The organism is Sphingopyxis sp. J-6, assembly GCF_046603995.1.
Classification (GTDB): domain Bacteria; phylum Pseudomonadota; class Alphaproteobacteria; order Sphingomonadales; family Sphingomonadaceae; genus Sphingopyxis.
In genome coordinates, this window is the sequence record NZ_CP145810.1 from 4,126,365 (window position 1) to 4,184,035 (window position 57,671).

41 protein-coding genes and 1 tRNA gene (1 of these 42 only partly in view) are annotated in these 57,671 nt (G+C 65.5%); 21 read left to right on the forward strand and 21 right to left on the reverse strand.

Going from position 1 to position 57,671, the window contains the following annotated elements:
- Positions 1-159 precede the first annotated feature (159 nt).
- Positions 160-5,817 (reverse strand): autotransporter domain-containing protein, encoded by a 5,658-nt coding sequence (locus V6U71_RS19605; protein WP_411340002.1) that lies wholly within the window; start codon positions 5,815-5,817, stop codon positions 160-162.
- Positions 5,818-6,160: 343 nt separating this feature from the next.
- Between V6U71_RS19605 and V6U71_RS19610 the strand changes: the two genes are divergently transcribed.
- Positions 6,161-8,368, forward strand: coding sequence for a sensor histidine kinase (locus tag V6U71_RS19610; protein WP_411340003.1), 2,208 nt, complete (start codon positions 6,161-6,163; stop codon positions 8,366-8,368).
- Here V6U71_RS19610 and V6U71_RS19615 read toward each other — a convergent pair.
- Complete coding sequence (locus V6U71_RS19615; protein ID WP_411340004.1) at positions 8,354-8,971, reverse strand: response regulator; 618 nt, start codon at positions 8,969-8,971, stop codon at positions 8,354-8,356. The two genes, V6U71_RS19610 and V6U71_RS19615, sit on opposite strands and share 15 nt — an antisense overlap.
- A gap of 129 nt (positions 8,972-9,100) precedes the next feature.
- Positions 9,101-9,742, reverse strand: a complete 642-nt coding sequence (locus tag V6U71_RS19620) for an FABP family protein (RefSeq protein ID WP_411340005.1) — start codon at positions 9,740-9,742, stop codon at positions 9,101-9,103.
- A gap of 118 nt (positions 9,743-9,860) precedes the next feature.
- Here V6U71_RS19620 and V6U71_RS19625 point away from each other — a divergent pair, with 118 nt between their 5' ends.
- The 7 genes from V6U71_RS19625 (at position 9,861) to V6U71_RS19655 (ending at position 20,414) form a co-directional block, all read left to right on the forward strand.
- A complete protein-coding gene (locus tag V6U71_RS19625; protein WP_411340006.1) occupies positions 9,861-11,549 on the forward strand; it encodes an N-acyl-D-amino-acid deacylase family protein in 1,689 nt (562 codons plus the stop codon).
- Positions 11,550-11,653: 104 nt separating this feature from the next.
- Positions 11,654-13,615, forward strand: coding sequence for a CocE/NonD family hydrolase (locus tag V6U71_RS19630; RefSeq protein WP_411340007.1), 1,962 nt, complete (start codon positions 11,654-11,656; stop codon positions 13,613-13,615).
- Positions 13,616-13,629: 14 nt separating this feature from the next.
- The gene (locus V6U71_RS19635) at positions 13,630-16,092 is read left to right on the forward strand and encodes a CehA/McbA family metallohydrolase (RefSeq protein WP_411340008.1); all 2,463 of its coding nucleotides are present in this window, start codon (positions 13,630-13,632) and stop codon (positions 16,090-16,092) included.
- A 340-nt stretch (positions 16,093-16,432) separates the two neighbouring features.
- Positions 16,433-16,759 carry a hypothetical protein gene (locus V6U71_RS19640; protein WP_411340009.1) on the forward strand — a complete coding sequence of 109 codons (327 nt, stop codon included), beginning with the start codon at positions 16,433-16,435 and terminating at the stop codon, positions 16,757-16,759.
- A 42-nt stretch (positions 16,760-16,801) separates the two neighbouring features.
- Complete coding sequence (locus tag V6U71_RS19645) at positions 16,802-18,046, forward strand: radical SAM protein (RefSeq protein ID WP_411340010.1); 1,245 nt, start codon at positions 16,802-16,804, stop codon at positions 18,044-18,046.
- The gene (locus V6U71_RS19650) at positions 18,043-19,233 is read left to right on the forward strand and encodes a cupin domain-containing protein (protein ID WP_411340011.1); all 1,191 of its coding nucleotides are present in this window, start codon (positions 18,043-18,045) and stop codon (positions 19,231-19,233) included. Before V6U71_RS19645 ends, V6U71_RS19650 begins: the two co-directional genes overlap by 4 nt.
- A 2-nt stretch (positions 19,234-19,235) precedes the next feature.
- Complete coding sequence (locus V6U71_RS19655; RefSeq protein ID WP_411340012.1) at positions 19,236-20,414, forward strand: sulfotransferase family protein; 1,179 nt, start codon at positions 19,236-19,238, stop codon at positions 20,412-20,414.
- A 42-nt stretch (positions 20,415-20,456) separates the two neighbouring features.
- Here V6U71_RS19655 and V6U71_RS19660 read toward each other — a convergent pair whose 3' ends face one another.
- Complete coding sequence (locus V6U71_RS19660) at positions 20,457-21,818, reverse strand: oxygenase MpaB family protein (protein ID WP_411340013.1); 1,362 nt, start codon at positions 21,816-21,818, stop codon at positions 20,457-20,459.
- Between the two features lie 157 nt (positions 21,819-21,975).
- Between V6U71_RS19660 and V6U71_RS19665 the strand changes: the two genes are divergently transcribed.
- A complete protein-coding gene (locus tag V6U71_RS19665) occupies positions 21,976-22,575 on the forward strand; it encodes a CerR family C-terminal domain-containing protein (protein WP_411340014.1) in 600 nt (199 codons plus the stop codon).
- A gap of 100 nt (positions 22,576-22,675) precedes the next feature.
- Here V6U71_RS19665 and V6U71_RS19670 read toward each other — a convergent pair whose 3' ends face one another.
- The 8 genes from V6U71_RS19670 to V6U71_RS19705 form a co-directional block, all read right to left on the reverse strand.
- The gene (locus tag V6U71_RS19670) at positions 22,676-24,031 is read right to left on the reverse strand and encodes an HlyD family type I secretion periplasmic adaptor subunit (protein WP_411339073.1); all 1,356 of its coding nucleotides are present in this window, start codon (positions 24,029-24,031) and stop codon (positions 22,676-22,678) included.
- Positions 24,028-25,785, reverse strand: a complete 1,758-nt coding sequence (locus tag V6U71_RS19675; protein WP_411339074.1) for a type I secretion system permease/ATPase — start codon at positions 25,783-25,785, stop codon at positions 24,028-24,030. The genes V6U71_RS19670 and V6U71_RS19675 overlap by 4 nt, the downstream gene beginning before the upstream one ends.
- A gap of 74 nt (positions 25,786-25,859) precedes the next feature.
- Positions 25,860-32,120, reverse strand: a complete 6,261-nt coding sequence (locus V6U71_RS19680) for a peroxidase family protein (protein ID WP_411340015.1) — start codon at positions 32,118-32,120, stop codon at positions 25,860-25,862.
- Between the two features lie 396 nt (positions 32,121-32,516).
- Complete coding sequence (locus tag V6U71_RS19685; protein ID WP_411340016.1) at positions 32,517-33,158, reverse strand: LuxR C-terminal-related transcriptional regulator; 642 nt, start codon at positions 33,156-33,158, stop codon at positions 32,517-32,519.
- 175 nt (positions 33,159-33,333) lie between these two features.
- Positions 33,334-34,353 (reverse strand): sensor histidine kinase, encoded by a 1,020-nt coding sequence (locus V6U71_RS19690; protein ID WP_411340017.1) that lies wholly within the window; start codon positions 34,351-34,353, stop codon positions 33,334-33,336.
- On the reverse strand, positions 34,350-35,030 hold the full coding sequence (locus tag V6U71_RS19695) for a response regulator (protein WP_411342379.1): 681 nt from the start codon (positions 35,028-35,030) through the stop codon (positions 34,350-34,352). The genes V6U71_RS19690 and V6U71_RS19695 overlap by 4 nt, the downstream gene beginning before the upstream one ends.
- A 499-nt stretch (positions 35,031-35,529) precedes the next feature.
- Positions 35,530-35,606: transfer RNA gene (locus V6U71_RS19700), tRNA-Arg, on the reverse strand.
- Positions 35,607-35,717: 111 nt separating this feature from the next.
- Complete coding sequence (locus V6U71_RS19705; RefSeq protein WP_411340018.1) at positions 35,718-36,398, reverse strand: NUDIX hydrolase; 681 nt, start codon at positions 36,396-36,398, stop codon at positions 35,718-35,720.
- A gap of 124 nt (positions 36,399-36,522) precedes the next feature.
- Between V6U71_RS19705 and V6U71_RS19710 the strand changes: the two genes are divergently transcribed.
- Positions 36,523-37,587 carry a bifunctional nicotinamide-nucleotide adenylyltransferase/Nudix hydroxylase gene (locus tag V6U71_RS19710; RefSeq protein WP_411340019.1) on the forward strand — a complete coding sequence of 355 codons (1,065 nt, stop codon included), beginning with the start codon at positions 36,523-36,525 and terminating at the stop codon, positions 37,585-37,587.
- Between the two features lie 52 nt (positions 37,588-37,639).
- Entirely contained in the window at positions 37,640-39,031 is a 1,392-nt protein-coding gene (locus tag V6U71_RS19715; RefSeq protein WP_411340020.1) for a nicotinate phosphoribosyltransferase, read from the forward strand.
- A gap of 68 nt (positions 39,032-39,099) precedes the next feature.
- Here V6U71_RS19715 and rtcA read toward each other — a convergent pair whose 3' ends face one another.
- Genes rtcA through V6U71_RS19730 form a run of 3 tightly spaced genes read right to left on the reverse strand, consistent with a single transcriptional unit; the run spans position 39,100 to position 42,173 of the window.
- Positions 39,100-40,116 carry an RNA 3'-terminal phosphate cyclase gene (gene rtcA, locus V6U71_RS19720; protein WP_411340021.1) on the reverse strand — a complete coding sequence of 339 codons (1,017 nt, stop codon included), beginning with the start codon at positions 40,114-40,116 and terminating at the stop codon, positions 39,100-39,102.
- Positions 40,113-40,913 carry a DNA polymerase beta superfamily protein gene (locus V6U71_RS19725; protein ID WP_411340022.1) on the reverse strand — a complete coding sequence of 267 codons (801 nt, stop codon included), beginning with the start codon at positions 40,911-40,913 and terminating at the stop codon, positions 40,113-40,115. The genes rtcA and V6U71_RS19725 overlap by 4 nt, the downstream gene beginning before the upstream one ends.
- Positions 40,914-40,946: 33 nt before the next feature.
- The gene (locus tag V6U71_RS19730; protein ID WP_411340023.1) at positions 40,947-42,173 is read right to left on the reverse strand and encodes an RtcB family protein; all 1,227 of its coding nucleotides are present in this window, start codon (positions 42,171-42,173) and stop codon (positions 40,947-40,949) included.
- A gap of 137 nt (positions 42,174-42,310) precedes the next feature.
- Between V6U71_RS19730 and V6U71_RS19735 the strand changes: the two genes are divergently transcribed.
- The 3 genes from V6U71_RS19735 (at position 42,311) to V6U71_RS19745 (ending at position 45,267) form a co-directional block, all read left to right on the forward strand.
- A complete protein-coding gene (locus V6U71_RS19735) occupies positions 42,311-42,457 on the forward strand; it encodes a hypothetical protein (RefSeq protein WP_411340024.1) in 147 nt (48 codons plus the stop codon).
- Positions 42,458-42,490: 33 nt separating this feature from the next.
- On the forward strand, positions 42,491-44,089 hold the full coding sequence (gene rtcR / locus V6U71_RS19740; protein WP_411340025.1) for an RNA repair transcriptional activator RtcR: 1,599 nt from the start codon (positions 42,491-42,493) through the stop codon (positions 44,087-44,089).
- A 143-nt stretch (positions 44,090-44,232) separates the two neighbouring features.
- Entirely contained in the window at positions 44,233-45,267 is a 1,035-nt protein-coding gene (locus V6U71_RS19745; protein ID WP_411340026.1) for a YeiH family protein, read from the forward strand.
- Positions 45,268-45,296: 29 nt separating this feature from the next.
- Here the strand turns inward: V6U71_RS19745 and V6U71_RS19750 are convergent, their stop codons facing one another.
- The gene (locus V6U71_RS19750) at positions 45,297-46,037 is read right to left on the reverse strand and encodes an MJ0042-type zinc finger domain-containing protein (RefSeq protein ID WP_411340027.1); all 741 of its coding nucleotides are present in this window, start codon (positions 46,035-46,037) and stop codon (positions 45,297-45,299) included.
- A gap of 208 nt (positions 46,038-46,245) precedes the next feature.
- Between V6U71_RS19750 and ftsE the strand changes: the two genes are divergently transcribed.
- The 4 genes from ftsE to V6U71_RS19770 are packed head-to-tail and all read left to right on the forward strand — an operon-like array spanning position 46,246 to position 49,157.
- Positions 46,246-46,974, forward strand: coding sequence for a cell division ATP-binding protein FtsE (gene ftsE / locus V6U71_RS19755; RefSeq protein WP_054732044.1), 729 nt, complete (start codon positions 46,246-46,248; stop codon positions 46,972-46,974).
- The gene (locus tag V6U71_RS19760; protein ID WP_411340028.1) at positions 46,971-47,888 is read left to right on the forward strand and encodes a cell division protein FtsX; all 918 of its coding nucleotides are present in this window, start codon (positions 46,971-46,973) and stop codon (positions 47,886-47,888) included. Before ftsE ends, V6U71_RS19760 begins: the two co-directional genes overlap by 4 nt.
- The gene (locus V6U71_RS19765; protein ID WP_411340029.1) at positions 47,885-48,415 is read left to right on the forward strand and encodes a YdcF family protein; all 531 of its coding nucleotides are present in this window, start codon (positions 47,885-47,887) and stop codon (positions 48,413-48,415) included. The genes V6U71_RS19760 and V6U71_RS19765 overlap by 4 nt, the downstream gene beginning before the upstream one ends.
- A gap of 10 nt (positions 48,416-48,425) precedes the next feature.
- Complete coding sequence (locus tag V6U71_RS19770) at positions 48,426-49,157, forward strand: lysophospholipid acyltransferase family protein (RefSeq protein ID WP_411340030.1); 732 nt, start codon at positions 48,426-48,428, stop codon at positions 49,155-49,157.
- A 7-nt stretch (positions 49,158-49,164) separates the two neighbouring features.
- On the opposite strand, the gene V6U71_RS19775 is transcribed toward V6U71_RS19770, so the two are convergent.
- Positions 49,165-50,070, reverse strand: coding sequence for a prephenate/arogenate dehydrogenase family protein (locus V6U71_RS19775; RefSeq protein ID WP_411342380.1), 906 nt, complete (start codon positions 50,068-50,070; stop codon positions 49,165-49,167).
- Complete coding sequence (gene hisC / locus V6U71_RS19780) at positions 50,067-51,182, reverse strand: histidinol-phosphate transaminase (RefSeq protein WP_411340031.1); 1,116 nt, start codon at positions 51,180-51,182, stop codon at positions 50,067-50,069. The genes V6U71_RS19775 and hisC overlap by 4 nt, the downstream gene beginning before the upstream one ends.
- A 79-nt stretch (positions 51,183-51,261) precedes the next feature.
- On the opposite strand from hisC, the gene metX reads away from it, so the two are divergent.
- Together metX and metW are read left to right on the forward strand one after the other, a co-directional pair.
- Positions 51,262-52,383 carry a homoserine O-acetyltransferase MetX gene (gene metX / locus V6U71_RS19785; RefSeq protein WP_411340032.1) on the forward strand — a complete coding sequence of 374 codons (1,122 nt, stop codon included), beginning with the start codon at positions 51,262-51,264 and terminating at the stop codon, positions 52,381-52,383.
- A gap of 2 nt (positions 52,384-52,385) precedes the next feature.
- Positions 52,386-52,973 carry a methionine biosynthesis protein MetW gene (metW, locus tag V6U71_RS19790; RefSeq protein ID WP_411340033.1) on the forward strand — a complete coding sequence of 196 codons (588 nt, stop codon included), beginning with the start codon at positions 52,386-52,388 and terminating at the stop codon, positions 52,971-52,973.
- A 64-nt stretch (positions 52,974-53,037) separates the two neighbouring features.
- Here the strand turns inward: metW and V6U71_RS19795 are convergent, their stop codons facing one another.
- Together V6U71_RS19795 and gyrB are read right to left on the reverse strand one after the other, a co-directional pair.
- Positions 53,038-53,442 carry a septal ring lytic transglycosylase RlpA family protein gene (locus tag V6U71_RS19795; protein ID WP_411340034.1) on the reverse strand — a complete coding sequence of 135 codons (405 nt, stop codon included), beginning with the start codon at positions 53,440-53,442 and terminating at the stop codon, positions 53,038-53,040.
- Between the two features lie 211 nt (positions 53,443-53,653).
- Positions 53,654-56,230: a DNA topoisomerase (ATP-hydrolyzing) subunit B gene (gene gyrB, locus V6U71_RS19800; RefSeq protein WP_411340035.1), complete on the reverse strand. Its 2,577-nt coding sequence runs from the start codon at positions 56,228-56,230 to the stop codon at positions 53,654-53,656.
- 106 nt (positions 56,231-56,336) lie between these two features.
- Here gyrB and V6U71_RS19805 point away from each other — a divergent pair, with 106 nt between their 5' ends.
- Positions 56,337-56,762, forward strand: a complete 426-nt coding sequence (locus tag V6U71_RS19805; protein ID WP_411340036.1) for a hypothetical protein — start codon at positions 56,337-56,339, stop codon at positions 56,760-56,762.
- 294 nt (positions 56,763-57,056) lie between these two features.
- Here V6U71_RS19805 and V6U71_RS19810 read toward each other — a convergent pair whose 3' ends face one another.
- Positions 57,057-57,671 carry the 3' portion of a TetR/AcrR family transcriptional regulator gene (locus tag V6U71_RS19810; RefSeq protein ID WP_411340037.1) on the reverse strand. Its footprint extends 27 nt past the window's final position, so only the last 615 of its 642 coding nucleotides appear in the window; its start codon lies off the right edge, out of view — the gene reads right to left on this strand; it ends in the stop codon at positions 57,057-57,059.

Here is a 57,671-nt window from a genome sequence, read left to right on the forward strand (position 1 = left end):
CCCGTCTCCCTCTCTCCTACGTCTCATCGAGGAGGCGGGGCATCCCCTTCATCATGATCCCAGCTTTTCCGGCAGCGCGCGACCAATGCGAAGGGGCCGGAACGAGGGTTGTCGTTCCGGCCCCACTGCAGGACTCGCCCCTGATAGGGTCGCTTCTGGTCAGAAAGCGATTCGAGCAGTAACGCGTACCCCGTGGCTGTTGCGGTCCGACGCCAGCGTGCCGGTGTAGGCAGCGCCGATGTTGAACGCCCCGGCGCTGTAGTCGAAGCCCGCCTCGACCTCGGCCGAGTTCTTCGGGATCGGCGTACCGATGATCCCGAACGGCGTGCCGCCGGCGGCGAAGCGCGAGATCATGATCGCGCCGCGGTCGTCGAACGCCCGGTTCCATGCCGCCGAAACATAGGGCTGGAAGCCCGCTTCGCCGGCATTGAAGCGCGCCCGCGCGCCGAGGCTGAGGAAGGTCGTTTTCTGGTCGACATCGGCGACCACCAGCGCCGCGTTGCCGCCCGCTTCGGTGAAGCCTTCGCTGTCGGTCTTGACGTGCGCGAGGCGGGCGAAGGGCGTGATCGCCGCCTTGCCCATCGTCACGTCGTAACCGACCTCGCCGAAGATCTGCAGCGTGCTGGCATCATATTTCGACGTCAGCGTCTGGGCGAGCGGGGCGACGGTCACCGCCCGGCTGGTGTCCATATCGTGCCAGGCGTAAGCGATACCGATGGTGCCGCGGAAGCCCCCCTCGGGCGCGCCATAGGTGGCGTGCGCCGCCAGATATTTGCTTTCGACGTCGGCGCTGTCGCCCCGGCCCTTCGCCTTGAAGTCCGAGCCGCCGATCCCGGCCGAGAGCGCCGCCGCAAAGCCGTTGCCGCCATAGCCGATGCCGGCCACCAGCCCCTTGTGGTCGGTGTCCATGCCGAGCCCGCCGGGCCGGGCATCGAACTTGCCCCAGCCGCCAAAGGCCGAGCCCCAGACGAACGCCCCGCTTTCCACCGGCGCGCGCATGCCGAAGAGCGCGTTGCGGAGGTGGCGGCTGTCGTCGGTGAGGCCGCTCACCGCATTGGCGTGGATCTCGCCCGACAGGTCGCCGAAACTTGCCTGCGCGGTCGCCGCATTCTGGACGAGCACCGCCTCGAACAGCGGATTGTCGATGCCGAGCGACTGGATCGCCGTCGCGACGCTCGCCTGGTTGAAGCCGATCGCGACATCGGCAAAGTCGATGTCGTTGCGATAGAGCGACAGGATGACGCTGTTCGCGCCGTAACGGAGCAGCGGATCGAGGAAGGCGAGATCGGTGGTCACCGATCCGAAGGTGCCGGTGACGCCGCCCGCGCCGGTCAGGATCACATAGTCGGTGCGCGGGTTGTAATCGCCCTCTTCGGCGAGCACCGCGACGCTCGCGGTGCTCGCGATCGTCACCGCACCCGTCGCGTCGAGCCGGTCGCCCTGGCCCGCGGCGTTGACCTCGACCTCATAGACCGAGCCCGCCGCGAAGGCGAGGTCGCCATTCACCGTGAGCTGGCCGATCGAGTTGCCCGGCGCGATCGTACCGCCCGCCGCAACCGTCGTCGAACCGACGGTACCGTTACCGCCCAGCGTGCCGCCGTTGTTGACGGTGACGTCGGAAACGATCGAGCCGTTGACCGCCAGCTTGCCGCCATTGACCGCGGTCGGACCGGTATAGTCGCTGTCGCCGGTCAGGTTGAGCGTGCCGTCGCCTTCCTTGGTGAACGACCCGCTGCCCGAGATGGTGCCGCCGAACTGGCTGTTGGCGTCCTGCGCGACGGTCAGGTTGTTTTCGCCCATCTGGACGTTCGAGCCTTGCTCGCCTGCAAGCCCGCCGATCGTCTGGTCCTTGCCGCTGATGTCGAGGCTGCCGCCCTCGCCGAGGTTGAAGTCGGTCGTCGGGTCGATCGTGCCGCCGATGCGGACCGAGCCGCCGAGGATGTTGGTAACGCCCTCGAAGCTGTAATCGCCCATGAAGGTCAGGATGCTGTCGCCCATCTTGTCGAGCGTCCCGTTGCCCGAGAAGGCGCCAAGGAAGTCATAATCGTCCGAGCGGTTGAAGACGAAGCGGCCGTTGTTGACGATATCGCCCGCGAAATCGCCCTCGGTGCCGCCGGTGCCGAGCTGGAAGAAACCGTCGCCTTCGGTCGTCACGTCGCCGAGCAGCGTGCCGGTCAGGATCAGCCCGCCGTTCGCGACGGTGGTGCCGCCGGTGTGCGCAAAGGACGCCGTATCGAGCGTAAAGACCCCCTCGCCGATCAGCTTGACGGCGCCGGTGCCGCTGACCGAGAGCTGGCCGAGCCCCGACACGACGTCGTCATGGTCGAAATTCGCGACGAGCAGGCCGTTGTTGGCGATCGCCGGGGTGAAGATCGGGGTCGAGAACAGCCCCTCGTCATATTCGATTTCGTTGACCTGCAGCGCGCCGCCCTCGGCAATCGTCACCGCATTGAACTCGCCGACATAGCCCGTGGTCGACCAGTAACCCGCGGCAACGGTCAGCTCCTCGAAGTCGAGCGCAGTGCCAACCTGCTGCGCCTCGGTCAGTTCGAGCACATCGCCGTCGAGGATCAGGCTGTCATGGCCTTCGCCCGCCAGCATCGCGCCGGTGACGACGCTGCCGGTGTGGAGGGTCACCGTGTCGTCATAGCTGTCGAGCACGATCGCGGCGCCGCTGCCGCCGGCGAGCGTCCCCGCATTGACGACATTCGCCTGGACATGCGCGATGATCGCGGCGCCGTCCGCGCTGGCAATCGTGCCGCTGTTGGTGAAATTGCCGAGCAGGCCGGGCGTGTCGGCAAGGTCGCTCTGGATGAGCACGCCGCCGGCATTGCCGCTGATCGACCCCGCGTTGATGACTTCGCCGCCGCCCGACAGGATGATACCGAACCGGTCGCCGGCGATCGTGCCGCCTTCGGCGTTCGCAACGCTCGCAGTATAACCGGCCAGATCCTGGCCGTCATAAGCGAACATCGACACGCCGTCGGCGCCGGGCGCGCCCGTGCCGGAGATCGTGCCGCTGTTGGCGACGGTGCCGCCGCCGATCAGCCGCACACCGTCGTTCGATTCGCCGGCAATCGTGCCGCTGTTCTCGATCTCGGTGCCGATTGCGAGGCCGACGAGCGTCTGGTTTTCCTCGTCATATTGATAGGCGGTGGTGATGCCCGCCCCGGCGCCCGATATGATACCGCTGTTCGTCACCGCCGATGCCGCGGTGGTGATCGTGATGCCGGCGTCGGGCGCTGCGTCGAAGCCGTCATAGCTGCCTTCGCCGCGGATCGTGCCGGCATTGTTCACGACGAGCGAGCCGGTCGCGAAGGAATAGATGCCCGAGGTCGCGCCGGTGATCGTGCCGCCTTCGGCATTGGTGATTGCCACGTCGGCGCGCGAGCCCTGCGACACGCCCGCGCCGAAATCGCTGACGATCGTGCCGCTGTTGTCGAGGCTGGCGCTCGACATGTCGCTGCCGAAACCGACGCCGAAGCCGTCGCCGCCGCTGCCGCCCAGATCGCCGGTGCCGCGGATCGTCCCCGAATTGACGACGGTCGCGGTCAGGCCGCTGCGGTCCTCGCCGGCGTCGGTGTTGGTCGCCGTGCCCTGAATATAGACGCCGCCGTTGACGCCGGTGATTTCGCCGGCGTTGGCGACGTCGCCGCCCGCCGAAAGGATGATGCCGAAGCGCTGGCCGGCGATCGAACCGCCTTCCTCGTTGGTGACGCTGGCGCTGTAATCCTCGTTCGCCTGATCGGTGTGCGGATACATCGAAATGCCGTCGGCAAACGGCGTGCCGCGGCCCTCGATCGTCCCGCTGTTGGTGACGCTGCCGCCGCCGATCAGCCGGACGCCGTCGTCATTGTTGCCGATGATCGTGCCGCTGTTGGTGACGCTGCTATTGACCGCACGGCCCTCGAACTGGTTCGGCCCGACCTGGAACGGGTTGGTGGTGATGCCGAACTGCCCGCCCTCGATCGTGCCGCTGTTCTCGATCACCGCGTCGGCGGTCAGGATGTTGATGCCGTTCTGGCTCTGACCGCGAATCGTGCCGGCGTTTTCGACCGTCAGCTTGCTGGTGTTCGCCGCAATGCCGTTGCCGCCGGCGATGATTTCCGCGCCCTCGGCGTTGGTGACGACAAGATCGCCCGTCGACTGGCCGAGAATCGCCCCGGCCTGACCGACGATGATACCCTCGTTGTTGATCGTCGTCGTTTCGAGCGAGCCGCCGGCGAGCACACCGAAAAAGCCCTGCACGACGCCATGGTCGTTGTTGAGCGTTGCGCTCCGTCCCTGCTGCGCCTCGGTCGCGCCCATGACGACGCCGAACGGCACGACCCCCGGATTGGCAGGGTCATATTGACCGGTGCTACGGATATGGCCGCCATTATTATCGATCGTCCCGCCGCCCTGCAGCACGACGCCGAATTGCTGGCCCTCGATCACGCCGTCCTCGTCGTTGACGATCGATCCGACCCCCGTGGCCTCGGGGTCGACCGCGTCGGCGAATTCGCTGATCGCGACGCCGATTCCCGGCGCACTGCCATTGGCATTGGTGGAGCCCTTGATGAGGCCGTTGTTGGTCACCGAGCCGCCGCCCGCGAGCGAAACCGCCGTGCCGCCATTGCCGACGATCGTCCCGGTGTTGATGACGGTCGTGTTCGCGGCGACAGGCTCGGTCACACCCGGGCTGACCTGCGCGAGGTTGGTGATGATACCCGATTGCGCGCCCTCGATCGTGCCGCTGTTCTCGATCACCGCATCGGCAGTCAGGATGTTGATCGCATTCTGATTCGCGCCGCGAATCGTCCCCGCATTGTTGACCGTCAGCGTGCTGGTGTTCGCGATGATCGCGGTGCCGCCCGAGGCGATTTCGGCGCCGTCGGCATTGTTGACGACAAGGTTGCCCGTCGACTGGCCTATGATGCCGGCGAACTGCCCGTTGATGATCCCGCCGTTATCGATCGTCGCATCGACCGGTCCGCCGGCGAGGACGCCGATGAAACCGAGAACGACGCCATCGTTATCGAGCGTCGCGACCCGGCCTTCCTGTTCCGGGGTCGCGCCCAGGACGATGCCGATCGGGGTCAGGCCCGTCGCGGGGTTGAACGCGCCGGTGCTGCGGATCAGGCCGTCATTCTCGATCGTGCCGCCGCCCGAGAGGACGATGCCGAAGGTCTGCCCTTCGATCGTGCCGTCCTCGTCGTTGACGATCGATCCGATGCCGGTCGCGTCGGGGTCGATCGCGCCGGGGAATTCGGTGATTGCGACGCCGATGCCGTTCGCATTGGCGCCGCCGTTTACATTGTTATAGCCCTGGATCGTGCCGCTGTTGGTGACGCTGCCGCCGCCGACCAGCCCGACGCCCGAGCCGCCTTCGCCGACGATCGTGCCGCTGTTGACGACCACCGTGTCGGCGACCAGCGCCTGCGGCGGCAGGTTGTCGCCATTCTCGTCCTCGCTGAAGAATTGCGAGGTCGCGATGCCATGCGCGCCGCCCGAAATCGTGCCGCTATTGGTGACCGACGATCCCGGCTGGGCAATCACGATGCCGCCGCTCGGCCGGCTGTCGACACTACCGGTAAAGGTGCCGTTGCCGCGAATGTTGCCCAGATTGTCGACGATCACCGGACCGTTGTCGGCATAGATGCCGATATCGTCGCCCACGACCTCTTCGTCCTCGGCCACCGTGATCTCCAGCGGCTCGGGCTGGTCGTTGTGGATGCCGAAGCTGTCCTGCGCCTGCGCGACCGGCGCGAATTGCAGGATCGACAGGCCGGCGACCGCGCTGGTCGCGAGCAGGCGCGATTTCGAAATCTTGGACATTGGCTGGAAACTCCCCTTGAAAACTGCATGCACAGGCAGGGGAGCGCCGGACAGCCCAAAGGCCATCCGGCTGGTTTCCCCCCACGCGAATTTAGCGTCCCGTCAAACTGTTCGAATGCCCCCCAGCATCTTCAGCTTTGTAACGGCAGGAATAATTGCCGACGCGCCGCACCGTCTACCCAATGTTTTTTAGGGTAACGTCTCATTTGCCATATTTGGGACAGCCAGCGGCTTGCGGGGCGCGACATCGACGATTGACGTTGGCGCCCGGCTCGGCAAAGAAATCCGCGGGGCGGGCAATATGCGATATTGGGTTGCATTTCTGATATTTGTCGTCGCGGCGATGTTGTCGCCCGCAAGCGCGGCGCCGACCGTGTTACCGGCGTTCGAACTGCACGCCGGTATCGACCCCGCATCGGTCGCGCCCTTCATCCGCTACACGAAGGATGTTCCCGATTTCGAGGGGCTGCGCCCGGCCGACATGCTCGCCAAGCCGCTCGAACGCATCGAGGGATCGTCGATCCATTTCGGCCCGCCGGGGGTGAAAACCGCGCTGCTGCTGAAGGTCCGCAATGCCGGGTCGGCGCAGGGTAGCTGGATCCTCACCACGGGGCGCGGGTCGCTGAAATTCTTCCGGCTCTACGAAGCTTCGGGCGACCGGTTCGACCTGCTCGTCGACGGCACCGATCCCGAGGATGCGCGGCGCAATCTCGGCACCTATCAGGCTTTCAGCTCCGAACTGGTGCTCGACCCCGGGCAAGAGAAGCTGGTGCTGATCGAGTTCCTGTCCGAAAATTCGACCTATATGCCGCTCCGTATCAACACCTATGGAACCTTCTTCAAGGAACGGCGGGCGAATATCTCGATGGTGTCGGGCGTGGTCATCGGCGCCTTCATCCTGCTCCTTTTGAACTTCCTCTTTTTCTCGATCACCGGGCATCGCGAATTTCTGTGGCTTGCCGTCGCCGAGGCGTTCTTCGCGCTCAACACCGTCCACTCCGAAGGCTATATCACCATCTTCTTCCTCTACGACAAACCGCTGACGGGGGTCGCGGTCGAGGATTTCTTCAAATGCGGCTTTGCGGGAGCGATGGCGCAGTTCTGCCGCACGTTCGTCAATACGCCGGTCAATTTCCCGAAACGCGACGTGGCATTGAAGGTGCTCATTATCGCCTCGCTCGCGGTAATGCTGCTCCAGCCGGGCCTGTCGCTCTATCCGCCCGGGCTGCGCTTTGCCCTGCACGCCGCCGCCTGGCTGGTCGCGATTGCCGTCGCGCTGTTCCTGCCCTTCGTCGGGTTCGCGGCGATGAAACAGCTCGGTAACCAGCTCTGGCCGCTGTTCGTCGGCTGGGCCAGCCTTGCGCTGTTCATCGTCTATGCCGCAATCGCCTCGATGGGCTTTTTCATCTGGCTGCCGATCAACTGGCATCTGTCGGGGCCGGTCGGATTGTTTGAGGCGGTGATGGTGACCCTCGCACTTGGCTTCAATCTCAAGAAGATCCAGCGCGACAAGCTCGCCGCCGACTTCAACTATGCCCGGTCGTTGTCGGAGCGGCTGGAGATCAGCGAGCGCGCGACACGGCTGGCCGAGGAAAAGGCATTCGCGCTCGCGACCGTCAACAGCCAGAATGCGTTGCTCCACGCATCGGGACACGACAGCAAGCAGGTCATCCTCGCGCTCAACAGCGCCGTCGACGTGCTGCGGCGGAGCGCAGGCCCGGCAGGCAATGGCGAACTGATCGGCATGCTGCAAAGCTCGGCCACCTATTTGAACGAGATTGTTTCGACGACGATGTCGGGCGCGAACATCGTCGGTAGCGACGCCGGGTTCGTCGCGCTGAGCAGCTTCAAGGGGCAGGCGCTCGTCGAGCCGCTGATGATGATGTTCCGGACCCCGTTCGCGCGCAAGCAGCTGACGCTGGAGGCGGACGGCGCCGACGATATCGTCATCGTTTCGGACAAGCCGCTGCTGATGCGCGCGCTCGCGAACCTGCTCAGCAACAGCTATCAATATAGCGATGCGGGCGGTGCCCGGATTTCGCTGGCGCGCGACGGCGAGACGGCAACCATCACGATCTCCGATACCGGCCGCGGCATGTCGGACGCAGTGCGCAAGGCGCTGAACGCAAACGGCACCACCCGGCTGCGCGCCGACGAGGGGGGCGAGGGTACGGGATCGGGATTCCATTCGGCACGACGTCTCGTCGAAAGCCTGTCGGCAACGCTGGAAATCCTGTCGTCGACTTCGGCCGGTACCACGGTCCGCATCACCCTTCCCTGCGCCTTCGCCAGCGTGACGCCTTGCGGCATCGGCGCGTTGCAGACGGGACTACCCGGGTGGCTGATCGCCGATTTCGACCAGCGCGAAGCCTTCGAGGCGGCGCTCGCCGCCTCGACGCTGCCCGCGCACCGGATCATCGCGCTGACCTATGACGATACCACCGTGACGCGCGGGCGGCTCAGCGAGATGGTCGGGATGATGATGATCAAGCCGCCGTGCAGCGAGCTGATCGCTCACCCGCTGCTGCGACGGGGATCAGAGCAGGTTTAGCTCCTGCGCCCGTTCGACGATCTTGCGGTTGTGGGTGACGTCGAGCTTGCGCCGCAATTCCGCGATGTGAAACGACACCGTCGGCTGTGCGATCGACAGGCGGTAGGAGATTTCCTTGTTGCTCTCCCCCTGCGCGAGATAGTGCAGGATCGCCATCTGGCGCGACGACAGCGCGACCGGCGGCTGCTGAAACTTTCCGAGCGCCTCGGCGATATAGGGAGAAATGTGGATCTCGCCCGCCAGCGCCGCGTCGCACGCCGCGATGATCTGGTCCGACGGGTCGGCCTTGCTGACCACCGCGCGCGCGCCGAGCTTCAGCGCATAGTCGATCTCGCCGAGGTTCGTCTCCCCAGTCAGAATGATCACCGTCATGTCACGCGACCCGACGATTTCGGCGAGGATATTGATGCCGCGCACGTCGGGCATGTTGAGATCGAGGATGACGAGATCGACCGGCTGCGACTGAACGAAGGCCCCCACCGTCGCACCGCGATCGAGCGCCCCGACGACGGTGAAACGCTCGTACGAAGCGAACAGCAGCCGGAGGCCGTTCTGCGTGATCGGATGATCGTCGACGATCAGGATATTGTGCGTCAGGCTCATGTCGGCGTTCGCTGGCCCCCGTTTGCGACCCGGCGTCAATGGATCAGCGACGGCACGCTTTTACAACCCGAATAAATCTGGGGTTGGCGGATGAAAAAGGCAGGGAAGCCGGCGCACAGCCAGATATTCTCAGCCCCGCCGGACGATCTGCGCCAGCGGGTTCGCCTCCGCCTCGGCGATCTTGGCCAGATGGTTGCGATCGCGGTGGAGAAAGGGTTCGGCCTGTCCGCGCACCATCAGCACCGTGTCCGAAACATAGCTCCACGAACCGTCATCGTGGAAATCGACCGTGATCGTATAGCTGTCGGTGCGAAAGGCCTGTTCGAGGAAGGTCGTCGAGCAGATACCATATTCGCTGCTCCCCCGCTCGGCCTTCAGCACGAGTTGCTTCGCATCGGCGGTGGCATGCCCGGCGGCGATCGCCACCTGCCCGCGCGGAATGGCAAGCGTCTGCAGCACGAGCCCGGTCGCCGGTTCCCACAGCCAGTATCCGACCTGGTCGTGGAAGGCGATGTCCTCGTCGGGGGTATTGATATGGACATGATAGCGCAGCCCGTAGAAGAGCTGCGGCCCGTTCGCCTGCGGATCGATCGGCTGCATCTCGATCCGCTCGTAATAGTCGCGCTGTTCGGGGCCGTCGGCCTTGGGATTGATATCGACGCCGCGATGGCCTTCCCAGATGCCGGCAAGCCGGCGCAGCGGCCCGAGATTGTCCAGCGTATCGGGCGCGACGTCGTCGGGCTCGGTGAAGATATCGTCCGGAATGTCCATAATGCCCCTCGTCCTTACAAATGCCGCCCGCCGCGCCGCGGCGCAAGAAGCGCTTGTGATTTTTCGGGAATTCGGATGAGATTGCGGCAAGGTCAAGCGGCAATCGGGGAGATGCACGATGGACATGAAACGACGGTTGGCGCTTGGCGCCGCGCTTTGGCTTTCGACGTCGGGCATGGCGCTCGCGGCCGAAGGCGGTCATGACGTCGTGATCCGCGGCGGCACCATCTATGACGGGTCAGGGGCGCCCGGCGTCGTCGGCGATGTCGCGATCGACGGCGACCGCGTCGTCGCCGTCGGCAAGGTCGCGGGCAAGGGCCGCACCGAAATATCAGCCGCCGGGATGGCGGTCGCGCCCGGCTTCATCAACATGCTAAGCTGGGCGACCGAATCGCTGATCGCCGACCCGAAAAGTCAGAGCGACATAAGGCAGGGCGTCACGCTGGAGGTGATGGGCGAGGGCTGGTCGATGGGGCCGCTGAACGCGACCATGAAGGCCACCGAAACCGAGCGTCAGGGCGATATCAAATATCCGATCGAATGGACCAGCCTCGGCGATTATCTTTCCTGGCTCGAAAAACGCGGCATCGCGCCAAATGTCGCGAGCTTCGTCGGCGCGGCGACGGTGCGCGTCCACGAACTGGGCGAAGACGATGTCGATCCGACGCCCGAACAGCTTGACCGCATGCGCGCGCTGGTCCGGCAGGCGATGGACGAAGGCGCGCTCGGCGTCGGTAGTTCGCTGATCTATGCGCCCGGCTCCTATGCCGAAACCGACGAACTCGTCGCGCTGACCGGCGAGGCGGCAAAATGCGGCGGCATGTACATCAGCCACATGCGATCGGAAGGCGACCGGCTCGAGGAAGCGGTCGACGAGCTGATCGAGATATCGAAGCGGTCGGGCGCCCCGGCGGAGATCTATCACCTCAAGATGGCGGGGCGCGAAAACTGGGGCAAGCTCGCGCCCGTCGTCGCGAAGGTCGAGGCAGCGCGCGCCGCCGGACAGCGGATCACCGCCGACATGTACACCTATACCGCCGGTGCGACCGGGCTCGACGCGGCGATGCCGACATGGGTGCAGGCCGGCGGGCTGGAGAAATGGATCGAGCGGCTGAAGGACCCCGCAACGCGTAAACGCGTCGCCGCCGAAATGCAGAAGCCCGGCAACGACTGGGAGAATCTCTACTTCGGCGCCGGCGCCGACAAGATGATCCTGTCGGGCTTCAAGAACGACGCGCTGAAACCGCTGACCGGCAAGACGCTCGCCGAGGTCGCAAGGATGCGCGGCAAGTCGCCCGAGGAGACCGCGATGGACCTCGTCGTCGAGGATGGCTCGCGCGTCGGCACCGTCTATTTCCTGATGTCGGAGGACAATGTGCGCGCGCAGATCAAGCTGCCGTGGATGAGCTTCGGGTCCGACGCGGCATCGCAGGCGACCGAAGGCGTCTTCCTGAAATCGGGCGCCCATCCGCGCACCTATGGCAATTTCGCGCGCCTGCTCGGCCGCTATGTCCGCGACGAAAAGCTGATCCCGCTCGAACAGGCGGTGCACCGGCTGACCACCCTGCCCGCGACCAACCTCGGGATCAAGGAACGCGGCGCGCTGAAGCCCGGCTATTTCGCCGACGTCGTGATCTTCGACCCGGCGGCGGTCGCCGACCGTTCGACCTTCGAGGCGCCGCACCAATATTCGCTCGGCGTCCGCGATGTCTTCGTCAACGGCGCGGCGGTGCTGAAGGACGGCGAGCCGACCGGCGCGACGCCGGGACGCGCGGTGCGCGGCGCCGGCTGGGGAAAATGCCGCTGAGCGAAAAGGCGTAATATTTCTGGGCCTTTGCCCCAGACATATCCGCGTTGCAACTTTCCCCGTACCGACCATTCTGGTCGCTCAGAACAGACATGGGGATGGAAATGATCAAGAAGTCGCTCGCCGCGCTGACGCTGGTGCTGACGCTTTCGCCGCTGGTCGGGGCGCATGCCCAGCGCACGGTAACACCCGTCGTGCAGCCGGGCGGCGACATCCCCAAAAGCTATTCGCCCGAAAGCGAAGGCACCGATTACGAACGGCGCGTCGTCATGGTACCGATGCGCGACGGCGTGAAACTGCAGACGATCATCATCGTGCCCAAGGGCGCGAAGAACGCCCCGATCCTGATGGACCGTACGCCTTATAATGCGACGGCACGCTCGACGCGGTCGACGAGCGCGCGGATGGTCAACGCACTGCCGTTCGAGAATGAGCAGTTCGTCAGGAACGGCTATATCATCGTCTGGCAGGACACCCGCGGCAAGTTCGGGTCCGAGGGCGATTACACGATGATCATGCCGGTCGCCGGGCCGCTCAACAAGACCGGGGTCGACCATTCGACCGACGCCTATGACACGATCGACTGGCTGGTGAACAAGGCGAACCTGCCCGAAAGCAACGGCCGCGTCGGGATGATCGGTTCGTCCTACGAGGGCTATACGACCGCGATGGCGCTGCTCAATCCCCACCCGGCGCTGCGGGCGGCGGCACCCGAAAGCCCGATCATCGACGGCTGGATGGGCGACGACTGGTTCCATTACGGCGCCTTCCGCCAGCTCATGCTGGGCTTCGTCGCGATGCAGTCGGGCGAAAAGGGCTTCGCGAGCGCCCCGTCGCACGGCGGCGGCGACGATTATGACGTGTTCCGCGAAGCGGGGTCGGCGGGCGACTGGGCGCGCGCCCGCGGCTTCGACCAGCTTCCGGCGTTCAAGCGGGTCGTCGCCAATCCCGAATATAACGCGACATGGTCGGGGCAGGCCGTCGACAAGCTGCTCGCCGCCAATCCCTCCAACGTGCCAACGCTGTGGGTCCAGCCGATCTGGGATCAGGAGGACGGCTATGGCGCGATCCACTCGTTCGAGGCGCTGCGCGCCGCGGGCAAGACCGGAAACAACCATCTGATCCTCGGCCCGTGGTTCCACAGCCAGGTCAACCGCGCCGCCGGCGGCCGCAGCGTTGGGCCGCTCAACTGGGACGGCGACACGGTCGAACATTATTGGAAGCGCATGGTGCTGCCCTTCTTCAACGAGCATCTGAAGGACGGCCCGCCGTCGAACATGCCGGTCGCGACGGTTTATAACACCGGCGAGGACCGCTGGGAGAAGCTGACGACCTGGCCGCTCGCTTGCGAGAAAGGCTGCCCCTCACCGCTGACCCCGCTCTATCTCGCCGCCGACGGCGGGCTCAGTTTCAAGGCGGGCGCGGCGGGCGGCGATAGCTATGTCTCCGATCCCGCCAAGCCGGTGCCCTTCCTGCAGCGCCCGTTCAGCATGCAGCGTTCGGTCTACACCCCCGAATGGCCGACCTGGCTGGTCAGCGATCAGCGCCATGTCGACGGGCGGCCCGACGTCATGACCTATCGCAGCGAGGTGCTCACCGCGCCGGTGCGCGTATCGGGCGCCCCGATCGCGGACATCATCGCGCGCACGACGGGCACCGACGGCGATTTCGTGGTCAAGGTGATCGACGTCTTCCCGCAGGAAAATGCCAACAACCCCAATATGGGCGGTTACCAGCTCGCGATCGCGCTCGACATTTTCCGCGGCCGGTACCGGGAAAGCTTCTCCGACCCCTCGCCGATCCCGGCGGGCAAGTCGCAGCGCTACAAGTTCCGCCTGCCGACCGTGAATCATGTGTTCCAGCCGGGGCACCGCATCATGATCCAGGTCCAGTCGAGCCTGTTCCCGCTCTACGACCGCAATCCGCAGACCTATGTCCCCAATATCTTCAACGCGAAGAAGGCGGACTATAAGGCGGCGACGATCACGCTCGAACGCGGCGCGAACGGCAGCCGCGTGTGGCTTCCCGTGGTGCCGGTCGACCAGTCCGCGGCGGCGGCACAGTAAAAGCGGAGGGACAGTTGGCCGATCGACGCCACCGGCGGCCCGCCGCAGCCCGCTTCCTGTTCGCCGCGCCGCTGTGCCTTTTTGCGGCGGCGCCGGTGCAGGGCGAATGGACCAGCCAATATCCGCACGTCGAGAATGCGGCGAAGAATGTCGGCCACCAGCTCTATCTGGAGGCCTATAATCTTCCGACCTTCGCGGCGAGCCCGACCGATCCAGCGCCGTCGCCCGACGGGCGCTCGGTCGCCTTTGCGGCGCGCGGGTGGCTGTGGGCGATGGACGTCGCGACGCGGCAGGCGCGGCGGCTGACGCGCGGACCCCGCATCGATTCGCGTCCGGCCTGGTCGCCCGACGGCCGCCAGATCGCCTTCGTCCGCGACAGCGGCCGCGACACCGACATCATGCTGGTCGACGTCGCGACGGGCAAGGAACGGCCGCTGGTCGCGAGCCCGGCGCTCGACCTCGACCCCGCCTTTGCGCCCGATGGCACGTCGCTGTTCTACAGCTCGGCCGAGGCGGGCGATTTCGACCTGTGGCGGGTCGAGCTTGCCACCGGCGCCAAGACACGCCTCACCTCCGACACCGGTCAGGAACTGAACCAGCAGCCGATCGGCGGCGGCACCGGGCTCGTCTATGTCAACCGTGCCAAATATTTCAGCGACGCGGTTGCAACCCTCTCGCTCGCCGATGGCGAGCGCCGGACGCTGCTGTCGACGGGCATGGCGCCGCAGCTTCGCGTCGCCGCGTCGCCCGACGGGCGCTCGGTTGCGGTCACCGAGCCCGATGGCGACCGGCTGAAATTGATCACCCTCGACGCGGGTGGCGGCGACACGATCCGCGTTGCGCCCGACGCGACCTATCCGCTCGCGCCGAGCTGGTCGCACGGCGGCGCGCTATGGTTCGTCCAGCCGAACCGCGACAAGCAATTCACCCTGTACCGCACCCCGGCCGACGGCGGCGCCAGCGAGGACATGTCGCCGCTCGACTGGGATTTCGGCGAGCGCACCGCGCGCGTCACCATCCGCACCCGGCAGGCCGGGAAGCTGACCCCCGCGCGGCTGGCGATCGTCGACGGCAGCGGCCATCCTGCGGTTCCCGACACCGGTCTCGCCTATTTCGACTTCCAGCAGGGCCGCGTCTTCACCCATTCGCCCGGCGTGGTGACCGTCGAGGTGCCGGCGGGCACAATCCGGCTGAGCGCGACGCACGGCTTCGATGGGGTTGCCGAAGCAACGCGGCAGGTGCGCGCCGGCGACACGGTGACGATCGACCTCGACCTGCCCTCGACCGGCTTCGACGCCGCAGCGCGCGGCTGGTATTCGGGCGATCTCCACAATCACCTCAATTACGGCGGCCCCTATCAGCTCGAACCCGATGATCTGGTGACGATGATGCGCGCCGAGGCGCTCGACGTCGCGACGCCGCAACTCGCCAACCTCCAGACGCGGCAGGTCGACGCCAAATGGTGGGGCTGGCAGCGCTCCGAGCTGCCGCTGATCCGCGTCTCGCAGGAGGTGCGTGCGCATTTCCTCGGCCATATCGGGGTGATCGGCACCGATGCGCCGTTCGACCCGTGGTTCTTCGGCCCGAGCTACCCGGTCCGCGCGCAGAGCGAGCTGACCAACGCCGATGTGCTCCGCTTCACCCGCGCACACGGCGGGCTCAATATCTATGTCCATCCGGTGATCGGCAATGATCCCTTTCCGGCAAGCGGAAACCCCGGCGGCTTCCCGCTCGCGCTGGTGCCCGACGCGGTGCTCGGCGACGTCGATGCGATCGAGATCGCGTGCCTGTGGAGCGACGAGCTCGGCACCAGCGAGCTGTGGTATCGCCTCCTCAACCTCGGCCTGCCGGTCGCGCCGACCGCGGGCAGCGACACGATGCAGAATATCCACCGCATGATGGCAATCGGCTCGACCCGCGTCTATGCGAAGCCCGAGGGGCCGGTCGGGATGACGAGCTTCCTCGACGCGCTGCGCAAGGGGCGCAGCTTCGTCACCACCGGGCCGATGATCGATTTCACCGCGGCGGGCGCCGGGCCGGGCGAGGTCGTCGCGGGCGGCAGCAGATCGATCCCCTGGTCGCTCGACCTGTTTTCGCCGACGGCGGTCGATACGGTCGAAATCCTCGTCAACGGGCGCGTGGTGTGGAGCGGCAAGGGCCTGCCCGCGGCCGGCAAGCGCCGTTACAGCGGCACGGTCGAGGTACCCGCGGGCGGCTGGATCGCCGCGCGCGTCCATGGCGGCTCGGCAGTCTGGCCGGTGCAGGACGGGGCGCCCTTCGCGCACAGCGCGCCGGTCTGGATCGGCCGCGTCGGCAGCACCGACCCCGCGGCGGCGCGCAGTGCCGCCGCCGATCTACTCCGCTGGATGCCCGTCGGCGAAGCGCGACTCGCGACCGGCTATCCGGGCGACAGCGGCGCGCGCCTCAAGGCCCGCTTTGCCGAAGCGCGCCAGCGGCTCGAAGCTTGGGCGAAATGATATCGGGATAAGAGTGCCAAAAAGGGATCGAATCCGTCCCGCCCCGATACGGCTTTTTTTTCGTCGCCCTTTCCGCTCGACCGGCCGCCGATTGTCGTTTTGATCCAATGATTGTGCGTGCCCGGCGAGCATCCCGTCGCCACGGCCAGCGCAGGGACGCTCAGGTCGACATACCAGATGCGGCACAGGCTGGCCGGCGCCCGATCGATAGGGACGCCAGCGATCCCGCGCCCGCATCGTCGGCCGAATAACCGCTGTCCGCTACCCAAGCAAAACCCGCCGTCTGTCGACGCGTGCCCTTTCGCGCGCGGGCAAACCCCAATGCACAAGGAGAATAGACATGGCTGGAAAACATGACGCCGACAAGCTCAAGACCCTGGCATCGGTCTCGACCGAACGCCGCAAGCTGATCGGCCAGGCGATTATCGACGGGCTGATCTCGCCCGGCGAAGCCGCCTTTTCGCCGGTGGCGGCCGACCCCGACTATAATCAGGGTCAGGGCGGCTACACCCAGAAGGGCGGCGACCACAAGCAGGGCGGCGGCGACTATAACCAGTCGCAGGCGCTCACCAACATCCGCGATCTCGTCACCAACGTCATCCAGCCGGGCAATGTCGTTCAGCCCGGCAATGTCGCAGGCGGCGTGACGCGCGGTGGCGGCCGCTAAAAGCGGCGGCTTCATTTATCTCAAGACGATGAAGGATTGCTCGTGAACCAGCAACTCGGCATCGCTCCGGCGGCGGACACTCTTGTCCGTCGCCGCGAGTGGCGGGCCAGCCAGCCCGATTCGATCGACGCGCTTCAGGTCGTCTACAAGGTGGCCGAGCGCTGCAACATCAACTGCAGCTATTGCTATTATTTCCACATGGGCGACGAAACGCCGCTCGAACGTCCCGCCTATGCGCCGCATGCGGTGACCGAGCGGCTGGCGCACTGGATGGCCGACGGCTGCGCGGAACTGCGCATCCCGCACGCCAAGCTCGCCTTCCACGGCGGCGAGCCGGCGATGATCGGCGCCGAGGCGTTCGGCAAGGCATGCCGGACGCTGCGCGACGTCATCGAACCCGTCGCGACGCTGTCGCTCGCGATCCAGACCAACGGCGTGCTGCTCGACGAGCGCTGGACCGACAGGTTCATCGAACATGGGGTCGGCGTCGGGATCAGCATCGACGGCCCGCAAGCCGCCAACGACCGCTTTCGCCTCGACAAGCGCGGCCGGTCGACCTTCCAGCGCAGCGAGGATGCGATCCGCCGCCTCGTCGCCGCGCGCCCCTATGGCGCGCCGCTGCCCTCGACGATCAGCGTGCTGCACAGCGCCAACGATTATCGCGACATCTATCATTATCTGCGCGATCTGGGGGTCGAGGAACTCAACTTCCTGCTCCCCGACCGCAATGTCGACGACGACGCCTTCCGCGCCTCGGACGAGGCGGCCGACTATGGCCGCTGCCTGTCCGAAATCTTCGAGGCGTGGCTGGCCGAGGACAATCAGGCGGTGCGCATCAAGTTCATCGACCAGACGATGGTTCATTTCCGCGCCAGCGTAACGCCGGGTGCGATCTTCCGCCGCGGCCGCAAGAGCAACCAGGTGGTGATCGCGCGCAGCGATGGCACGGTGGCGATCGACGACAGCTATATCCCGGCGCTCGACTGGTACAGCCGCGCCCCGGTGCGGTCGATGGCAACGCATTCGCTGCGCGACTTCCTCGATAACCCGATCTTTCAGGAGATCGAGACGACCGCGAACAGCATCCCCACCGGCTGCCGCGACTGCCGCTGGCGCGACATGTGCCGCGGCGGCGACCTTGAAAACCGTTTCTCGGCCGCGAGCGGCTTCGACAATCCGTCGGTCTATTGCGGCGCGTACAAGGGCCTGTACGCAACCGTCTGCCAGCGGCTCGTCGAAGGCGGCTATCCCGCTCATCTCGTCACAGAAAAATTCGGTGCCCTATGACCCACGACCAGACCGCGGCATGGCTGTTCCACCCGCTTTCCACCGACCGCTTCCTCTCCGACTTCTGGGCCAAGGAGCATCATGCCGTCCGCCGGAGCGACCCCGGCTATTTCGCCGACCTGTTCAGCGCCCGGGCGCTCGAGGAGTTCCTCGAATATGGCCGCCCCGACCCCGCGGGTGTCCGGCTGGTCAAGGGCAAGGAGAAAAAGGAGCTCGCCGCCTATCGCCTCGGCAATGGCGCGATCGACATGGTTGCGCTGCGCAACGATTTCGCGGCGGGCTTCACGATCATCCTCAACGGGCTCGAACGCTATGTCGGCGCCGTCGCGGCGCTGGCGCGCTCGCTGGAGGTCGAACTCAACTTCGAAACGCAGGTCAACGCCTATGTCACCCCGCCCGGGTCGCAGGGGTTCCTGCCGCATTATGACGATCATGACGTCATCATCCTGCAGATTCAGGGGTCGAAGCGCTGGCACATCTATGAACAAGAAGGCGATGTACCCGCCAGCGAGTTGCAGCAGCGCGAGATTTTCGTCGGCGACAATCTGTCGCCGGCGACGCAATTGATCCTTCGCGCCGGCGATGTGCTCTACGTCCCCCGCGGAAGGGTTCACGCCGCCGAAACGCTCGACGAGACGTCGATCCACCTGACGCTCGGCATCCATCCGCCGAACATGCTCGAACTCGTCAAGGCGGCGCTCGACACGATGGCGATCCGCGACGACCGGGTGCTCGAACGGCTGCCGCCGCGCTACCTCAACGATCCGGCGCAGCGCGCCCGCCTTGCCGGGCTGGCGCGCGAGCTGGCGGCGATGATCGACGACCGCGCGATCGGCGATGCGGTCGGCGCGATCGAAGACAGCCTGCTCCGCCGTGGACGCTGTCCTCCGGCGGGCCGGCTCGTCGACGACGTGACCGGCAGCGGCACCATCACCGAGGCGAGCCGGCTCGCGCGCAACCAGCCGCTCTATGCCCGCGTCATGGCGCTGCCCGGCGGGGTCGGCCTGCAATTCGCGCAGACGCTCGTCACCGCGGACAGCAACCACCGCGACGCGATGCTGTTCCTGTCGCGACGGAAAGAGCCGTTCCGCGTTGCCGAGATCCCGGGCATATCGGCGGACGAACGGACCGACCTTGCGCGCAAGCTGCTCGTCGACGGGTTCCTCGTCCAGATGCCTGCGGCCTGACGATGCACGGGCTCGCGCCGCCATCCCGCGCCACGATCGGTGATAGGGCGGCGATCGACGTCGGCCTTTTTCTCACCGGCCTGGCCGGGGAGGCGGAGACAGCGGCACGGCTCGGGCTTCACCCGGCGGAATTGCGCGAACTGTTCGACGGATCGGCATTGTCGCGCTGCACGATGATGCCGGTCGGGGTCGGCGATAATCTCGATATCCGTTTCCTCGATATGGCGGGCGAAGCGTTCGATGCGCCGACCTTTGACGACAGCGTCGGCCGCGCAAGGTCGCGGGCCGGTGGGCGCCGAACGTTCAGCCTGCCGGCCAACGCCATCGCTGCCGCCGAGGCGCCGCGTGCCACCCCGGACGGCATCATCCTCCACGTCGGCCGCTGCGGCTCGACCCTCCTTTGCAATCTGCTGGCGAGCGGCGGCGATTGGATCGCGCTGCGCGAACCCGAATGTCTGAACAGCCTCTTCCTTGCCCGCGCCGCGACGCGCGATCCGGCCGCGATCGATCGAATCGACACGCTCGCCGGGCAGTTGGCGGGCTGCCTCGCCCACGCCGTGCGGCCGCGCAAATCGCTCGTGAAGCTCAGTTCGTGGACGGCCCCGCTCGCCGCGCCGCTGCTGGCGCGCTTCCCCGGCACCCCGGTCATCGTCGTCGTTCGCGACCCCTGGCAAACGGTCGCCTCCTTCCTTGCCGAACCGCCGCACTGGTATGGTCCCGCCAGCGCGCAGCTCGCGGCAAGCGAAAGGGCCGGCGCGGTCCGGTTCTTCGCCGAAGCCTGGCGAAGCACGGTCGCGGCCGCGCGGTGTCTGCCCGGCGAGCGCATCATGTTCGTCGATTATGAGGATATCGTCGGCAACCCCGCTGCAACCCTCGCCAAGCTCCGCAGCCATCTGGGCGACGATGGCCCGCCGCTCGCCCCGGCCGCGCTGGAAGCGACGCTGGCATCCTATTCCAAGGCCGCGTCGGCCGAGGCGTTCGACCCGTCGGGAAAGCACAGGCGCGCGGTTCTGGCCCCCGATCTCGCCGAAATCGTGACCGCCGTCACCGCCGGCGAATCGCTTGGCTGTCGATGCCGCGAAGCCGGCCAAGCGTTCGTCGAAGAAATGGCGCGCTCAGCCGCTTGCCCGGGCCGACCCCGACCCGACGAATCAGGCGAAGGACGCTCGCATCGGCTGTAAACATATCGACGGCTGCAAAGATCGATGCCGTTCCTGAGGCCCTTACATTGGAGAATGGTTGGTGGCGAGGTCGCCTGCCCCCTGTCCTGAGCGATAGCGGGTGGCATCTGTCGTGAAGTGCGCCTTGCCATAACCGGCAAGCTGTTTTTCGATTTTGGCCACCAGCCGCCGGTCGGCGATATCGCGCAATCCCGGCAGGCGGGATGCCAGGGCAAAGAGCCCGATGCGGGCCGCCACGAACGCCCCCGCAGCGCCGGCCACGATCAGGTCGCCGACGCCGATATCGACGCCGATCGCTGCGGCCTTTGCCCGGTCACCGCCCATGAAGCTCCGCAGGAAGAAGAGCTTCGCCATCGCCCGCTCGAAGAAGGCATGCACCGTTTCGGCGGGGCTGTCGCTCGCCCGGAGGTCCGCGGCCATCGTCGCGCGCAGAAGCTCGCCGCAAATATTGTCGTCATAGTCCTGGCGCAGCGTCGCGGCACGGGTCGACATCAAATCGACGATGCCCTGAGGGGTATCGGCAAGCAGTTCTTCGGGAAGGCCGAGCAGGAAGCAGCGATAGCGGGCAAGCTCGACGCGCGCGCGCTCTTCGCGGGTAAATTCGGTGCGCCCCTCGGCAATCATCTTGTACGACAGCAGGAAAATGGGGATCAGTCCGGCGGGCATCTGGTCGACCTGCGGGATCGGGAAGCCGTAGACGCGTTGGTCCCAGTCCCCGGGCCGCCGCAAGATGTTCGCCCGCACCATCGAATGCATCAGACGCACCATCGCGGCCGCCTTGAACCCCGGCCCGAACCGCTCCAGCGCGCCCGGAAGGACCGAGGTCGAGAAGAAGGTGGCCGTCTCCTTGACCCGGCGTCCGGCGGTCTCGCTCGACAGCGTGTTGGTGATCGCCATCGGCAGCGCCGAATATTTGTTCATGAACGTCGCAATGAAGGCGCCGCGAATGATGAAGGGCCCGAAATTGGCGGCCGAGTTCCGGTCTATCCGCGCGCCCTCCTCCACCAGTGCCATGTCGACCCAGTCGGGCTTGCGCTCCATGTCGGCGATAAAGGCAGCGAGTTCGGGCGGTGCTCCGGCCACGCTTTCGACGCCGCTGTCGCAAGCCTGGACGAGCATTTCGACGAGCGCGCGAAAGCCATATTGGCGCATCAGCGCGGCATAGGCGTCGGCGACCAGGTCGCCCATCATCGAATAGGCGCGGATCACTTCGACGCGCTCGCGATTCGACAGGATGGCCTGACGATGCTTCTCGGTCCCCTCGCCAAGCTGGGTGACGTCGCCCGGCTGGTCGGCAAAACGCTCCGGCACGACGGTAAAATCGAAGGAGCCGTACATGGCGGGATTCACGGCCTTCTGCGATTTCACTTTTGCCCAGAGGCTTTCCGTCGCAAGCTCGCTCATCGAGATTCGTCCTTCCATTCGGTTCCCGGATGATATGTATCATTTGATATAAATTCAAGCAGGTTCAGCAATGCCGCCCTCGACCGGGAAAAATACCCAGAAAACTGCCCCCATACGTTCGACCGACGGTGGCTATCGCAAGGGAGAGGAAACGCGCGTGCGCATTCTGCACGCGGCGCTCGCTGCATTCGGCAGCAAGGGATTTGCGGCTGTGACGACGCGCCAGATTGCCGAATCGGCCGGTACCAACCTGCCCGGACTCACTTATTATTTCGGCAACAAGGAAGGGCTCTACCTCGCCTGCGCGCATGAAATCGTCGCCTCTTTCCGGCGCGGTATCGGCGCCGTGGGAGAGGCGGCCGGCGGCGCATTGTCGCGGCCATTGGCGCGTGAAGACGCGGCAGGGCATCTCAAACAGCTCTTCGCGGCGCTCGCGCATTTCCTCTTGTCCGAAGCGGGAGCCGAGGATCGCGCGATGTTCGTCCAGCGCGAAATGACCAGCCCCGGGCCGGCGTTCGAAATCCTCTACGCCGAACTCTGGCAGCCGGGCATCGAACTCGCCGCGGCCCTTCTGGAGCGCGCGGCGGGAGGTCGCCTGTCGACCACGGACAGCAGGGTTCGCGCCGTCATGATGATCGCCAGCCTGACCGGTTTCCGCTCGGGACAGCGCGTCGTTGCCTGGACCGCGGGCGACGATGATCACGTCGCGCAAATCACGGCCGCTCTCAACGAGCAGATCGACGCATTCTGCCGTTAGAACAGCGATGGATCGTTGCGGCAATCCTGATGTCGCTGGCGCGTCGCCCGTTCGTCACGACGATCGCTGCAATCCGCGGCTGAATGTCGATTCGACGACGTTAGTTTTCGCGGCCGGCCATCCAGAGTGTTTGTCCGAGGGGTTCGAGGAGATAGGCGAGAGCGGTGCGTTTGCGCAGCGGGATCATGATGTCGACGGGGAGTCCGGCGCGGAGGCCGCCGTCTTTGCGGACCTGGCGGAGTTTGGCGAGTTCGCCGGGCGGTACGATGAGCTGGATGTTGAAGAAGCGCATTCCGGTTCGTTCGTCCTCGAAGCTGTCGGCGGACACTTTTGAAATCTTGCCGAAGAGGATCGGCAGGTTGCGTTCCTGAAGCGCGGTGAAGCGGATCTGGGTGGTCATTCCCGGCGCCAGATCGTCGGCATCGGTGGGCAGGGCCTTGCCTTCGATGACCAGCGCGCGGTCTTGCGGGACGATTTCCATCAGCGTCTCGCCCGGCGTAACGACGCCGCCGACCGTGAAGATCTTGAGGCCGACGACGCGGCCGGTGGCGGGGGCCCTGACCGTCGATCGCGCGAGTTGTTCGCGCACCGCAACCAGCTTGGGCTGCAGTTCGTCGAGGCGGATCTGCCCGTCGCGCATCTGCGTCGCGACCTCTTCCATCATCTGCTTGTCGAGAGCGACGATCTGCATCCGCGCTTCCCCGATGGCCTCGGACGAGCGTGCGATGTCGGCGCGATAGGCGCCATAGCTGCCGTCGAGCGCGGCGGCGTCGCGTTCCATCGCGCGGACCCGGTTGATCGAGACGAAGCCCTTGGGCAGCAGCGTGCGCATCCCGTCGAGTTCTTCGCCGATCAGCCGTTGCTGTTCCTGGTTCGAGCGCATCTGGTGGGCGTAGCCGTTGATCTGCTCCGAATGCTGGCGCATCCGTTGGCCGAGCACGCCGCGTTCGGTGTACAGCGAGCCCCGCCGCGCCTCGAACAACCGGCGCTGGCCGCGCAGGGCTTCTGCGGCGAGCAGGCGGTCGGCGGGCGTCAACGAGGCGAACTCGGCGGGCTCGGCAACCCGCGGCAAGCCGTTCTGCTCGGCGACCAGCCGCGCGCGCTGCGCCAGCAGCGCGACGACCTCGCCGGTCATGCCGCGTTCGGTGGCGATCAGTTCGGAGGCCGATATCTTGAGCAGCGGTTCGCCTTTGGTGACCGACTGCCCCTCGACGACATGCAGTGCGGTGACGACACCGCCGTCACGGTGCTGGACCGCCTGGCGGTTGCCCGACACGGCGACAAAGCCTTGTGCCGATGCCGCGGCATCGAGCGGCGTGGCGGCCGCCCATCCGAGCAAACCGACGAAAAACAAGGCGACGATGGCGGCGCCGAGCCGCAACTCGCGATGCGGCCGGTCGTTGCTATCGTCGTCCATCGCGTGTGCCGCGACCGGCGATGTCGATGGTTCGTTCACGGCCGGACCCCTTCGTTGATCGGAACGACGTTCGGCGGCGGCGCCGATTTCTGCAGCGCGGCGAGAATCTCGCCCCGCGGGCCGACGCCGACGATCTCGCCGCCGGTCAGCACCGCCAGCCTTTCGGCATTGGCGAGGACGGCGGCGCGATGCGCGACGATCATGATGGCGGCGCCCTGCATCTTCGCGGCCGCGATCGCCCGCGACAGCGCTTCCTCGCCGTCGCTGTCGAGCGCCGAATTGGGTTCGTCGAGGATCAGGATGCGCGGGCTGCCATAGAGGGCGCGCGCGAGCGCGACCCGCTGTGCCTGGCCCGCCGACAGCCGGTGTCCGCTGCCCTCGATAGAGGTGTCATAGCCATTGGGCAGGCGCAGGATCAGTTCATGGACGCCGGCCATGCGTGCCGCCTTGACGACCTCGGTATCGATGACCGGCTGCTCGACGCCGCGCGCGCCGGCAAAGCGCGAGATATTCTCGCTGACCGTTCCGGGCAGCAGCGCGCAATCCTGCGGCAGATAGCCGATATGCCGGGCGAGAGCTTCGGGATCCCAGTCGGCGGTGCTGGCATCGTCGATGCGGATCTCGCCGAAGTCGGGCGGCAGGGCGCCGGCGGCGACGCGCGCCAGGGTGGTCTTGCCCGCGCCCGACGGCCCGATGACCCCGAGCACTTCGCCCGGCGCCAGCTTCAGCGACACATTCTTGAGCAGGATGGCGTTGCCCTCGGCATTGCGGACCACCACCCGGTCGAGTTCCACAAAGCCTGCGGGATCGGGCAAGCCCGTGCGCGCTTCGGGTTCGGAGGGCGCATTGGCGAACAGACGATCCAATGTGTGCAGCGCCTGACGCGACTGGACGATGCTGGGCCAGGCGCCGACGAGCTGTTCGATCGGTTGCAGCGCGCGGCTCAGCAGGACCGAGGCGGCGATGATCGCCCCGACCGAGATCTGGCCGTGGATCGCGAGCCAGGCACCGACCCCCAGCGCGAAGGACTGCATGAACATGCGCACGAACTTGACGAGCGAATTGTACCGGCTCCCCGAAAACTGCAGCTCCGCGCTCGCATCGAGCCCGGCGCTCCGCTGCCGGATATGGCGCGCCACCATCGCGCGGCGCATGCCGAGCGCCCGCACCACCTCGGCCTTGCGCAGCGTCGCCTCGTGCGCTTCATAGGCCCGCGCATTGGCCTGGTGCGCTTGCTCCGCCTTGGCCTTGCTGCCCCTCTCGTTGGTGATCGCCAGCGCGACGAGGATCGCGCCGGCCCCGAGCACCAGTCCCCCCAGCATCGGGTGGATCAAAAAGGCGACAAACAGGTAAAGCGGCGTCCATGGCACGTCGAACAGGGCCGTCGCGGCCTGACCGCCCAGCGTCTGGCGCAGCGTGTCGAACTCGCGCATCGCCTGCTGGGTCGAGGGATCGCCGGGCTTCGCCCGGCTCCGCGCGAGCAGGCGGTCGAGGATATCGCCCGACAGCAGGCGGTTGAGGCGCAGCGAAGCGCGCATCATCAGCCGGGCGCGGACCGCGTCGAGCGCCGACAGGGTCGCGATCGCGGCGCCGACGACGAGGGTGATGAAGACGAGGGTCAGGACGCCGTTCGTCGGGACCACCCGGTCATAGACCTGCATCATGTAAATGGTCGGCGCGAGGTAGAGGATATTGATCAGCGCGCTGAAAGCGGCGGCGAGCATGAAGTGGCCCCGGCAGGCCCGGACGGCATTCGTCAGCGCGGGCGGCACCGGCATCCAGAACAGGCGCATCTTATGCTCCCTCGCTTATCGAACGGGAAAATGGCGCCGGCCGGGGGCCATGGGAGGGACCGGCGCCAAGCTCTTTACGCGAACAGATGATCGAGATGCCCGAGGTCGATCTGCCGGAACTCCGGTTCGAACCCGTGATCGCGCAGCGTCTCGAGCAGCCGCACCTGGTCGAACAGATGGCCGCGGTTGAACCATCCACCGAGGTCCGCGAGACCCGCGAAGTCGCCGCGGCCGTTGCCGAGGTCGACCACATCCTGCGGGCGCAGATCCCCGACCACTCGATCGTTGCCGCCGCCCGAGTTGAACACGAGCCGGTGCGCGGAGGTCAGGCCGGAGATATTGACCGTATCGCTCCCCTGCCCGCCGTTCACCGTGATGGTGTTGAAGTTGAGGCTGGTGGGGTTGAAGTCGCCGATCACCTGGATCGTATCGCCGCCGTTCGCGCCCGATCCGCCCGGGGCGACACCACCCGGCGAAGAGACGTTGAGGGCGTTGATGTTGATCTCCTCGATATTGTCGAGTTCGGCGATCACCTGGGCGTTCCCCGTACCGTTGCGGGTGATGACGATCTCGGTGTTGGCATTGAGCCCCGTGATCCCCGCCGCTTCGGCCGCGGCCCGCGCATAGATGCGGAAGGTCTCCGCCCCGGCCACGCCGTTCAGGACATAGGTATCGGTGCCATTGCCGCCGTTGACGATGTCGCGGCCACCCGTACCTCCCGTCTGGTTTATCCGGTCGTCGCCGTCGCCGGTATGGATGAAGTCGTTGCCCGCGCCGCCGTTGGCGACATCGTTGCCGCCAAAGCCGAACACCGCCTGCGACCCCGCCATGCCGTTCCCGCCGTTGAGGTTATTGTTGTTGCCGCCGGTGCCGGCAGTCACGGCATAGTTGACGCCGTTGAAACGCAGCACCTCGACATTGGCGAGCGTATCGACCCCTTCGACCCCCGTATTGTCGGTGACGACGATCGAGGTGCCGACGGTCTCGAAGCCGAAGTTGCCGATCGCCCCGGCGAATATCGCGGTGTCGCTGTTGCCGCCGCCGTCATGGCTGTCGTTGCCGGCGCCGCCGGTCATCAGGTCGACACCGGTCCCGCCGACCAGCGTGTCGTTGCCCGCGCCGCCGTTCAGCGTATCGTTGGCCGCGCCGCCGTTCAGAAGGTCGGCCCCGCCATTGCCGTTCAGCGTGTCGCCGCCGTCGCCGCCGGCGCCGATATCGTCGCCGGCCGTGCCGTTCAGCGTGTTGTTGCCGCCATTGCCGCTCCAGTTGACCCCGACCGGCCCGGTCGCCGCCGAAACCACCTGCTCGGCCGCGCCGCTGCCGTCGGTGAAGCTCACCGCCACCCGCAACTGCTGGCCCGCCTGGTCGCCGAAGACCTGCCCCGGATTATCGTCCGGCGTAAACGTCGACCCCGTCGCCCCGGCAATGTTGATCCACGTCACGCCGTCCACCGACCGCTGCCACTGGTAGCTGAACGCTCCCAGCCCGTTCACATCGCCAATCCCCGCCGTGTTCAGCGTCAGCTGCTGTCCCTCCGTCGGCGTCAAATCACTGATCACTGGCTCGCCCGTGGCCGGGCTCGGGAAGGGCAGATCGTCGACAGCTATTTCGACCGTGCCGCCATTGCCGTCGGAGAAGCGCAGCACTTCGATGTTGAACAGCCGGTCCGTGCCATCCGACAGCGGACGATTCTGCAGCGTCTCTTCCGGAATGTCCTCACCATTCTCGTCCTCCCCGTCTCCGGGATCGGTAAAGCCGGTGTGGTCGACCGTTATGCTGCCGTCGTCATTGCGCGTGAAGGTGTAGTTCGTCACCACATCGGTATAGACGGCCTTGTCGATGCTCGCGTTCGCGAGGTCGCCGTCGATAATCTCGCGAACGATCGACAATTGGCCGGGGTTGATTTCGCCGGACACCATGCGGGCCGCGATTTCGGTCATGCTGTCGACACTGAACGCCGCCCAGTTGTCACCCTCCTTCGGGGTGACGAGGATGCGAACGTTAAGCCAGCGGTCGCCATCGATGATGTCGTTGCCGGCCAGGCCCTTGATCACATCATTGCCGCCACCGCCGAGCAGGATGTCGCCAGCCTGCGCAGTGCTGAATATCACGCGTTCCTGGACGCCATTCTCGTCCAGCACCGCGACGGTTTGCCCATCGACCACTTTGGTCACCGGGATACCCTCGCCGAGATGGGCGACCAGCTCATCGAGCCCGTCGATCAGGCCGACATTCTTTGCCAGCAGGTCGTTGGAATAGGAGTCGAGCGGCGAGTCCGGACCCGGGATCGCGGCGGTGTTCTGCAACTCGCCGCGCGCGTTGGTGTTGCGGCTGCGCCCGGTCAGCGTGTCGTCGAGATCCCAGCCCGACAGGCCTTCGACCAGATCGAAGCGATCGCGCAGGATGAACGCTTCCTGTGTCTCGAAGATCGGGATGCCGAGGTCCGAATTGGCGGCCGTGGTGTCGCCCTTGTGGATGCCCCAGTCGAAGCCGGCCTGCCCGTTCGAGCGCTGGATGCCCTCATTATTCTGGAACATGATGTCGTCGCCGGATTCGGCGTCATAGTCGGTGTCGCCGCTGCCGCCGTTGAGGACGTCGTGGCCGATGATCGACGAGTTGAAGAACAATTCCGAATTCTCGCCGGCCAGCGTGTCGAAACGCTGTCCGCCCTCGATCCAGTCATTGCCTTCGTTGCCGAGCAGGAAGTCGCCGCCCGAACCGCCGAGGATGAAATCGTCGCCGGTGCCGCCAAAGGCTTCCTTGCCGTCGGGGCCGGTGATGATGAAGTCATTGCCCTGGTTGCCGAACAGCAGCGACAGGCCCGATCCGCCGTGGATGACGTCATTGCCTTCGTTGCCGTGCAGGAAGTCGGCCTCGCCGATGTCGGTGCCGGCGTTGGTGATGATGTCGTCACCCTCGCCGCCGAACACCTTGTCGACGCCGTAACCCGCCTCGATCCGGTCGTTGCCGCCCTTGCCCCAGATCGCATCGTCGCCGCCGCCCGAGACGATGACATCGTCATTCTCGGTGCCGCCGACGACGAAATGCTCGTTGCTGTTGATGCGGATATATTCCGCGACCCCGTCGTTATTCGCGTCGATGCGCTCGACGAGGCTGGAGAAGCCGCCGAGGAACGGATCGTCCGACACCGGATCGGCGCCCAATTGCTTGCTGATGTCCATTTCCAGCTGCGGCATCTCGAACGCCGAGAAGAGATTGCCCGGCAGCGCGGTGGATCCTTCATCGCCCAGATCGGTGTTGCGCATTACCAGTTCGGCAAAGGTGTTGTTCTCCAGCTCGTTCAGGAGGTTGAGACCCTGCGTACGCGACAGATAATAGAAGCGGTCGGCGTCCTGCAGATTTTCCATCGTCATCTGGAACACGAAGCTGAAGGTCGAACCGAGCATGCCGCCGAACGCCATCTTCTTTTCGGCGAGGCCGCCGATCCAGAAGTCGATGTCGTTGAGACCGCCTAGCTTCGCGTCATTCGCATAGACGCCCTCGGCATTGAGGAAGTCGAGCCGGTCCGCGGGCGCCCCGTCGCCGCCGAGGACGAGCAACGTCGCCGCTTCGCGGAGTTGCTCGACCGTTTTCGGATTATCGGCGGTGTTGAGCACCGATTCATGTGTGCCATAAGCCGCGATGAAGTTGATGACCGACGCCGGGTTCTTGAGGTTGAGCGCGAAATCGGCCCAGCTTTCATACGGTTTCAGCAGCGTATCGCCGGTTGCGTCGAAGAAACGCTCGCGTGCGGTTTGCAGAGACGGCATGCCGACGTCGCGGCCGCGGGCGAGGTTGATCGTCGCCAGATCGAGAGGGATACCGAGAAGCTGGTTGCGCAGCACATCGGTCACGAACTCGTCGATCTCGCTGCCCGCCTGGCGGCTCATGCCACGAATGATCGCGCCCGACGCCTGCTCGGCCGTGCCGAGCGAGTCGTACATTACGGGGTTCAGGAAACCCTCGAACAACGAGATGTCGTTCTGGACGGGATTCCCGTCCTCATCCATCTCGATGACCGCGATGTCCTGCCGCAGCATCGAGTGGCCGAAGCGGTACACGACGTGCGCGAACTCGGCGGCAATGTTGGGGTTGATGTCGGCCGACGGCTCGAACACGAAGGCATCGATGTCGGGCTGCATCATGCGGCCGAATTCTTCGAACACGAGATGCTGATACTCCATCTCGTTGGTGAAGCGGCCGACCTGGAACAGACGCTCGCCGTCCCATGACAGCGATTCCGACAGCGTCGCAATTGCCGTCTCGTCGCCGGTCGTCAGCGTGGCGAATTGTTCATCGGTCAGGTCGATCAACAGCCATTCGTCGATGAAGGCGCGATCCATCGATGCGAGCGTCACATCTTTGGTGTGTTCGACGACACGGTTATGCTCGGCATGAAACACCTGGTGGACCGCAGTCAGCGCGATATTCTCGTTCGCGCGACCATCGCCCGCGATGAAGTGGCGGTCGAGCAATTCATTGTCATAAGCCGTGGGACCGCGCTGGCCTTGCGGACCCGGCGATCCGTCGGCGTTCGCATAGCCGAGCGCCGAGTCCGTGTCGGCCTGCAGCACGCCACCCGCGACGACAGGAGCGGCGGCATGCGCGATGTCGTCGAGGAACGCATGGCCGGTCAGCACGACCCCTTGCGCGCTGACGGGCTCCGCCGGATTGCCCTCGCGCAGGATATCGTCGGCCGTACCCAGCATGCCGTCGCCGCCCATACCGACCACGAGTTGCGGATAGCCGTTCGCGCCGGGAATGAAATTGCCATAGGGATCGGTCGCGATCAGCGGGATATTGCCGACGTTGAGGTCGGTCAGTTCGATCCCCAGCACGTCGCGCGCCTGTTGCTTGATATCGGCCCAGGTCGCGAGCCCCCCGTTGCCGCCCTCCAGCAACAGGCCGCTCGACACCGGCTTGCCGTCGGGCCCCGGAATATATTCGCGCATGAAGACCTGCTTCGAGGCGGTGGAACCATAGGTCTGGTTCTGGTCGACCCAGGGGGTCGTCAGATTCTTCGGCCCCGGGCCGTCGTCGGAGGTGCCGAGGATGCCGTCGGCCCCGGCGTCCACCGTCACGCGGGTAAGCGCGATATAGTTCTGGCCACCCGGAACATAGAGCGGATCATCGGGCGACAACGGCACATAGACCGTACCGTTGCCGCCCTTGGCGACCAAATCGAGCCCGTGGTCGAAAAACTGGCCAAAGATGGTCATCCAGCCGTTGAACGGCGACGACAGGCCTTCGTCGGGCGAGACGTTGGGCAAGAAGACGGTGTTGCCGTCCATTTCCACACCATGCTCGACGAGCACCGCGTCGAGCGCGGCTTCGGCCGCGGTTGCGGCACCGGCCGCCGCCTGCGCATCGGCTAGCGCGGTCTGCGCATCGGCCAGCGCGGTCTGCGCCGCCGCCGCCGCCGCTGCTGCTGCAGTCGCCGCCGCAGCCGAGGCAGCAGCGGTCGCCTCGGATGCATCGGCAGCGTCGCGCGCCAGCTGATAAGCCGCCTCGGCCGCGCCATAGGCCTCGAAAGCGGCGGCGATCTCGGCCGCCTGCGTTTCGTTGGGCGTCGTATCGGAAAGGAAGGCAATATAGGCGCTGAGGCTCGCGTCGCGCGCTTCCATCGCCGGCGCTACGGCTTCCTCGGCAGCTTCGGAAGCAGCCTGGTCTGTCGCCGCCTGGGCTGCCGCCGCGCTGTCCGCCGCCTGCGCATCGGCCAGCACCGATTGCGCGGCCGCGACGGCGGCGGTGAGGCCACCGATCGCTCCCTCGGCACCGTCGGCGGCGGCGATGGCAGCGTCGAGCGCATCCCTCGCGGCGACGATCTCGGTGAGCGCGGTCATCAGCGCTGCGCCCGACAGCCCGGCATGGGTCAACGCCGCGGCAATCGCCGCCGGGTTGTTCAGCGTCTGGTCGACGATCAGGTTGGAAATGATACGTGGATCGGCATCGATAACCGTGCCGCTGCCCGGGCCGGGTTGCGAACCGGGGCGGGGTCCGGCGTTCGCATAATCGTTGTTCGTATACAGGGTTTCGGCGTCGGGCAGCGGGTTGAAATCATAGCGGTCGCCATCGGCGTCATTCATATACTGGGGCGTAAAAATGCCCGGAAACGACTGGTCCGACGCGCCCCAATTCTCCCGGCCCGGCAACAGGTTGTTATAGCTGCCGTCGACCGTGCGCAGGCCGTAAGGCAGGAGATGCGCCTGCGCAAACCCGTCGTTGCCGTTATAGCCGGCCACCAGTTCGGCAAGGTCGCCGCCTGCGGCATGCGCCTCCGCGATCTTGATCTGGTTGAGGATGAAGCCAAGGTCGTGTTTGGTCAGCTGTACCATGTCGCATCTCCATTCGTTCCGCGATTGCCATGGGCGATCGCAGTCGTCCGCCGTATCGGGCGGATCTTTGGGTTGAACATTTAGCTGGGTGCGGCCCCCCGCCAGCCATCCTGCGTCACGGGTCACAATAACCCGAATCGCCGGACTTAATAAAATCTAAACATTTCAGAGAAAAAGAGTCGATTGGGCTTTAAGTATTAGCCCAAAATGAGACTCTATGAGTCTTACGTATTATCTTATCACCTAAATTATCTAGGAGCATGTCAGACGCTTCCTTCCTTCATGGAAGGAGTTATGAATCGCCGAAATTCTATCACCCAAAGGCGCGTTTCGATGCGCTCCGGTCCACTAGCTGGCGGCCAAAGCCCCTTGTGGATTCATCGGACTTGCGCCGTGTCAGGCGCTGCGCCGCTGGAGCATGGCCACCGCGCCGACGCGATTGTGGACACCCAGTTGGCGGAAAGCCGCAGCGACATGGACCTTGACCGTACTTTCAGAAATTCGCAGCGAACGCCCGATTTCCTTGTTCGATTTACCCATCGACATATGTGTCAGGACTTCGCGCTGACGCCCGGTCAGGGCGTTCAAAGAACCCTCTTCAGCCTCTCCCGGCACGATATCCTGTTCGAAATCGCCCACGTCGGAAGGAATATAGACCTGGCCAGACATCACAAGGTCGAACGCCTGCAGCATTTCGTCTTGCTCAAGATCCTTGGGGATATAGCCGATAGCTCCCTCGCCGATCGCCCGAAGTGCCACCCGCTGATCGCGACGCCAATCCATTACGGCGAGGGATAACAGGGGATAACGGCTGCGAAGTCCCCGGATGCCGCCAACATCGGGCCTGCCCAAATCGATATCGCCATCGACGATCAACAAGACCGGCCGAGACCGGGCGCCGATCCACGCCCGGGCGTGATCGAGATCCGCCGATAACTCGACGTCGCAGCAGGGAAAACGGTGTTGAACGATCGCAGCAAGGCCGGCTCGGCAAAGGAGCTGTCGATCAAGGACTAGAGCGGCCGATATAATGGTCAAGGCGCATCCCCACAAAATCACAAACGGTGCGACCCGTTGCGAAAAGTCGGATAGCCTTCTGTTTCCTTTTACTCCGCGCTATTCCGACGGAATGCTCCGGCCCCACCGAATCATTCAAACTTTCACCATAGCGCCGAATCCTGACCGAATACTGACAACATCAATGTCAAATTAACTATTTGTTATTTCTTCTGAAATCAAGCTCGATCGATGGTTCGTCCGGATGTGTCGACAAAATGCCACCATGCACTTCGACAATCCTGCGAACGATCGACAGCCCCAGCCCGGCCCCCCCATGGCTCGCGTTTTCGCCGCGGCGGAACCGGTCCGACAACTTCAAAAGCGCAAGGGCGTCGATGCCAGGGCCGCCATCGACCACCCGTATTCTGGGACCCGGGCCACTCACGATGACAACCTCGCCGCCGGGCGGAGTAACGCGTATCGCATTTTCCAGCAAATTGCGGATCGCCGCGGTTATCGCTTCGATCCGTCCGGCGACAGGCGCGCCGCGATCATCGCGATAAGCCAGACGAACCTTGTTCTGCGTCGCCGCGACGGCAACCAGCTTGATCGCTTCAAGAGCCGGCTTGCTCAAATCGACCGAGCAAAAAGGCTGGGGAGCAGCAGCATAGGCATCGAGTTGAGCCAGCACGAGCAATTGTTCGACCAGACGGTTCATCGCCGCAAGATCGGCAATTATGCGATCCGCACCCGGATTGTGGAGCCGTTCGAGTTCGAGCATCACGACGGCGAGCGGCGTTTTCAGTTCATGGGCCACATCCGCGGCAAATCCTTCCTGGCGCTGAGCGGCATCGTCCAACCTCGCCAGCAGCGCATTCACCGCTTCGACAAAAGGTAGCGCCTCGCTTGGCAGATCGGACGTCTCCACCCGAAATCCCCGCTCCTTGCCGGTCGCCTGATGAATACGCTCGGCGGCGTCGTGCAGCGGCGCAAGCGCCCGATCCATCAACCAGATCGTGGTAAGGATCAAGGGGACGAGCAAGACGATGATCGGGAAAATCACATGATCGATTACTTCATGCACAATGCCGATATGTCCGTAATCATCCCGGATATCCGCCTGCAGAAGCTCGAAATCGACAACCAGAAAGATCGCGAGCAAAATGCTGCCGATCACCGCCATCCATGCAAAACCGACGCGAAGCCCGGCAAGGATCGAACGGCTTTCGTTCATCGGCCGCGCTGCTCCATCATCAGATAGCCGACGCCGCGCAGGGTTATCAGTTGATCCCGCGCCCCGGCGCGCGCCATCTTCCTTCGTAACCGCGAAACAAGCACCTCGATCGCGTTCGGGGTGACCGGATCCTCAAGCGAATAGAGCGACATTTCGATCTGATCGCGGGTCACGACGTTCCCGGCTTTGATCATCATCAGTTCAAGAAGCGCGGCCTCGCGAAGACTGAGGAGAAGCGGAGCCCCCTTGCAATATCCGGCGCGCTTCACCGTATCGAATTCGACCGGGCCAATCTTCATCACCGTATTCGAGCGCACGCCGGGCCGGCGCAGCAGTGCACGAATGCGCGCGACCAGCTCTTCGACGGCGAAAGGCTTGATCAGATAGTCGTCTGCACCCGCATCGAGCCCCTTCACCCGATCGCCAAGCGCCGAACGCGCCGTCAACATGATCACCGGCGTCACCATGCCGCCGGCCCGCTGCGCAGCGAGCCACGGTAGCCCATCCCCGTCGGGCATCGAAAGATCCAGGACCAGAATGTCGTAAGGCGTCGTGGCAAGAAACTCGGCCGCGTCGGTCAGATTTTCCGCGATGTCGCAAACGAAACCGGCCGCCTGGAGGCCCTCCGCAGTCAATGCACCGATCCGGGCATTATCCTCGATAATCAATATGCGCACATCGTGCCCCCGGGGGAGAATCCAGCATCGCACGCTTCTCACGTCAAGAAGAACAGGATAGGCATTTCGTCTTAGGCCGGTCAGTCAATGGACGTGCGTGTCCGTAACGGCTTCTATTGCTGGCAAAGCAGGCATTTGGGGCAATCGATGAAACGAAAAGAGGGATGGATTCTGATTTCGTTGGGCGCGCTGTCGCTTCTGTGGCTGGTTCTGCACGTCTTCGATATTCTCTAACCGCAACGCAAGCGCTCCAGCGGCATCGGATTTGCGAAGATCAGATCCTCCGCCGGGGGAATCGTCAATCATGTAGCCGGTCGCGAAACTTGGCGCACAGCTTCATCGCAAGACTAGCAAACACAGCGTTCGAGACATATCCGGCTTCACCGGCAGCGCGTCATGTCGCCTCAGACAGGTGCTGCGATCAACTCGGGGAAGGCAGAAACCAGGCTCCCGATCCCGCCATGGGGAGCCATTCAAGTTCTTTAAATATAAGGAGAAATGGCGCACCCGAAGGGATTCGAACCCCTGGCCTCTGCCTTCGGAGGGCAGCGCTCTATCCAGCTGAGCTACGGGTGCGCAGGCTGGGCCCTCTAGCAAGCTGGCGCGGTGCCAGCAATCAGATTGTCGGAGGTCGCCTGTGGTGAGGGCAATTTATTCGGCGCTATCCCCACGCTCCTGCCGGTCCCCTCATGATGGGCCCGTTCCGAAACCGGCCAGATCGGGATTTACCCCGAAAAGTTCGGCGGGGCGGAAGGCGCCGCCGGTCTCCTTCTCGCCGGTCCCCTCGATCCAGCCCTTGTCGAGCATCCGCCGGCGAAAGGCAGGTTTGTTGAGCCGGATCCCGAGGATCGCTTCATGCACGTCCTGCAGCGCGCGCAGTGTGAAGCGCGGGGGAAGGAGAGCGAAGGCGACAGGCGCATAGTCGAGCTTGCCGCGCAGGCGTTCGGCGGCATGATCGACGATGCCGGCGTGATCGAAGGCGAGGACGGGCAGAGCGTCGAGCGGCGCCAGTATGAGATCGTCACGACCGGACAGGGCAGCGGCAAGGTCGCCGACCGGCAGCAGCGCGAAATAGGCGATGGTGACGATGCGCATCCGCGGATCGCGCCCCGGATCGCCGAAGCTGTAGAGCTGTTCGAGCCAGGCGCCCGGCAGCCCCGCCTTGTCCGCGAGGATGCGCTGCGCCGCGGCGTCGAAACCTTCGTCCTCGCGGACGAAACCGCCGGGAAGCGCCCACTTGCCCTTGTACGGTTCCTCGTCGCGATGCTGCAGCAGGACCGCCAAACGGCTGTCGCGGATCGTCATCAGGACGAGATCGACCGTGACGCCAAGCGGCGGAAAAGCAGCCGGATCATATGCTTCGATCATGCTCGCAACTTATATCTTGACTAGATATATGTCAAATGCATATAAGTACGGCGCCAGCTTCGAATCGGGCTGTGCGGTTTCCGGGGAGCCCGGGAACGGAAATGGATCGAGGGAGTCTCGAACGATGGCCAAAGCCGATTTCGGCGTCTTTATCGGGCGCTTTCAACCGCTGCATATCGGGCATGAGCATGTCATCCGCCAGGCGCTCGAACAGGTCGGCCACCTGATCGTCCTGGTCGGCTCGGCGAATGTCGCGCGCGATCCGCGCAACCCCTTCACCTTCGACGAGCGTGCCGCGATGCTGCGCGCCGCCTTTCGCCACGAAATGGCCGAGGAGCGGCTGATCGTCGAACCGCTCGACGATCATCTCTATTCCGACACCGCGTGGGTGACCGAGGTGCAGCGGCGGGTGAACCGCATCATCCTCGACGTCGGCAACGGCCACGGGTTCGGCAGCCACGGCCTCACCGACTTCAAGGTCGCGCTGACGGGTTACGGCAAGGATGCGTCTTCCTACTATCTTCGCCTGTTTCCCGAGTGGGACAATATTCAGATCGACAGCCAGTACGGCACCTTCAGCTCGACCGACGTGCGGCGGCGCTATTTCCAGCGCATTCCCGAAGTGCCCGCGTCGATTCTGACCGCCGAGGTCGCGGCCTGGCTCGACAAATTCAAACTGGGCGAGACGTTCCGCACGCTGCTCGAAGAGAGCGAGTATCTTGCCGACTATCCGGCGCAATGGGGCAAGGGTCCGTTCGTGACCGCCGACGCGGTCGTCGTCCAGTCGGGGCACATCTTGCTCGTCGAGCGGGGCCGGCTGCCCGGCAAGGGACTGCTGGCGCTGCCCGGCGGTTTCATCGACGCGGGTGAGCGCATCCGCGACGCGGCGATCCGCGAGCTGCGCGAGGAAACGGGGATCAGCGACGGCAAGGGGCAGATCCCGCCCGCGATGCTCGCGAGCTTCATCGAGGATCATCGCACGCGGGTGTTCGATGCGCCGAACCGCAGCCTGCGCGGCCGCGTCATTACGCACGCCTATCTGTTCCGGCTGCCCGAGCGGCGGAAGCTGTTCGCGGTGAAAGGCGGCGACGATGCCGCGCAGGCGCGCTGGTACCGCCTCGGCGACCTCAGCGCTGAAATGTTCTTCGAAGACCATTGGTCGATCATCGAAGAGATGGCCGACCTGTAACCCCGCGGCAGGGGAGTCCTGCCGATACAAGCGAATGTGAGGAGTTCACATCATGAAGAACCTGATCCTGGCGACCGACAGCTACAAGCAGAGTCACTTCCTGCAATATCCGCCCGAGGCGCGCATCATCAGCGCCTATGTCGAAGCGCGGCCGAATCCCTTCTCTGACGAGATCGTCTTCCTCGGGCTGCAGCCTTTGCTGGTCGACTATTTCAGCCAGCCGATCGCCGCGGCGGATATCGACGAGGCCGAGACGATTTGCGTCGCGCACGGCGTGCCGTTCAACCGCGCGGGGTGGGAGGCGATCGTCGCCGACCATGGCGGCTATCTGCCACTCGAGATCAAGGCGCTGCCCGAAGGAACGATCGTTCCTGCCGGGGTGCCCATGGTCCAGCTCGAAAACACCGACCCCCGCATGCCCTGGCTGACGACCTTCATCGAGACGGCGATGCTGCGCGCAATCTGGTATCCGACGACGGTCGCGACGCTGAGCTGGAAGTGCAAGCGGGTGATCCGCGCCGGGCTGGAGGAGACGTCCGACGATGTCGAGGGCCAGCTCCCCTTCAAGCTCCACGATTTCGGCGCGCGCGGCGTATCTTCCGCCGAAAGCGCGGGGCTCGGCGGACTCGCGCATCTCGTCAATTTCCAGGGCACCGACACGATGGAGGCGCTCGTCGCGGCGCGGCGTTACTATGGTGCCGACATGGCGGGTTTTTCCATTCCCGCCGCCGAGCACAGCACGATGACGAGCTGGGGCCGCGAGCGCGAGGAAGACGCCTATCGCAACATGCTCGACCGGTTCGAGGGCGAAGGGCGGATCGTCGCCGTCGTCTCCGACAGCTATGATCTCGACGCTGCGGTCGCCGACATCTGGGGCGGCAGCCTGCGCGAGAAAGTGCTGGAACGGCAGGGCACGCTGGTCGTGCGGCCCGACAGCGGCGACCCGATCGAAACGCCGCTGCGCACGGTGAAGATGCTGTGGGAAAAGTTCGGCGGCCATGTGAACGGCAAGGGCTATCGCGTCCTCGACCCGCATGTCCGTGTGATCCAGGGCGACGGGATGACGGTGGACAGCATCGGCCGGCTCGTCGCGCGGATGATCGAGGAAGGTTTCGCGATCGACAATATCGCCTTCGGCATGGGCGGCGGAATGCTCCAGCACGTCAATCGCGACACGCTCCGCTTCGCGATGAAAGCGAACGCGATGCTGGGTAGCGACGGGGTGTGGCACGATGTCTTCAAGATGCCGAGCACCGATCCCGGCAAAGCGAGCAAGGCCGGACGGCAGGCCGTCGTCATGCAGGACGGCCGAATGGCGGCGGCGAGGCTCGACAGCGTCGCGGCGGGCGCGGACCTGCTGGTGCCGGTGTGGCGGAACGGCGAATTGCTCGTCCGCCACGACTTCGACGCGGTGCGGAGGCGGTCCGAAGGCCGTAACGGCTGATCGGTCGTGTGCAGTATGCCGGCTTTGGGCGCTTGGTCCCAAAAGCCGGCGTCCGCCAACCGGAGAGGTCAGACGATCAGTTCGACGAGATTTCCATTGTCGCCGGCGGAGATATGGAAACGACTGCCGGTAAACCGCTCGATGAGCGCAGCAGCGGTGTTGCTATGCTCGCTGAGCTTGACCGTCGTAAACCTCCCGCCGCGCGCGATGGCCATCGGCAGGAGAAGCTGATCCTGCAGATAGGGACCGGCAAAGGCGTCTGACGCAAGATAACCCGCCATGCGCCGCGCGGCCGTCGCCGCCAGCCGCTCCGCGGGAACGCCAAGCTTCCCGAACCCCGACACCAGTTCCGTTACATTGTCGAAGCAAGCCTCGAGCAGCAGCGCGTTGCCGGGTCCCTGATCGGCCGGAAGCTGACGCGTCACGAACGCCTCCGCCGGCCAGCCGGAGAGGATTTTCTGCGCGCTTTTCAGTTCGCGCTCGGCGATGTCGAACGGGATGCCTGCGACGATCGCGGTTGCCTGCACCGACACGGCGCGGCCGCGATCGACACATTCGATCCTCCGCAGCGGCGCCGGCGCGATATCGATCTCGATCCGGCCGCCGCCGCGCGGGAAAAAGCCATGGCGGACGAGGCGTGCCGACACGGTCGGTCCCATGCGGTTTATCACCGGCAGCAGCGTACGCTCCAGAAACTCGAACGGCGGCGCCGCCATCGCGTGCGTCCCGCCCTCGATGACGAGACGCGACGGGGCATCGGCCGTCATCAGCGGCACGAGCACCGTCTGGAGGACGAGCCCGGTGCTGCCCGCGGTACCGACCGCGAAATGATAGTCGCCCGGCGTCACGCGTCCGGGACGGAAGGATATGCTGTTCGATCCGACGGCGAGGCCGGAGCATTCGGCGCCGCCGATCACGCATGCCGCCTCGATCGCGGTCACATGCTGGCGCATGAGCCCCGGCTTCTCGCGTCCGCCGCGGATATTCTGGATCGTGAAGGGCTGACCGGTCAGCAACGACAACGCGCACGCATAGCGCAGCACCTGCCCCCCGCCTTCGCCTTCCGATCCGTCGATGATGATCATTTCTCTTCTACCAAATCCAGAAACAGGTCGTTCGCTTCGGCTGCAAAGGCCTCGCTCGGCGGACGCGCCGGGACCTCACCGGCGCGCGCCAGCTCATCCGCGATCAGCGCCTCGATCTCGGGCACGCGTGCGATCAGACCCGCTTCGCGCGTGCTCGCCTTGAGCGTCACCAACCGCTCGATCTCCTCGGCAGCCGACGGCGTCAATGCCGCCTCGGCCATCAATTGCTGCAATTGCATCGGCGGCCGGCGCGACGGGTCGCGCCGCAGCACGCGGATCGCGAGGGCCGGGCGCAGCACATAGAAATAGCGCTTCACCGCGACTTCGCCGGGATCGCTCAGCCAGCGCGCGATCGCGGTCCTGCCGAGCTTTGCATAATGCAGCGCGAACCCGTTCGGGTCGAAATGGCGGTCCTTGAGTTCGGCCATGCGCGCGATGACTGGGTCGGGGTCGCGATACCGGATCGGCGATCCGACCCATTCGGACAGCACCGAATTATTCTTGAGCATCAGCCCCAGTGCCTTGCGGATGTCCCAGCCGTTGAGATCGATCTCGTCGACGATCGGCCGCTCGATGACGTCGCGCACCGGGCTCAGCGCCAGATAGTCGCGGCGCGGCCGGACATAAAGGAAGCGCACGTCATAATCGCTGTCGGGCGACGGGAAGCCCCACGCGCGCGACCCCGATTCGATCGCGAGCAGCAGGCGCACGTCCTCTTCGCTCGCCAGCCTGCCGAGACGATGGTCAATCTCTTGCCGAACGATGGGATCGATCGCGGTGGATACGGACAATGACATGATTTTTCCCCGATGGCGGCGGCGTGAAGGGGATCACCCCTTCACGCACACCACCTGCTTCAGCGTATGGACGATCTCGACGAGGTCGGCCTGCGCCGCCATCACCGCCTCGATCGGCTTGTAGGCTTTCGGCGTCTCGTCGATGACGCCTTCGTCCTTGCGGCATTCGACGCCCGCGGTGTCGGCGATATGCTCGTCGAGGGTGACGAGCTTTTTCGCCGCGGTGCGGCTCATGACGCGGCCGGCGCCATGGCTGCAGCTATCGAAGCTTTCGGCGTTGCCCAGCCCGCGCACGATGAACGATTTCGCGCCCATCGAACCCGGGATGATCCCCATCGTCCCCTTCGCCGCACGCACCGCCCCCTTGCGGGTGACGAGCACATTCTCGCCGAAGTGATTCTCGCGCGTCACATAATTGTGATGGCAGTTCACCGCTTCGGCCTCGGCCTCGAAGGGCTTGGCGATCTGGAGCCGCAGCGCCGCGATGACGTTCGCCATCATCATGCGCCGGTTCAGCGCCGCAAAGTCCTGTGCCCAGCCCACCGCCTCGACATAATCGTCGAAATGGTCGGTCCCCTCCGGGAAATAGGCCAGATCTACGTCGGGCAGGTTGATGAACCACTTGCGCATGTCCTGCTTCGCCAGTTCGATGAAGTAGGTGCCGATCGCATTGCCGACACCGCGCGATCCCGAATGCAGCATCACCCAAACCCGCGCTTCCTGGTCGAGGCACAGCTCGATGAAATGGTTGCCCGTTCCGAGCGTCCCCAGATGCGTCAGGTTGTTGGTGTTCTTCAGCCGCGGATGCTTGGCGACGATGCGTCCGAAGCGTTCGGCGAGCGTCGCCCAGGCGTCGACGATCGCGGCCGGCGGGTCGCCCCACGAGCCGCTGTCGCGCTTGGAACGGCCAACCGAACGTCCGTGCGGCACCGCCGCCTCGATCGCGCTGCGGATGCCCTCCAGATTATCGGGCAGATCGTGCGCCATCAGCGTCGTGCGCGCGGCCATCATGCCGCAGCCGATGTCGACGCCGACGGCGGCCGGGATCACCGCGCCCCTGGTCGGGATCACCGATCCGACGGTCGCGCCGATGCCGACATGGACGTCGGGCATCGCGGCGACATGCTTGAACACGAACGGCATTTTCGCCGCCTTGGTCAGCTGCGCGCGCGCCATATCCTCGACGGGAACGCCGCGCGTCCACATCTTGACCGGGCGTCCGCCCTCGACATTCATCACTTCAAAGGTCGTCTGGGTCATCGCGGACCTCCTCGCTTTCCTTCTGGAGCAAGCTTTGCCGGGAGGCGAGCCTTGCCGAAAATCTTCACGTCCCGTTTCGGGCTTCGGGGGTGGCCGGCCGATTCCGGCCACCCCATCGCTCCACTGCATCGGGGGACGTGAACCCCGACACCGAATGTGTTGCAGGAGCTGTGCCAAATGACAATTTCCGTGCGATTTTTCTCTATACCATTGTTATTGGAGAAATTTATTTTCTGCTGACGTATGTCTCGCCGGTGATCGCTGGGCATAATCCGATACTCTAGTATCGTTCTTTATATTTCTGTATAAGACATGGCATGAAACCACTCACTGTCATCGGATTTCTCGGGTCGACGCTCGACGCAGCCAAGTTCGGCCCCTCGCGCTGGAACAAGTGGCGGCCGACGGTGAGCATATGCATGCAGGAAGACCTGCGCATCGACCGCTTCATCCTCATCCACGGCAGCTATCATCGCCGCCTGGCCGAGTTCGTCGCCGACGACATCCGCGATGTATCGCCGGAAACCGAGGTCGTGCCGCACCTCCTCGACTTCGACGACGCGTGGGATTTCGAGGAGGTCTATGGCAAGCTGCTCGACTTCGCGCGCGATTTCCCCTTCGATCCCGATGCGCAGGATTATCTGATCCATATCACGACAGGCACGCACGTCGCGCAGATCTGCCTGTTCCTGCTGACCGAGGCACGCTACCTGCCGGGCAGGCTACTCCAGACCCAACCGCAGCGCGGCGCGCCGCAGCCGGTCGGGACGTGGGGCGTCATCGATCTCGACCTCTCGCGTTACGACAGCATCGCGACACGCTTTGCCGAGGCGAGTGCGGAGAGCGCCAGCTTCCTGAAGAACGGGATCGAAACGCGAAACGCCGCTTTCAACCGCATGATCGACGAGATCGAGCATGTCGCGGTGCGCAGCCGTGCGCCGATCCTGTTGATGGGACCGACGGGTGCAGGCAAGAGCCAGCTTGCGCGCAAAATCTATGAACTCAAAAAGCTGCGACACCGGACCGGCGGCGCTTTCGTCGAGGTGAACTGCGCGACGCTGAAGGGCGACAGTGCGATGTCGGCGCTGTTCGGCCATCGCAAAGGGGCGTTTACGGGCGCGGTGCAGGATCGTCCCGGCCTTCTGAAGACCGCCGACAAGGGCCTTCTCTTCCTCGACGAGATCGGCGAACTCGGTCTCGATGAGCAGGCAATGATCCTGCGTGCGGTGGAGGAAGGATGCTTCCTTCCCGTCGGCGCCGACAGGGAGGCGGCGAGCGATTTCCAGCTCATTGCCGGCACCAATCGCGATCTGGTCGGCGAAGTGGCGGCCGGGCGGTTTCGCGAGGACCTGTTTGCGCGTCTGAATCTCTGGACGTTCAGCTTGCCGGGGCTGGCGCAGCGGCGCGAGGATATCGCTCCCAATCTCGATTTCGAACTCGAACGTTTCGCCGAACGCGAGGGGATGCGCGTGACCTTCAACAAGGAAGCACGCGACCGCTACCTGCGCTTCGCGGAAGATCCGGCCGCGTTGTGGCGCGGGAATTTCCGCGATCTCGCCGCAAGCATCACGCGAATGGCGACGCTCACGCCGACCGGGCGCATCGACACCGACATCGTTGACGTCGAACTATCGCGCCTCCGCTCGCTCTGGACGGGCGCCAAAGACGATACCGATCTTCTCGGCACCCTGTTATCCGAAGAGGCGCTCGCCCGGATCGATCCCTTTGACCGTGTACAGCTCGCCTTTGCGGTGGAGATATGCCGTCGCAGCGGCAGCCTGTCGGCGGCTGGACGGAAATTGTTCGCGGCTTCCCGCGAGCTTCGGAAGTCGACAAATGACGCCGACCGCCTGCGAAAATATCTGGCCCGTTTCGATCTGGACGCATCGATCATCATGGCCACGAGAATCCCATAACGACCACAGCCCGATGATTTGGGGTTGGTCCCTTAACGCAGCGTGCCAGCAATGGCCTATCGACCGGACCGCACAGATGTGCCAAGCCGACGCGCGAAACGGGGCCCGGAACACGCGTGAAAGCATCCGAAAAGCATTGGCCGATGGCCGCCGACCTGTATGGCGAGATGCAGCTGGAGGCGCATCCGCCCGCACGCCATCGTTGGCGCGACTATCTGCCCGGGGTTCTCGTCACCGCGATCGCCGCGCTCGCCGCCGCCTGGCTTGCCGATCACTATGCCGCGCCGATCGTGCTGATGGGGCTGCTGATCGGGCTCGCGCTCAGTTTCCTGTCGCAGGATGCGCGCACCCACGCCGGGCTCGACCTGATGTCGCAAACCGCGTTGCGGATCGGCATCGTTCTGGTCGGCGCCCGCGTCACCGCGCAGCAGCTTGCCGAACTCGGGCCGCTGCCCTTCGCGCTGCTCCTCCTCATCATGCTCGCGGTGATCGTCGTCACCGTCTCGACCGCGCGGCTGTTCGCGCAGGACCGCCATGCCGCGCTGCTGGCGGGCGGCGCCACCGCGATCTGCGGCGCGTCGGCAGCGCTCGCGCTTTATTCGCTGATCGGCGACAAGCGCGTCGATCAGGCGCGCTTCACGCTGACGCTGGTCGGGATCACCGTCGCGAGCGCGCTGGCGATGACGCTCTATCCCGTGCTCGCGGCGCAACTTGGCCTGACCGACGCGCAGGCTGGCTTCCTGATCGGCGCTTCGATCCACGACGTCGCGCAGGCGATCGGCGGCGGCTTCTCCTTCTCGCCGCAAGCGGGCGAGGTCGCGACGATCGTCAAGCTCACGCGCGTCGCGCTGCTCGCGCCGATGCTGACGCTCGTCGCGCTATGGCTCGGCCGCAGCGGCGAAAGCGACGGAAAGATCCGCATCCCGCTCCGCCTGCCATGGTTTATTGTCGGCTTTTTCGCCGTCGCCGCGGTCAATTCGCTCGTCGCGATCCCGAAGCCGGTGCAGGCGGCGGCGGGCACCGGCGCGCAAGCGCTGCTCCTGCTCGCGATCGTCGCGACCGCGATGAAGGCGCGGCTGCACCTGCTGCTCGATCAGGGATGGCGAAGCTTCGCGCCGATCATCGTCGCGACGCTGTCCAGCTTCCTGCTCTCGCTCGCCGCGGCGCTCAGCCTGTGACGCCGCGACGTCACGCCAAATAGCTGAAATCATTCCTTCGGGAGCGCCCAGCTTACCGTGAGCTGCGTCGCCCGGCGCGGGATGTCGAGCTTGGCCTCGCTGAAATTGACCTTCTCATTCGGCGGCAGCATCCGCACCGGTGGCTTGATCGTCCAGCTATAGACGATCGTCCCTTGCGCATCGCGCAGTTCGGCGAGGATCGGCGGCACGCGCTGTTCGCGGTCGGTCGGGTTGATGATCACCCCCGACGCGGCGAAATAGATCGTCCCGTCGGCGAGCTCGCGATGGTCCTGATTGGGCGGGAGCTCGATCACGAGGTCGGGCTCGTCGGCCATGCCCGGAATGCCGAGCCCCTGCGCCCAGCCCGGCAGCCCGAACCAGTATAGTGCGCCGGTGGCGGCGATCATCAGCACGGCGGCACTCGCGGCGATCAGCGTCCAGCGCTTCGCCGGATTGCGCCGCGGGCGGCGGAAAGGCAGAGGCGCCTCGCTCACAGCAACCGCCGGGGCGGGCCGCGGCGCGGGTTCGGAGGCAAAGGCCTCGGGCGGCGGCGCCGGAGCCGGTTCGACGACCGGGGTGGGCGCGGGGGGCGGAGGCTCGACCGGGGGAGGAGAAGCCGGAGCTGCCGGTGCAGGCGCGGCTTCGGCCGGCGGCGCGCTCGCGACCGGCGGCGCCACCGTCGCCGCGGCGGCGGGTTCCTGGAACCAGCTATGCCGGCAATTGGCGCAGCGGACGGTGCGGCCATTGGGTCCGATTGCCGTATCGGGCACGACATACCGCGTATGACAGGACGGGCAGGCAAGGATCATGCGTCACTCTAAACACGCTGATTCGCACCGTTGCAAGCGCCGCGTCGCGACAGCGAGGTTACTCCCCACTTTACCTCGCCCGGCAGCCGTGTAACAGGCAGCGAATGAGCGCCGCAGCGCCCCCGAACTCTATTCCGACGCCCGCGCGGCCTGACGCGCGCGTGACGCCATGACCGACGCCCTCAGCCCGCGCCCGGGCGGCGCGATGGTCGAATTCAACGGGGTCGGGCTGCGCTACGGCCCCGATGCCGAGGTTCTTTCGGACATCAGTTTCAATCTCCAGCCCGGCAGCTTCTATTTCCTCACCGGCGCTTCGGGCGCGGGCAAGACCTCGCTGCTCAAGATGCTCTATCTCGCACAGCGGCCGAGCCGCGGCATCGTGCGCCTGTTCGGCGAGGATCTGGTCAGCATGCCGCGCCACCGCCTGCCCGGCTTTCGCCGCCGCATCGGCGTCGTGTTCCAGGACTTCCGCCTGATCCCGCACCTGTCGGCGCGCGATAATATCGCGCTGCCGCTGCGCATCGCCGGGGTGAGCGAAGAGGATCTGTCGGGACCGGTCGGCGAGATGCTGAGCTGGATCGGCCTCGACGAACGCGCCGATGCGCGCCCCGCGACGCTGTCGGGCGGTGAGCAACAGCGCGTCGCGATCGCCCGCGCGGTGATCGCGCGGCCGCAATTGCTGGTCGCCGACGAACCGACGGGTAACGTCGATCCCGACATGGCGATGCGCCTGCTCGGGCTGTTCGAGGCATTGAACCGCCTCGGCACCACCGTCGTCGTCGCAACCCACGATATCCATCTGATCAGCCGTATCGACAATGCGCAGATGATGCGGCTCGAAAAGGGGCGGCTCGCCGATCCGACCGGCGCGCTGCGCTATCCGCCGAATCGCGCATGATCATCCCGCGCGTCCCCGTCCAGCACCGCCGCCTGCTCCCCGACCGCCGCCTGTCGGGACCGACGCCGTGGGTGATCGCGATATTGATGATGCTGACGTTGCTCGCCGCCGCCGCCGGGGTCGGGCTCGCGCGCTCGGCAAATGCGATCGGCAGCGCGATCGCCGGCCGGGTGACGGTACAGATCGTCACCGCCAACCCGGTGACCCGCGCCGAACAGGCGGCGGCGCTCCGCCGCCGCGCCGCGGCGCAATCCTTTGTCCGCTCGGCACGCAGCGTCGACCAGCAGGAGTTGCGGGCGACGCTGGGCCAATGGTTCGGCGGCGAGGACGGCGGCGCGGGGGGCGACGACCCGGTGCTGCGTTCGCTGCCCCTGCCCGCATTGGTCGATATCGATTTCGTCGGCGGGGATCGTGCGGGGCATATGGAAGCGCTGCGCACGCTGGTCGCCCAGGAAGCCCCCGGCGCACGCATCATCCCGCACGCCGAATGGCTGGGGCCGGTCGCGCGGCTGATCCGCATCCTCGCATGGGTCGCGGGCGCGCTCGTGTTGCTGATGACACTCGCGAGCGCCGCCGTCGTGATCATGACCGCGCGCGCCGCGCTCGGCACCCATTATGCGACGATCGAGATGCTGCACCTGATCGGCGCGACCGACCGCCAGATTACCCGGCTGTTCCAGCGCCGCATCGCGATCGACACCGCTTACGGGATCGCGCTCGGCAGCGTCGTCGCGGCGGCGATCTTGCTGCTCATCGGCTGGCAATGGTCGGGGGTCACGTCGGGACTGGCCGCGACCGCGTCGCTCGGCCCGGCGGGCTGGGCGCTCTTGCTGGCGTTGCCGCTATTGGCTATCGCGCTCGCAGCCCTGACGGCGCGCCAGACGCTGCTCGCCGCGCTCAAGAAGATTTTATGATCAAGCGCCTGCTTTCCCTCCTGTTCCTGGCCTGGGTGCTCGGCTTCGCATGGTTCGCGCTGCTGCTGCCGCTCCCCGCCAAGGCCGAAAAGACCGACGCCATCGTCGTCCTCACCGGCGGCCCGGGCCGGATCGACCGCGCGCTCGAGCGGCTCGAAGCGGGCGACGCCAAGCGCCTGTTGATCAGCGGCGTCGCGCGCGAGGTGAAGCCGAGGGAGCTTGCCGCCGAATATAAGCGCCCCGAAAAATTGTTCGATTGCTGCATCGCGCTGGGGTTCGAGGCCGAAGACACGCGGTCGAACGCGACCGAAGTGGCGACGTGGGTTGCACGGCGGGGCTACAAGAGCATCCGCCTGATCACCACCGACTGGCATATGCGCCGCGCCGAATATGAGATCGGCCGCGCGATCGGCGACAAGGTGACGATCCTCCCCGACGCGGTACGCAGCCAGCCCAATTTCGCGACATTGTTCCGCGAATATCATAAATATCTCGCGGGGCTGGCGGGCGGGCTGCTCGGCCTGTAAACGCCCTTTCGTGCGCTACACCATCGCCCTCCTCCGCTCGATCCTGTTCTGGCTGCTGTTCGTCCTGATGAGCAGCTTCAGCTCGATCGGCGCGGTGATCTCGCTGCCGGTCTCGCACAAGGCGACGATCTGGTTCGTGCGCATCTGGGCGCAGTTCCACCGGCTGATCTGCCGCTTCGTCCTCGGTCACAAGATCGTCGTCGATGGCGAGATGCCCGACATTCCCGTCCTCTATGTCTTCAAGCATGAAGGCGCGTTCGAGACGATCGAGCAGCCGGGGCTCTTCAGGCATCCCGCGGTGTTCGCCAAGGAGCAATTGTTCAATATTCCCGTCTGGGGTCAGGCGGCGCGTTTCTATGGCCTGATTCCGGTCGATCGCGATGGCGGCGGCAAGGCGATGCGCGCCATGCTGAACGCTGCCAAGGCCGCGCTCGCCAAGGGCCGCCCGCTGGTGCTGTTCGCCGAAGGAACGCGCATTCCGCATGGCGAGGCGCCGCCGCTGCGCTCGGGCTTCGCGGGCATCTACCGCTTGCTCGGTGTGCCGGTGATCCCCGTCGCGGTGAACAGCGGCATCGCCTATCCGCCGCGTCGCTGGGTCAAATGGCCGGGGACGATTACCTACAAGATCGGTGAAACCATTCCCGCCGGGCTGCCGCGCGAGGAGGCCGAGGAACGCGTGTGGCGCGCGATCAATGCGCTGAACCCGCCCGAAGCGCTGCTGGCGGGCAAGGCTTCGGCCTGAATCGCCCTTAGTGTTTCCGCCCGAAGTCGGGCGCGGCGTCATCCTGTCCCTGCTCGATGATCGAACGGCGGATCGCGCGGGTCCGCGTAAACCAGTCCTCGAGCTTGCCGGCATCGCCGCGGCGGATCGCCTGCTGGAGCACGGTCAGATCCTCGTTGAAGCGCTGCAAGGTCGCCAGCACCGCTTCCTTGTTGGCGAGGAAGACGTCGCGCCACATCACCGGATCGCTCGCCGCGATGCGCGTGAAGTCGCGGAAACCGCCCGCCGAATATTTGATCACCTCGCTCTCGGTCACTTCCTCGAGCTCGCTCGCGGTACCGACGATCGTATAGGCGATGAGGTGCGGCAGGTGGCTGGTCACCGCGAGCACCATGTCGTGGTGCGCCGCGTCCATCGTCTCGACCCGGGCGCCGAGCGCCTGCCAGAAGGCGGCGAGCGCCGCGACGGCATCATCGGGCGCACCGGCGCTGGGCGTGACGATACACCAGCGGCCCTCGAACAGGCTCGCAAACCCCGCCGCCGGACCGCTGTTCTCGGTCCCTGCGACCGGGTGCGCCGGAATGACGATATGGCCGGGCAGCGCGGCGCCGAGCGCAGCGGCGACCCCCGCCTTCGACGAACCCACATCCGAAATGATCACGCCGTCGCGGAGGCCCGGCGCCACCGCGCGCGCCGCATCGGCCATGCCGCCGACGGGGACGGCGAAGATGACGAGGTCGGCATTTGCTCCCGCGTCGACCGGCGCATCGACGATTATGTCGCAGAAGCCGAGTTCGCGTGCGGTGTCGCGCACGTCGGCCTTGGCGTCATGGCCAACCACCACCACCTGCGGCAACCGCTCCTTGACGGCGCGCGCAATCGACGAGCCGATCAGGCCCAGTCCGACGATGGCGACGCGCTCTATCGCCATCAGCCGTTCAGCGCGGCGCGGATCGCCGCCGCGAGCCCGCGCGTTTCGTCCTCGGTGCCGATCGTCATGCGCAGCGCCTGCGGAATCCCCTGCCCCGGCAACCAGCGGACGATATAGCCCGCCTCCATCAGCCGGTTGTAGACGGTCTCGGCGCTCGTATCGCCCTCGAACAGCACGAGCAGGAAATTGCACGCCGACGGTATGACGCGAATCCCGTGATTGCCGAGGCTTTCGAGTTCGCCCGTCAGCCACGCCCGCCACTTCGCATTATGCTCGCGGCTGTGCGTCACGAAATCGTCGTCGCCGAGCGCCGCGACCGCTGCGGCCTGTCCGGCGCGGGTGACGTTGAACGGCAGGCGGATGCGGTGCAGCGCCGAAATCACCTCGGCCGCCGCATATCCCCAGCCGATGCGCTCGGCGGCAAGCCCGTGAATCTTGGAAAAGGTGCGCGTGACGAACACATTCGGCTGCGTCTTCGCGAGCTCGAGCCCGCCGTCGTCCTCGGCCGCCGACAGATATTCGCTATAGGCCTGATCGATCACGAACAGGATGTTTTTCGGCAACCCGGCATAGAGGCGCGCGACCTCTTCGCGGGTCGCGAGCGTGCCCGTCGGATTGTTCGGGTTGGCAAGATAGACGACGCGCGTCTTGTCGGTCACTGCGGCGAGCAGCGCATCGACGTCGGTCGCATAGTCGCGGTCGTCGGCTTCAACGGGCACCGCGCCGACACGCCGCGCGGCGATCTCATAGACCGCAAAGCCGTAACGGACATAGAGGATCTCGTCCCCCGCCCCGGCATAGGTGCCCGCCGCGAGATGGAGCAGTTCGTCCGATCCGTTGCCGCAGATCACCCGCGCCGGGTCGAGCCCGAATTTCGTCGCGATCGTCTCGCGCAACTGGGCCGAACCCGGATCGGGATAACGCGACAGCGCGTCGGGGGCCGCCTGCGCCGCCGCGAAAGCTGCGCGGGCCCTTTCGCCAGTGCCGAGCGGATTTTCGTTTGCCGAAAGCTTGATGAGCGGACGGCCGTCGGCACCCGCCGACTTGCCCGGCACATAGGGCGCGATACCGCTGATCCACGGCTTCGGAGTGAGGATGGCGCTGCTGTCGGTCATGCGGCGCGGTTTAGCGGCTGCACGCGCCAAGTCCAGCGCATTGACAGCACTCCCGCACCCGCTTAGCCCCGCGCCTGTCATGGCGAGCCTGCTCCACCAGATCCAGCACCAGAGCGTGACGATTGCCGCGCCGCTGCCGCTCGACAGCGGACAGATCTTGCCGTCGGTGACCATCGCCTATCAAAGCTATGGCACGCTCGCCGCCGACCGGGCGAACGCGGTGCTCGTCTGTCACGCGCTGACCGGCGACCAATATGTTGCCAGCGACCATCCCGCGACGGGCAAGCCCGGCTGGTGGGCGCGGATGGTCGGCCCCGGCAAGCCGATCGACACCGACCGCTATTTCGTGCTCTGCGCCAATGTGCTCGGCAGCTGCATGGGGTCGAGCGGCCCCGCGAGCCCCGATGCGGCGACCGGCGCGCCGCTCGGCATGCATTTCCCCGTCATCACCATCGCCGACATGGTGCGGGCGCAGGCGATGCTGCTCGATCATCTCGGCATCGACCGCCTGCATGCGGTCGTCGGCGGCTCGATGGGCGGGATGCAGGCGCTCGCGTGGACGACATATTATCCCGAACGGCTCGGCTCGGCGATCGTCATCGCCAGCGCAGCGCGGCATTCGGCACAGAATATCGCGTTCCACGAGGTCGGGCGGCAAGCGATCATGGCCGACCCAGACTGGCAGGACGGCCAATATTACGGCAGCCGCCGCGCCCCGGCCAAGGGCCTCGCGGTTGCGCGGATGGCGGCGCATATCACCTATCTCTCCGAAGCGGGACTGACCGAGAAATTCGGCCGCCGCCTGCAGGCGCGCGACATCAAGAGCTTTGGCTTCGACGCCGATTTCCAGATCGAATCCTATCTGCGGCACCAGGGGCTCGCCTTCACCGACCGCTTCGACGCCAACGCCTATCTCTATATCACGCGCGCGATGGATTATTTCGACCTCGCCGACGCGCACGACGGGCGGCTCGCCGGTGCGTTCACCGGCGCGAAGGACGTGCGCTTCACGCTCGTCAGCTTCGACACCGACTGGCTCTATCCGACCGCCGAATCGCGCCGCATCGTCCAGGCGCTGCAAAGCGTCGGCGCGGCGGCGAGCTTCGTCGAGCTGTCAGCGCCGTTCGGGCACGACTCGTTCCTCCTCGATGTCCCCGCGCTCGACCGGCTCGTCGCCGGCGCGCTCGGCAGCGGCGGCTGACGATGGCGCTGCGCCCCGACCTCGCGATCATCGCCGGCGCCGTGCCGTCCGGGTCGCGCGCGCTCGACATCGGTTGCGGCGACGGCGAGCTGATGGCGGCGCTGCGCGACAAGGGCGTCGACGCCCGCGGGCTGGAAATCGACCCCGCAAACGTCACCGCGGCGATCGCGCGCGGCCAGTCGGTCGTGCAGGGCGACGCCAACCGCGACCTCGCCGACTATCCGGGCGACGCGTTCGACTATGCGATCCTGTCGCAAACGCTGCAGACGACCGAGCGTCCCGACCGCGTCGTCGACGAACTCCTCCGCATCGCGCCGCGCGCCTTTGTCAGCTTCCCCAACTTCGCGCACTGGCGCATCCGCCTCGCGCTTTTGTGGGGCGGCCGCATGCCGGTGACGCGGCTGATCCCGGTCGCCTGGTACGCGACGCCCAATATCCACCATGTGACGGTCAGCGACTTTCGCGACCTGCTGCGCGAAAAGGGCATCGCGGTCGAGGCGGCATGGTATCTGTCGGGCGACAAGCCGACGAGCGACGCCGCCGCAAGCTGGCGCGCCGAACATGCGATTTTCCTGATTTCGCGGCGTTGATCGGCATTCGCGAACGCTGCAGCGGCATTCGGCCGAAACCGGACGCTCTTCAACGTCGCCGGTCTCAGTCGGCGTTGAGCAACGCCAGCTTGACGCGCGCGGTGCCGCTGCGGTGCATGCCGATCTGGCGCGCGGCGGCATGGCTGATATCGATCACGCGGCCGCGCGAAAAGGGGCCGCGGTCGTTGATGCGGACGATGACGCTGTCGCCGTTTACGGTGTTGGTGACGCGGACCATGCTGCCGAAAGGAAGCGTGCGGTGCGCCGCGGTGAGTTCGTCGGGGTTGAAACGTTCGCCGCTCGCGGTGCGATTGCCGGCGAGTTCATCGCCGTAATAGCTCGCCATGCCGCCGTCGATTTCGGTGTCCTGATCGACAGCGGCGATCGGGTCGTCCAAGACTTCGGCTTCCTGCGCCGCGGCCGAAACCGTCAGCAGAAGCGGGATCAGCACGGCTGAAAAGGCCCGCATGACATCCTCCCCTTGTGGTGGAGGGCCAAAAGCAGCGGCGGCGTGCCGAGGCAAGCCGCCGCGCGTTAAATCGAACCGAAATTGCGGCCACTTGTGGAAAAACGGCACCAGCCCGCTCCCCCACCCGGCCGCCCAACAGCGTATCCTGAAATGGGAGGCCGGGTGGGGGAGCGCGCTGGTGCCGTACCGTTTCAGCTATGCTGAAACGACATCAGACGTCGAGATTGGCCACCGACAGCGCATTGGTCTGGATGAAATCGCGCCGCGGTTCGACCTCGTCGCCCATCAGCCGCTCGAAGATTTCGTGTGCGACATCGGCCTGCTCGGCCTCGACGCGGAGCAGCGAGCGGTTCGACGGATCGAGCGTGGTTTCCCAGAGCTGTTCGGCATTCATCTCGCCCAGCCCCTTGTAGCGGCTGATCGCGAGGCCCTTGCGGCTGTGCGCGAAGATCGCGTCGAGCAGTTCGGACGGGCGCGTGATCGGCGTGACCTTGCCGGCGGTGGCGGCGGGCAGATCGCTGTCGCTCGCTTCGGCATCGTCTTCAGCGGTCTCGGCGGCGGCCAGCGCGGCAGCGTCGGCGGCGATGGCCGCGGCGCTGCTGCCCTTCACCAAACGGCCCGGATGGGCGTAGGTGTCGGCTTGTTCGCTCGCGAGCTTGTGCAGGCGGCGGGCCTCCTGGCTCGCGAGGAAGGCGGCGTCGATCGCATGATGATCGCTGACCCCGCGCCAGCGCTTTTCGAGCGTATAGCCACCGTCAACCGCGACGATCGTCCATTTCGCCTCGGCGCCTCCGGTGAGCGCGCGTTCAGCGGCGTTGAGCCATTCGGCCGCGTGCACGCCCGCTGCGGTCCGTCCGCCGCTGTCGAGTTCCGGATCGAGCGCGCCGTTCAGTGCCAAGGCTTCGACGAGCTCGTAATTATGGCCGCGCGGAACATAGCGCATCAGCGCGCGCAGGCGCCGGCCATGCTCGATCAGGTCGCGCAGGTCGGCACCCGATCTTGCGCCGCCCGTGGTTTCGAGCATCAGCGCGTCGATACCGCCATCGACGAGGTAATTTTCGAGCGCGGTATCGTCCTTGAGATAGACCTCGCTCCGCCCCTTCGCGACCTTGTAGAGCGGCGGCTGGGCGATGTAGAGGTGCCCGCCCTCGATGATCTCGGGCATCTGGCGATAGAAGAAGGTGAGCAGGAGCGTGCGGATATGCGCGCCGTCGACGTCGGCGTCGGTCATGATCACGATCTTGTGATAGCGCAGTTTCTCGAGGTTGAACTCGTCGCGAATCCCGGTGCCGAGCGCCTGGATCAGCGTCCCGACTTCCTTCGACGAGATGATGCGGTCGAAGCGCGCCCGCTCGACGTTCAATATCTTGCCCTTCAGCGGCAGGATCGCCTGCACATGCCGGTCGCGGCCCTGCTTGGCCGAGCCGCCTGCCGAGTCACCTTCGACGAGGAAAAGCTCGCATTTGCTGGGATCGCGTTCCTGGCAATCGGCGAGCTTGCCGGGCAGGCTCGCGATATCCATCGCGCCCTTGCGCCGCGTCAGCTCGCGCGCCTTTTTCGCCGCCTCGCGCGCCGCGGCGGCGTCGATCACCTTCTGGATCACCGCCTTGGCATAGGCGGGATTTTCCTCGAGCCATTCGGTCATCCGGTCGGCCATCAGGCTTTCGAGCGGCTGGCGGACCTCGCTGCTGACCAGCTTGTCCTTGGTCTGCGAGCTGAACTTGGGATCGGGGAGCTTGACCGACACGATCGCGGTCAAACCTTCGCGCATATCCTCGCCGGTGAGGCTGACCTTCTCCTTCTTGAGGATGCCCGACTTGTCGCCATAGCCGTTCAAGGTGCGCGTCAGCGCGGCGCGGAAGGCGGCGAGGTGCGTGCCGCCGTCGCGCTGCGGGATGTTGTTGGTGAAGCAGAGGACATTTTCGTAATAGCTGTCGTTCCACTCGAGCGCGACGTCGATGCCGATACCGTCGCGTTCGCTGCTGATCGCGATCGGATCGGGCAGCAGCGCATTCTTGTTGCGGTCGAGATATTTGACGAACGCTGCGATGCCGCCCTCGTAGAAAAGGTCGTGGCTCTGATGTTCGGCATGGCGCGCATCGACGAGCTTGATGCGGACGCCCGAGTTCAGGAAGGCGAGTTCGCGGTAGCGATGCTCGAGCTTTTCGAAATCGAATTCGGTGACATTCTTGAACGTGTCGGTCGATGCCATGAAGGTGACGCGCGTGCCCTTCTTGCCCGCGGGGGCGGGGCCGTTGACCTTGAGCGGCGCGACCGAATCGCCGTGCTCGAAGCGCATCCAATGTTCTTCGCCGTCGCGCCAGATGGTGAGCTCCAGCCATTCCGAAAGCGCATTGACGACCGACACGCCGACGCCGTGCAGGCCGCCCGATACCTTGTACGCATTGTCGTCGCTGGTGTTCTCGAACTTCCCGCCCGCGTGGAGTTGGGTCATGATGACCTCGGCGGCCGAAATGCCTTCCTCGGCGTGGATGCCGGTCGGAATGCCGCGGCCGTTATCCTCGACGCTGACCGATCCGTCGCTGTTGAGCGTGATCAGGACAAGGTCGCAGTGGCCCGCGAGCGCTTCGTCGATCGCATTGTCCGAAACCTCGAACACCATGTGATGCAGACCCGACCCGTCGTCGGTGTCGCCGATATACATGCCCGGGCGTTTGCGCACCGCGTCGAGGCCCTTCAGCACCTTGATCGAATCGGCGCCATAGGCGTTGGTATTGGGCTGGTTGGCGGGCGTGGTCGGGGCGATATTTTCAGGGGTGTCCGTCATATCGATTATATAGGGTCGGAAGCGGTAAAACCCAAGCGAAAATGCCGCTCTCGGCGTGTCCCGATGGGGCGTTGCGCCGCCGCGCCGCGACAGCTAGTTTCGGGCCATGAAACATCGCCTTATCGTCTCGCTTTCCCTCCTGGCGCTGGCCGCCTGTTCGCAGCCCGCGCCACCCGCCGACAATGCCCCCGCCGTCGTGGGCGAGCCGCTGGCCACCCGCGCGGTGATGATCGGCACCGAGGGGCCGAGCCTGCCCGCCTGTTCGAGCATCAGCCGCGTCAAGGACGGCGGCACCGACGTCTATTGGGCGCCCGGCGAAACGCGCGCGGTCAAGGCAAAGCTTGCGGGCGGTGCCAGCGTGTCGCTGTGCGAGGCGGCCGATAACGACGCGTGGTTCGGCGTGGTGTTCGCCGCGCCCGGCACCGACGCGGACATGTGCGGCGTCGGCAAGTCGGTACCGAACGCGCGCGAATATCAGGGCCCGTGCCGCTGGGGCTGGATCAAAGGCGGGACGGTGCGGCTGGGGGCTTGAAGCCGCAAAAGCCCTGTATATGGGCGTTCGCTCTGTATCCTTTGTGGTCTCGGATATTGGGATAGCGAATGACGGGAACGACCGATTGCGGCCGAAAGCCGCCTTCTCTTTCATCGTCACCCCGGACTTGACCCGGGGTCCCGCTTGACCTCAATAACTGCCGATGCCTTCAAAAAGCGGGATCCCGGGTCAAGCCCGGGATGACGAAAGTGGGTGGAGCGACGTCCGCCACCCCAAAACCGTCGTTCGCTCCGCGTCACAAGCCCGAATTGCCCGGGAACCGATCGCCGCCGCTCAGTCCTGCTTCTTCAGCCCGTTCGCGAGCAGGTCGTTCGCGACGCGTGCAATCTCCGCGATATCGGCGTCGGCGTCCCATAATCCGTAACGCATCCCCAGAAAGACGTTCATGCCACCGATCGCCCAGGCATGGACTTCGCCGACGTCGGCACGGATCTCGCCGCGCGCTGCGCCCTCCTCCAGCCGCTGGCGGACGCGCGCGACGGTCGTTTCATAATGGCGGCGATAGCTGGCGTAATCGACGAACTCGGCCTCGTCGATGATGCGGTAGATTTCCTTGTGCTCGCGCACAAAGCCGAGGAAGGATTCGAGCCCGATGCGTTCGGCGCTGATCTCGTCGGGTGCCGCCTGCACCAGCGGCGTGACATGGTCGCGCAACTGTTCGCTCATATAGCGGACGAGCGCCTGGAAGATCTCGTCCTTCGAATCGAAATAGGTGTAGAAGCTGCCGAGCGCGGTCCCGGCGCGGCGGGTGATCGCGCTGATCGAGGCATCGTGAAAGCCGCGCTCGCCGAACTCGATCGCGGCGGCGTCGAGCAGCTTGCGCAAGGTGCGCCGCCCGCGTTCGGTGCGCGGCGTCTTGTCCGGGTTCCCCGCCTCGGCTGCGGTATC

Excerpts from the sequence above, each read along its gene's own strand:
- V6U71_RS19655 (WP_411340012.1), top strand. The coding sequence starts at position 19,236 with ATGCACGGGCTCGCGCCGCCATCCCGCGCCACGATCGGTGATAGGGCG.
- V6U71_RS19675 (WP_411339074.1), bottom strand. The coding sequence starts at position 25,785 with ATGCGCCTGTTCTGGATGCCGGTGCCGCCCGCGCTGACGAATGCCGTC.
- V6U71_RS19690 (WP_411340017.1), bottom strand. The coding sequence starts at position 34,353 with ATGAACGAAAGCCGTTCGATCCTTGCCGGGCTTCGCGTCGGTTTTGCA.
- V6U71_RS19615 (WP_411340004.1), bottom strand. The coding sequence starts at position 8,971 with ATGAGCCTGACGCACAATATCCTGATCGTCGACGATCATCCGATCACG.
- V6U71_RS19805 (WP_411340036.1), top strand. The coding sequence starts at position 56,337 with ATGAAACATCGCCTTATCGTCTCGCTTTCCCTCCTGGCGCTGGCCGCC.
- ftsE (WP_054732044.1), top strand. The coding sequence starts at position 46,246 with ATGACCGACGCCCTCAGCCCGCGCCCGGGCGGCGCGATGGTCGAATTC.
- V6U71_RS19630 (WP_411340007.1), top strand. The coding sequence starts at position 11,654 with ATGATCAAGAAGTCGCTCGCCGCGCTGACGCTGGTGCTGACGCTTTCG.
- V6U71_RS19765 (WP_411340029.1), top strand. The coding sequence starts at position 47,885 with ATGATCAAGCGCCTGCTTTCCCTCCTGTTCCTGGCCTGGGTGCTCGGC.
- V6U71_RS19730 (WP_411340023.1), bottom strand. The coding sequence starts at position 42,173 with ATGACCCAGACGACCTTTGAAGTGATGAATGTCGAGGGCGGACGCCCG.
- rtcA (WP_411340021.1), bottom strand. The coding sequence starts at position 40,116 with ATGATCATCATCGACGGATCGGAAGGCGAAGGCGGGGGGCAGGTGCTG.
- metX (WP_411340032.1), top strand. The coding sequence starts at position 51,262 with ATGGCGAGCCTGCTCCACCAGATCCAGCACCAGAGCGTGACGATTGCC.
- V6U71_RS19660 (WP_411340013.1), bottom strand. The coding sequence starts at position 21,818 with ATGAGCGAGCTTGCGACGGAAAGCCTCTGGGCAAAAGTGAAATCGCAG.
- V6U71_RS19725 (WP_411340022.1), bottom strand. The coding sequence starts at position 40,913 with ATGTCATTGTCCGTATCCACCGCGATCGATCCCATCGTTCGGCAAGAG.
- V6U71_RS19795 (WP_411340034.1), bottom strand. The coding sequence starts at position 53,442 with ATGCGGGCCTTTTCAGCCGTGCTGATCCCGCTTCTGCTGACGGTTTCG.
- V6U71_RS19760 (WP_411340028.1), top strand. The coding sequence starts at position 46,971 with ATGATCATCCCGCGCGTCCCCGTCCAGCACCGCCGCCTGCTCCCCGAC.
- hisC (WP_411340031.1), bottom strand. The coding sequence starts at position 51,182 with ATGACCGACAGCAGCGCCATCCTCACTCCGAAGCCGTGGATCAGCGGT.
- V6U71_RS19705 (WP_411340018.1), bottom strand. The coding sequence starts at position 36,398 with ATGATCGAAGCATATGATCCGGCTGCTTTTCCGCCGCTTGGCGTCACG.
- V6U71_RS19610 (WP_411340003.1), top strand. The coding sequence starts at position 6,161 with ATGTTGTCGCCCGCAAGCGCGGCGCCGACCGTGTTACCGGCGTTCGAA.
- V6U71_RS19650 (WP_411340011.1), top strand. The coding sequence starts at position 18,043 with ATGACCCACGACCAGACCGCGGCATGGCTGTTCCACCCGCTTTCCACC.
- V6U71_RS19640 (WP_411340009.1), top strand. The coding sequence starts at position 16,433 with ATGGCTGGAAAACATGACGCCGACAAGCTCAAGACCCTGGCATCGGTC.
- V6U71_RS19605 (WP_411340002.1), bottom strand. The coding sequence starts at position 5,817 with ATGTCCAAGATTTCGAAATCGCGCCTGCTCGCGACCAGCGCGGTCGCC.
- V6U71_RS19680 (WP_411340015.1), bottom strand. The coding sequence starts at position 32,120 with ATGGTACAGCTGACCAAACACGACCTTGGCTTCATCCTCAACCAGATC.
- V6U71_RS19745 (WP_411340026.1), top strand. The coding sequence starts at position 44,233 with ATGGCCGCCGACCTGTATGGCGAGATGCAGCTGGAGGCGCATCCGCCC.
- V6U71_RS19620 (WP_411340005.1), bottom strand. The coding sequence starts at position 9,742 with ATGGACATTCCGGACGATATCTTCACCGAGCCCGACGACGTCGCGCCC.
- V6U71_RS19715 (WP_411340020.1), top strand. The coding sequence starts at position 37,640 with ATGAAGAACCTGATCCTGGCGACCGACAGCTACAAGCAGAGTCACTTC.
- V6U71_RS19710 (WP_411340019.1), top strand. The coding sequence starts at position 36,523 with ATGGCCAAAGCCGATTTCGGCGTCTTTATCGGGCGCTTTCAACCGCTG.
- V6U71_RS19625 (WP_411340006.1), top strand. The coding sequence starts at position 9,861 with ATGGACATGAAACGACGGTTGGCGCTTGGCGCCGCGCTTTGGCTTTCG.
- rtcR (WP_411340025.1), top strand. The coding sequence starts at position 42,491 with ATGAAACCACTCACTGTCATCGGATTTCTCGGGTCGACGCTCGACGCA.
- metW (WP_411340033.1), top strand. The coding sequence starts at position 52,386 with ATGGCGCTGCGCCCCGACCTCGCGATCATCGCCGGCGCCGTGCCGTCC.
- gyrB (WP_411340035.1), bottom strand. The coding sequence starts at position 56,230 with ATGACGGACACCCCTGAAAATATCGCCCCGACCACGCCCGCCAACCAG.